Genomic DNA, 57,671 nt, shown 5'->3' on the forward strand with positions numbered 1-57,671 from the left:
GCCGCCGCGGCTGGCGATGGCCGCCCGCCAGCTGCTGATGGGAACGGGCTTTGCGCCGGAGGTGTGGCGCATATGCTTCGGACGGTATGCCTGCGTGGTCTGCGGCATTGAGACCTTCGGTCATCCGCTCCGCCCGCCGGAGGAAGGAGAGGCTCCCCGGAAGCGCTGGATTGCTTACGGCTCCTCCATTACCAACGGTGAGAACAGCAGCCTGCCATACATCGGCCAAGCGGCAAGAAGGCTGGCTGCCGATGTGCTTAATCTGGGCATGAGCGGCTCCTGCCAGTGCGAACGGGAGATGAGTGATTTTCTTGCGGAGCAGCAGGACTGGTCTTTCATGACGCTGGAGCTGGGCGTGAATATGCGCGATCATATGCCGGAGGACGAATTCCGTGAGCGGACCGGCTATCTGCTGGACCGGCTGGTAAGCAGGCATCCGGAGAAGCCGGTGGCGGTAATTACGATTTATCCCAACTTTGCGAATTTCCCGGCCAGCGGGATTGCGGACAAGGATATCCGGTTTAACGGGATTCTGCGCAGCCACGTACAGCGCCTGTCACACCCCAAGCTGAGCCTGATTGAAGGAAGCCGGGTGCTGGATGACCTTAGCGGGCTGTCCTGTGATCTGATTCATCCCGGGGATGACGGACATATCCGGATGGGGGAGAATTTGGCCCGGGAGCTGTGCGGAATCCTGTAACTCCAGGCTGCATAAGGGTTCAGCGGCGATTAACAGGTAAACTGAATATTGCTCTTACCGTCCGGAGCGGCTATGGTGAGGACATGAAACGGCCATTTCAGATCAACAGCAACATTTTTCAGAAGCAAAAACAGGCAAGCGAAAGGAGGCACCGAGATGAAAGCGAATGGAGCCAGCGAAGCGGTGCTGCGGATGGACACTCCCCGGCAGACGGGCAGCAAACGCAAACACTTCTGGCAGACCCGCCGGTTCAAGAACAATTTACCGCTGTGGGTCATGTTCGTTCCGGTTATCGCGTTCTATATCATTTTCAAATACACGCCCATGCTGGGACTGGTTATTGCCTTCAAGAATTATACCTTCTATGAGGGGGTATGGGGCAGCCAGTGGGTCGGCATGGACAATTTCACCAATCTGTTCACCCAGGCACAATCGGTGCAGATTATCCGCAATACGCTTGTGCTTAGTATATTGTCAGTGCTGGTCAGCTTTCCGTTCCCGATTGCCCTGGCGATTATGCTGAATGAGGTCCGCAACAAGGTTTTCAAAAAATCCGTTCAGACGTTAGTGTATCTGCCGTATTTCTTCTCCTGGGTCATTGTCGGAGGGCTGGTGGTGACGATCTTCGCCCAGACCGGGGTTGCCAATGTGCTGGTGGAGAAGCTGTTTGGCAAGCCGTTTCCGTTCCTCTTCGAGGAGTGGTCCTGGGTATCCATCTTCCTCGGCTCGGGCATCTGGAAGGATGCGGGCTTCAATGCGATTATCTATCTGGCTGCACTGACGTCCATTGACCCCAGCCTCTATGAAGCGGCGAGTATGGACGGAGCAGGCAAATGGAAGCAGATCCGCAACATCACGCTGCCCGGGATCAGCCCGACCATCGTCATCATGCTGATTCTCGCCATGGGACGGGTGATGGAGGTAGGGTTCGACCATGTGTACGTGCTGCAGAACTCGATTGTATCGGGGATCTCCGAGGTTATAAGTACGTACATCTATGCGATTGGACTACAGGGAGGGCAGTTCAGCCTGACCGCTGCACTGGGAATGTTCGATTCCCTCGTTGCGCTGACTCTGGTGCTGATCTCTAACGCCATTGCCCGGCGTTTCAATAAAGGCTTGTGGTAACAGGAGGACACTATGCAAAGTACAAAAGGTGAAAAGGTATTCTACGGCTTCAATTATCTGCTGCTGACGCTCTCAGGCATTCTGTGCCTGCTGCCTCTGCTCCATCTGGCCTCCCTGTCCCTCAGCGGCAAGGATGCCGTACTCTCCGGTTTTGTCACGTTATGGCCGGTGGAGTTCACCATCAGCTCGTATACCATGCTGTTCGAGGGAACGCCGGTGGTGCGTGCCTTTGGCAACAGTCTCCTGATTACCCTGGTCGGTGTGGCGGCCAGCATGCTGTTCACGATCTTTGCCGCCTATCCCTTGTCCCGCCGTGATTTCTACGGAAGACGCACGCTGACGCTGGCGATTGTGTTCACGATGCTGTTTACGGGCGGCCTGATCCCGACCTATCTCGTGGTCAGCAGTCTCGGGCTGGTCGATTCCTACGCGGCACTTTGGCTGCCGGCTCTGGTCAGCACTTATAATATGATGATCATGCGTTCCTTTTTCGAGAACATTCCGGAGGAACTGGTGGAAGCGGCCAGAATTGACGGCTCCGGCGAATGGCGGCTGCTGGCGGGGATTATTCTTCCGCTGTCCCTGCCTGTGCTGGCGACGATCGGACTCTTTTACGGCGTGTATTACTGGAACTCGTTCTTCAACGTAATGATCTACATGAACAGTCCGGAGAAAATCAATCTGACGGTTCTGATCCAGCAGATGGTGAAGAGCCAGGCCGTCCTGCAGGAGCTGAATACCATGAACTCGCAGGAGGTTGTCAATATTACACCGGAGGGCATCAAGGCCGCCGGGATTATGGTTATGGTCATTCCGATGCTGATTGTGTATCCGCTGCTGCAGCGGTATTTTGTCAAAGGTGTAACCATCGGGGCCATCAAAGGCTGATCATTGCTGCTCATATCCGTAAGTACAAGAACATCATTATAGGAGGGTCACATTCATATGTCCAAACCCATTTGGCTTAGAAAAACAACTGCTGCCGGTGCAGCATCCCTGATGCTCGCTATCGCTGTCACAGGCTGCGGCGGCAATAATGCTGCTTCCCAGGGCGGAGAGTCGAACAAGGAAGGAGCCTCCGGGAAACGCGGGTCCATCACCGTCTCTTTATATGACCGCGGCACGGTACCGGCAGAAGAGGGGACGATGAGCGACAACCGCTGGACGAAATGGGTTAATGAGAACGGGCCGGTGAACGTCAAATACGTTACGGTTCCGCGTTTTGAATCCCTGCAGAAGTTCAATGTGCTGTTCGCGTCGAAGTCGGCCCCTGACCTGATCTTTGAATTTGATACCGCTTACCAGGGACAGCTCTACAACCAGAAGCAGCTCCTGCCGCTGGATGACCTGATTGCGGGCAGCAGTACGGAATATAAGGCGATGCTGGAGAAGTATCCGGCGCTGCGCAAGGCAGGCACAATGGCGGACGGCAAGCTGTACACGGTGGGGCGTCCGATCCAGTTCGGCCCACAGCATTACCTGTTTATCCGCAATGACTGGCTGAAGAAGCTGGGCTTAGAGGTTCCCACTACCCCTGAGGAGCTGCTGAAGGTGGCAAAAGCGTTCACTGAGCAGGACCCGGACGGCAACGGCAAAGCGGATACGCAGGGGACCGGGCTCAGCTTCGTAGCCGGAATTATTCTGAACAACATGTTCGGCACCGGGTTTACGCTGTTCGGCGAAGACCAATATCCTTGGGTACTGGAGAATGACAAGGTTGTGCATGACTGGGACCGGATCAAGGCGGCTATCTCCTTCCAGAAGGAGCTGTATGCGGCGGGTGTGGTGGATAAGGACTTCGTTACGGATAAAAACGGGGAGAAGCAGAAGCAGGACTGGATCTCCGGCAAGCTGGGGATTTACGGCGGCAACGGTGCCGATGTCAGCACCTATGAGACGCTCAAGAAGAACTTCCCGGAAGCTGAGGTGATTCCGATTGCCTTGCCGACGACGGAATTCGGCCAGTTCAGCCCGACGCTGACCTCTCCGATCCAGATGACCGGCATGGTGAATGCAGCGGCCAAAGACCCTGAATCCGTGATGAAGATGATTGATTTCATGGTTACAGAGAAATACACCACCACGATTCAGAACGGTATTGAGGGCGTGCATTACAACAAGACAGCCGATGGCCGCGCTGAGGTGATCGATCCGGAGAAGAACAAGAAGGAGCTGGAGTACAACCGCGATATGGGGATGCTCACTCCGCTGATCGGCAAGAATTACGGGCTGAAGAACAAGGTGAACCCTACACCGGCTGAGCAGGATTTCATCGCAATCTATGAAATGGCCGAGAAGCTGTACATGAACCCGGACCGCCCGATTGTCGGCATTACGCAAAAGGCCTTCCTGCCGCTGCTGCCGCAGGATCTGACCCAGATCAACACCAATGCGAATAAAACGATCCTCGACCGGGCCATGCAGGCTATCGTCAGCTCCGATCCGGCTTCGGTGGACCAGTTCATTGAGGAAGCCAAGGGGGTCTGGAACAAGGCAGGCGGACCCAAGGTCGATGAGTTCTATGCAACCTGGTATCAGGACAATAAAGCAGATGCCATTATGCTGAAGGATATTTATGAGATGGGCGAGCAATTGAGCGCGGCCGAATAAAGGTGAAACTTAACACAGGGGGTGGCGGAGTTGAACAATCAGGTTAGACAGATTCTGGAGCAGAGCTTTGCGGCTGCCTCGGAGGATATTGTGGTCGAGGAAGGACTGGTGCGCTACAATTGGCCCGGTCATACCCGGCAGGTATCTAAGCTGCCGTACTGCCACGAAGCCCGGTTCTCGGCAGGGTATTATGCTTACGGCACATTGCTGGGCCGGATAGATGAAGCGGCAGGGCTGGAGATGCTTGAAGCGATTGCGGGGCTGCAGTTTACAGACCAGGAGCATCCGGATTATGGAGGGTTCCTCTGGTACCGGGAGGAGAGCGTGATTCAGGATTCGAATGCGGCGTTTTTTATCCTCATGCCGCTTGTCGTTGTACGCCTCTGTGATCCCGGTGTTTTGCCGGCCAGTCACCTGGAGGTGATCCGGCGGATGTTCAGCCATGCGGCGGCCTGGTTCACCCGGGAATGCCGGACACCGGAGCTGTTCTACCCGAACAAGACGATGAGCGACGGCGCCATGCTGCTGGCCATCGCCCACTTCCTGGGTGAGCCAGAGTATCTGGAGACCGCAACCGCTTACTTCCGCAGATGGGAAGAATATACGGTCCGCCGGGGCTGGGGCTGGGGGGAGAACATCAGCCTGGTCTATCAAGGGGTGATGATGAACGCGCTGAGGATTGCCGGTTCTGTACTTCAGCAGCATGACCGGGAGCTGGCCGGGCGGCTGGCAGAACGGATGGAGACACTGAAGAACATTCTTGTCTTCCATGACGGGGAGGAACTGGTTCCGTCTATCCGCAGCTATAACTTCCGGGGAGAGACGAAGCGGGCAAGCCTGCTGTGGCCGATTGCGGGGGTGACAGGGCTGGGCCGTCTGGCAGAGCAGAACTTCTCGCTTAATGATGCGGCGACACTGCTCCTGTTTGAAGCTGATTTTCTTCAAGGGGATGGCTCTCCGTCTGCGCTGCCGGTCCCCCGGATTCTTGAGGAGCGGATCTTCGATGCCTCCCGTTCCTATACCTGGATCGGACGGCATACCCGCCTGGGCAGCATCAACCGTTTCCCGGTCATGCCCGGAAGCTACCAGCATCCCGCCTGGGGGCTGGGCTGGCAGAGCTTCCCGGTCAGCTTCAGCGTAAGGGATAAGCAGGTGTCCTATCTCCGCTGGTACGTGAATGATTCCGCAGCCGTGCGGACACATCCGGCGGAGGAGTACCGCACGGCCTATCTGATGCCCGCGCTGTTTGCGGAAGCGCTATACCCGGAGGTGGAGACACGTTCGGCCCAGCAGGGGAATGCCCTGCTGGTGGTCCGCAGCATGACCCGGCTGCATAACCGGGCAGCGGAGCTTGCGGATGAATGGGTCATCCACCGCTATGACGGAGAGATAGCGCGTGTAATGAATACAGCCGGGGACCGGGAATGGCTGGTGCTGCATTATCCGGGCTGTGCGGTGGCGGTCACAGCGCTGAGGGGTATTGGTGCCGGGGCGGAGGCGCGCGCCGCACTGCCCGTCACGGTGGTGCGGGAGGAAGGGAGGATCAGGCTCCGCCAGGTCCTCTACTCCGGGGACAGCACCGTTCTGGCGCAGCCCCGCCTGGAAGCGGGCTGGGCGGTGATATGTCTGGACGAAGCTGCCGAAGCGGGCGATGTCCGCAGACTGCTGGATACGGTGCGGATCAATGACTACGAGACGGATGACCGTGAGGTGCCGCGGGAGCCTTGGGCCCGGGCGCGGGAGATTGTGCTGGCGGCGGGCAATCTGCCGGCGGTACAGCTCACTGTTGATCCTTACGCACCGTGACAACGCAGTTCAAGCCGATTAATGTAATGACTGACGTATGCTTACTCTTAATTGCACTTTGTACAACTAAATCGTCTGATGAACCACCGAATATCTGTTTAGTTGTATTTCATACAATTAAACTGCCATTTGCACCTTGGCTTCACCCATTCGGGCAGATTTAGTTGTACAGACTACAGCTATAAGAGGCAAGCCTTCCTTTTGACTGTTTTTAATTGCACATTATACAACTATCATTGATATCACTGAATGTTCACTTCAAACTAAACTTCATAAATTGCTGCATGGTTGAATGAATTCACTTCTGTAGCTCTAATGTTGTACTAGAACCGCTATACTTGCTTCCATACGGAAAGGTGGCTATTATGAGAAAAACAAGCCGGAAACCGTTTTTTGTATGCGTTATCATTATGTCTCTGCTGATGGGCCTGCTCCCGGCAGACCTTGGTTCTGTGGCCCGGGCGGATAGTAATTATAAGCTGGAGGAGACCTTTGAATCGTATAGTCCCGGTGCGAAGCCGGCCGGATGGACGATCAAGACGCCGCCGCAGGGTGTGAGTGTTGCTGTGCAGTCCTGGGAAGGTTATGCCGGCAGGCTGCTGGAGCTTCATCAGGCGGCCAAAACGGCAAGCAGCTACAGTATAAGCAGATCGGTTACGGATGTTACGTACAGAAGCATGTTAAGCTATTCGTTCCGGGCAGAGCAGACGGGAGCGGTGATCTACCTGCCTACCCCGCAGAGCGGTGCTGTTCCGCTGGTGAAGTTCGCCATTAACAATGGCGCGATCAGCTATATGAAAAAAGGCGCCGGCTCCTGGACCTCCGTGCTGCCGATATCGGCAGGCGTATGGTACGAGGTACGCCTGGCCCTAGACAGCGGCAGCCATACCTTCGATCTGTCCGTTGACGGCAGCCGGCTGCTGACGAAGGAGCCGATGGCAGAGGGCGCAGCGTTAACCTCCTTCTATATGGGGTTCTACAAAGACAGCATAGGCAAGATAGGCTTTGACAATTTTATTGTAAGCGGATACAAGCAGGCGGAAAGTGCAGCCTTCTCTCAAGAGAATTACGAGCTGCGGAGAGGTGCCAAGCTGCCCTTGCCGCTCCAGTTCACACCTGCGGATGCTACGGATCAGACGGCTGTCTGGTCTACCGGCAATGCAGAGGTGGCAACGGTGGATGGCAATGGTCTTGTGACAGGCATCCGCCAGGGAGTCACTACGGTGACGGCACAGCCCAATGAGGGGCTTCCGGTGGTAACGGCTACGGTAGCCGTGTATGAAGATCCGATCACGGAAATCGTGCTGGCTCCGCTGGAGCAGGCGCTTCCCGAAGGCTCCCGTGTGCTGTTACATGCCTCGGTAACTCCACTGGACAATACGGATACTGGTATCCAGTGGGGAACGGAGGACGGGAGCATTGCCGTGATTGACCGCTACGGAGAGCTGGCGGGTGTAAGCGCCGGAACAACTACCGTGTTCGTCACGGATGAGACCGGCAGCGTGCGCGCCGAGACAGCCGTTACTGTGACTGGCCGGACAACCGGACAGGAGCTGTATGTTGCTCCGGGTGGAGACGACAGCAATGAAGGGACAGAAGCATCGCCCTTCCGGACAATTGCCCGGGCCCAGGCTGAGGTCCGCCAGCTGAACGCGGATATGGACTCTGACATCATCGTCAATCTGCGGCAAGGGACCTATACCCTGACAGAGCCGCTGGAATTCACACCGGAGGATTCAGGGACGAACGGGTATTTTGTCACTTACCGCAGCTATCCCGGAGAGCCGGCGGCCCTCAGCGGCGGACGGCCTATTACGGGCTGGACAATGTTTGACAGCGCCAAGGGCATCTACCGGGCGAATGCCGGAACCGGCCTTATGACACGCCAGCTGTTCGTGGATGGCATCCGTGCGGTCCGGGCACGGAGTGCAGCGGGACTGGTGAATCCGGTGAAGACTGCAACCGGCTATACCTCCGATAATACAGAGCTGGCCGGATGGGGCAATACTGCCGATATGGAAATGGTATTCAATGAGCTGTGGACGAATTCCCGGATCAAGGTGGAGTCTATAACTTCATCCGGCGGCAAAGCGCAGATCGGCCTCCAGGAGCCGGGCCGGAGCGCAGTCTTCAACCGGGGATTAACTTCGGCAACGGTACCCGTGTACTACGAGAATGCGTTTGAGCTGCTGGATGAGCCTGGAGAATGGTACTATAACCGGGTAGAAGGCATGCTGTACTACAAACCCCGCGCCTGGGAGGAGCTGTCAACGGCTGACGTTGTAGTTCCGGTGCTGGAGCAGCTTGCTACCGTTTACGGGATATCGGCTGATGAACCGGTGCGCAATCTGAATTTTGAAGGCCTGAAGTTTATGTATACCACCTGGAACCGCCCCAGTACGGCAGCGGGACATTCCGATTCGCAGAATAACCATCTGCGTTATCCGTCCATCCCTGATGAGCTGACCGATGCGGCGGTGATGCTGGAGCTGGCCAATACCGTGAATTTCCGCAACAATGAATTTACCAAGCTCGGCATTACGGCGGTACGGATGCAGAACGGCGTTCAGAACAGCTTAATTGAAGGCAACCGCTTCTATGATATCTCAGGCAGCGCGCTGAACGTGGGCCAGCCGGATTCCTCGGACCGCATGATCTACCACCCGGCTGACCACAGGCTGCTGATGAAAAATAATGATGTGCTGAACAATGTGATTCATGATATCGGCATTGACTACAAATCGGCATGCGCCGTATCTGCGGGGTATCCGGTAGATATGGACATCAGCCATAATGAAATGTACAATCTGCCCTACAGCGGAACACATATCGGCTATGGCTGGGATAAGCTGTTCGATGCCGCTACCCGGAACGTGAAGATTCAGAATAATCTGATCTATGATCTCATGGGAATGGGCTTGCGTGATGGAGGAGCCATCTACAGTCTTGGACCTACCGGGGCCACAGCGGCTGAGAAAAATCTGGTCACCGGCAATTACATCCGCAACCAGATGGACGGGAACTCTGCCTTATACACGGATGAAGGCTCTGCCTACTGGAGATTTGAGCATAATGTGATCGACCTGAAGGATACGCCGCTGTGGCATTCACCGCTCCGCTGGGCGATGGCCTATGTGCCGACGATCCATGACGTGGATTTCGTGAACAACTATACAACAACGGACGGCTATACCAACAACGGGCGTAATGTTCTGTTTGCGGACAATACAGTCCAGCCGGATGCAGAGTGGCCTCAGGCGGCAATGCCAATCATTGACCAGGCCGGGCTGGAGCCGGAATATGCCTGGGCAGCAGAAGGGCAGGTCAGCCGCTGGAAGCTGGATCCGCTGAAGCTGGCTATTGGAGGGGGCGAACTTGCACCCATTCAAGCGCTGGACGGCAAAGACAGGCCGCTGGGCACGGAAACCAGCAGCTTCTATTACAGCATTCTTGATCCCTCCGTGGCCTCAGTTAATACCACGGGTGAGGTGACGGGACTCAGCCAGGGGCAGACGAAGCTTATCGTAAGCATCCTTAACGGCTCCATCCTGCGGACAATCACCACGGATGTATTCGTGGGAGACACCTTAGCCGTTGTCCGCCTGGAGGGGCATGACGGTAATGTGGCATATGTTCATGAAGGTGCGGACATGCAGCTGCAGCCTTACGGCGAGACGCTGTTCGGCAACCGCGAGGAGCTGGAGGAGGTCAGTTATACGAGCAGTGATCCTTCCATCGTCAGTGTCAGCGGGAACGGCCTGTTAACGGCGTATCAGACCGGACCGGTAACCCTGACGCTGTCAGCCGGTTATCTTGGCACCGTGACGCAGGGGCAGTATGAGGTTAAGGTATGGAATGAAGCCAGCAAATACGATCATACCCTGCAGACAGAGGTACAGGACCCGGATGGCTGGTATGTCTCTGCCACTGCCAACGGGCTGAAGGAGACCGGAGCAGACCAATTGACCCTTCGCGCTCCCGGGGGGCATGTCATTTACCAGAACCGCAAATACCAGAATGAGCTGCTGGATTTCACTATGAAGATCAATGACAGCGCGGTCTCGTCCAATTGGTATGCCCTGATGCTGAATAATCAGAGCAAGGAACTGAGCTATAGTACCGGTAGTATGTACCTGGTGGTTATAGGGACATCGGGTATTGAGCTGCACCGCTTCAACGAAGGGGTGCGGACTGTGATCTATGGCAAGATTGACGGCCTGACCAGTCTGGGCGGGCCGGCCATTCCGAATACAGCCATAACCTTCGGGGAGCAGAGCCGCGTTCAGCTTGGCGCTTTTCAAGAGTCCGGGGGGGTGCGCCTGATCCTGAAGGTTGACGGGGTGCAGATCTTTAACTATCTGGACACCGCCGCAGGAGCGATTGGAGAAGCGGGATACTTCGGGCTGATCTCCCGCAATGCAAGCACAGAACTGGGGTACTGAACAGACTACACTTATGAACCCGGCCTCGTAGTCAATATCACTTAAGCGATAGCCAACATCTGGACTTACAGGGGATGACACCGATGCATAAGAAATGGCTGTACCGACTGATTCTTTCCTATCTGCCGATCCTGTTTGCTGTGGTATTTTGCCTGATTATCCTCTTTTTCCTGACCTTGAATGAAGCGATGGAGAGACAGACGGCCAAGGCAAACGGTGTATACGCAGAGAATGTGCTGCAGATCGTGGATACCACCCTCCGCAACCTGGAGACTACAACGATCAAAAGCCTGCTGCTGGATGATCAGGTGAGCAGTTATTTTGACCGCCCGGGGCAGCTTGACCCTTATCATGATTACGGGGTAACGGAGGTGCTGCTGGATTTCATGTCGCCGCTACCGATGATCGATTCGGTCTATTTGTACCGTGCGGCCGACGGCAAAGTGCTGATGCAGCATTTCTCGTCCAGTCTGCCGGATTTCGGGGACCGCAGCTTTATTGAGACAGCGATGAAGAATACGGGCGGCCCTGTCTGGAGCGGAATCCGTGACCTGCAGCTTTTCTCCGGCGAGGATCAGCCGAAATCAGTCATTTCGCTGGTGGAGCAGGTCCCTTATTTCTCCGGTGAGCAGGGACTGATTGTCATTAACGTGCGGAAGCAGTCTCTGCAGGCGCTGATTCAGGATATGAACATGGCGAATACGGAGATCTGCCTGAAGGACGCCGGAGGGCGCGCCTTTGCAGGGGCGGATACCTGCCCAGAGACGCAGGCTCAGGAGCAGGCGGTAAGCCGCATGTCTTCCTATACCGGCTGGACAATTAAGGTTGGAATGGCGCGCGCAGAGGCCTTCTCGCTGCTGTCAGCCTTCTCTAATGTCTGGGCGATTCTGGGCTTTGCGGCGGTCTTCGGCGGGATTGCGGCCATGACGTATATCAGCCACCGGAATTACCGTCCGATTGAACAGGTGATGAGCCGGATTTACACGTTCGGAGCGGACCGCTCCTCCGGCTGGAAGCCGCAGAGCAAGGGGGATGATGAATTTTCCTTCATCGGCCATGCACTGGAGAGTCTGATTGAGCAGACGAACAGCTATGAGAAGCAGCAGGCCGAAGGAATCCTGCACAGGCGGAATCAGTTGTTCAAAGAGCTGCTGGAGAACAGCGGCCAGGTGTCGGCAGAAATATGGAGCCGGGAATCGGAGCGGATTGGAATGAAAGGTGAATTTGCCGGCGCGGTTGTGGGAATTGCCGAGATTGATTTCTATGAGGCCTTTGCTGCAGACTACTCTGCCCGTGATCAGGCGTTGTTCAAATTCACCCTCCGCAGTGTGATTCAGGAGATCGCCGAGAAAGAAGGGGAACCGCTCTGGACAGAGTGGATTGGACCGGGGCGTCTCGGGCTGCTCTTCCGCCGTTCCGCCGCCGGAGCAACGGCTGATGGTGCCGAGAAGCCGCTGATGATTGCCGAGAGTGCCCGCTCCTGGGTGAAGCAGCATCTCAAATTCACGGCAACCTTTGGCATCAGCGGGCCGGCGGCCGGTCTCAGCGGCTTATCGGATGCTTACCGTAAGGCTGCAGGTGCGCTGGAGCGTAAACTCACCAGTGGCCCCGACCGCGTCTATGCTGCACCGGCGGAAGGCAGTTCCCCGCCCCAGGCGGAAGGAATGGATGTGCTGGTGCAGGCCATCGGTGCCGTTCCCCAGCTGTACCGGCTGGGGAACGATGAGTGGAGGCCGCTGATGGAACGGATCTTCGGGCTGCTGGCAGGCGGCAATTACTCCAAGGAGGACATTGTCCGCCTGCTGCAGCTGCTGGAGGCTGGCCTCTCCAGGGAGATGCAGGAGCTACCGCCGGAGATGAAGGGGATATGGAATAACGGGCGGCTGCGCGGAATTCCGCAATCCCCGGAATCCTTCGAATGGATAGAGGAGCTGCGCGGGGAGCTGCTGGCTTCTCTGGAGGAGATGGAGGAGGCGCTCCGCGGCCTGCGGATGAACCGGGAGCAGTATACGCTGGCCAACAAGGTGCGTGAGTATATTGCCCTGCATTACGCCGATCCCGATTTCTCCCTGACCCATGCCGCCGACAGCTTCGCGATGAATACCAAAGCGCTGAGCCGGATCTTCAAGGAAGAAATCGGCGAGAATTTCGTCGATTATCTGGCCCGGCTGCGGATGGACGAGGCCAAACGCCTGCTGACAGAGACCTCCGAGCCAGTCCAGAATATCGCCGAGCGGGTGGGGTATTTGTATCCGATGTCCTTCATCCGCGTCTTCAAGAAGCTGGAGGGCGTAACCCCGGGAGAATACCGCAAGGAGCGGAGCGGCCCTCCGCATGGCGAGCGGCAGGGTTAGGCCCGGCCTTGGCCCGGGCGGCTCTTGCCGGGAGATCAAGGGCGGACCAGATACATTTACCACAGGCCCAAGGGCGGGCATATAGCTTGAAAAGGCGGCAGGGGGAGTTTCCCCTTGCCGCCTTTCTTTGTACTTGTTCCCATGGAAGGGAAGTGGAGTGAAGGTTCTATTGCACTTTGTAACGAAATGCAATAGAATATCATTTTTCCGCGATTCCAAAGGAGTTTTATTGCACAAAGTACAATCAGCCAAACCCGCAACATTATCCCGGTTGCCGATATTGAGAAAACTGCAGTTTTCCGCTTGTCAGCCGCTACATTCCGGCCTTATGCATCCGGTACTCGGAGGGCGTGCACAGGAACACTTTTTTGAATTGTCTGGAATAATAATTATGATCCCGGAACCCGCTGTCCATGGCCACCTGTGAGATGGTGAATCCGGCATTGCGCAGCAGCGTACAGGAATACTCCAGCCGTTTGCGGATGACATAATCCATGGGCGTCGTATGATAATTCCGGGTGAATACGCGGAGGAACTGGCGCTTCGACATATAAGCCAGATCTGCCAGAGACTGAAGTGAAATAGGCTGCAGGAAATGCTCCTCAATATAGGTAACCGCCTCACCGATCTGCAGCGCCCTGTTCTCCGTTCCGCCGCCATTCTGCCGGTAATATCGTGATAGTGTGCCGACAAGCGCGGTGAAATACGTACGGATCATCAGCCGGTAGCCGTCAGACTGCCGGTCATACTCCTCCAGAATCCGGTCCAGCAGAACAGTAGCCTCTTCCAGCTGCGCGGGCTGCAAGGAGAGCATGCCTTTGAAATACATCTCTTTGCGGAAGAACGGCTCCAGATAGAACAGCGCCTGAAACCCCGGCAGGAGCTTCAGCTCAGGCAGCTGCAGCAGCTGATCGGGATGGAACATCACATTAATGTACTCAATATTCTGCACATTTTTGTACCCATGCGAAATATCGCTGTGGATAAAAAACACCTGACCCGCCGATACGGGGTACTCCCTCCCTTCAATGATATGAATCGCGCTTCCCTCCAGAATGACCACCAGCTCCGAGAAATCATGGCAGTGAACATAATAATCCTGAGTCAGCGGGCATTTCTGAATGCGGAAAGTAAAGCCAGGCTCGAGTCCTAAATCCCGTGCATAGAGTTTATTTGTCATGTCGTTATTATGCTAAAGAAGGGCATGATCGTCAAGGAACCGTTCCGCCGTTTGCGTTAATCTTAAGAGGAAGATGACACACGGTTGGAGGGAATTTATGCAGCGATGTTTATATAGAGCCGAATGCAGAGAGGGCTGCGGCGCGGCTGCTTTTTTGGGCTCACAGGTGGAATTGCTTAATGAACGTATGGACTGGCTGGGCATTTCTTGGCTAAGCATCTTTCAAGACGGCCAGGGGCTGTTTCTATATTACGAATGCAGCGGCATGGGGGTTGAGCCGGAGCAGCTGTTTCCGGGCGCATTGGAGATCCTCAAGGTCTGGCCGGGCGGGGAGTATCCGCGGCTGTGGGTGCCGATGATGGACATTTTTCATTATCAGCAGCCGGTGTCCGGGCAGCATTGGAAGCGCAACCAGGTTCCGGGGGCGCCCTACGGCAGGCTGGCAGTACTCAAGCCGGAGCAGGTCTCAAGCTATGTCTATTACCATTATCAATATCAGGAGGAGCGCCCGGGAGACGGTGACAAATACGGGATCATCGGTCTTCATGAGAACCTGCTGTTCTTTTATTCCGAGCTGCCCGCAACCGTGGAGCCCGCTCCCTATAGGGGGAAACTCACAACCAATCTGCGTCCGGAGCAGTGGGGAGAGGTTATGGAGCCGCATTTTATCAAGTGGAAGAATGTAGAGCCGGATCAGGAAATCTGGAAAAAGCTTACGCCTGCCCTAACGATCAACCTCCCGCAAAGGGGAAAAGGAGAATGAATATGCTACGCACATCCATATGCCTGAACGGCGAATGGGATTTCATGCCGCTCTACGATCAGCCGCGCTGCCGCAGTCTTCCTGAGAGGCTGCAATATGAGGCGCGCAAGATACAGGTGCCTTCGAGCTGGCGCCACAGCTATAAGACGCCTTCGGGCAGCAAATTTGGAGAAGTACCGGACCATAACTTCGTGCCATTTGATGTGTACGGCTACCCGGGAGAATGGGATGCGGCCGAAGCTGGGGTGCTGCACCGTTCTTTTCAGGTGCCGGAGGCTATGCTGGGGCAGCGGATTGTGCTGCGCTTCGATGGAATCATGCAGAAGGCAGCGGTATATCTGGACCGCGAGCGGATTGCCGTCTGGGAGGACGGGTATCTGCCTTTGCGGCTGGATATCACCCGGCTGGTGCAGCCCGGCCGGGAGCAGCAGCTGCATGTGGTATGCGGAAGCTTCGACATGGCGGTGCTCCCCTCCGGGGAGGAAAGAATCACCGGACTTGCCGGTTCGTGGTTCGGCAGGATCGCAAGGGGAATATGGCAGGATGTCTTCCTCGAAGGCTACCCGCCTGTATCGCTGGAGGATCTCACGATCCGCACCTCTGTCCGGCAGGGCATGCTGGAAGTAGAGGCCCTTATTGGGACGGAATCCGGCGGACCTGCGGTGGAATCGCTGCAGGTGTTCCTGAAAGTCAGGGAACGGAAGGCCGGTACCCTGCCTGTGAAGGGTGCAGAGCCGCTGCCGGTGCTTGAAGCGGAAGCAGGAGTAGATGTTCTGCCTGCGCAGGCAGGAGAAGGACGGCAATTATGCTGGAACACCGGCAGCCGGGAGTGGGGCGGAGCATCTTTTGCGCTGCCCTGGCAGGATGCCGTGCTGTGGAGTCCGGATCACCCGGTTCTATATGAGCTGGAGCTGGAGCTTCAGGCAGACGGGGAGGTCCTTGACCGGCGGACCGATGTATTCGGCTTCCGGGAGTTCTGGTGCGAAGGCCCGCAGTTCATGCTGAACGGGATTCCCGTTAACCTGCGGGGCGATTCCTGGCATTTCCAGGGGGCGGCGCAGCAGACAGAAGACTATATCCGCAATTGGTACCGTCTGTGCAGACAGGCGGGCATCAACAGCATCCGGCTGCATGCCGAGCCGTATCCGGCTGATTATCTGCGGATTGCCGATGAGGAAGGGATGCTGATTGTCGATGAGACAGCAATCTACGGGTCGAGCAAAACCATGGATGCTGCTCACCCTGACTTCATCTCCAATTGCCGGGCGCATGTGCAGCGGCTGGTACAGCGGGATAAGAATCACCCATCCGTCATTCTGTGGAGCGTGCAGAACGAGATGCGCTGGGTGGACGGCCGGGATACCTACAAACAGCATATCCCTGGTCTGATGGAGCTGATGAGAGCCCTTGATTCTACCCGCCCGATTATGGTGGAAGGGGATAACCGGTTGGTCACCAAGCCAGGGACAGAGGTGGAGAGCCGCCATTACAACATTGACGGCACGATCGCGCAGTGGGACCGCAGCGTTCCGCTCACCTTCGGCGAGCATGGCGGATGGTGGTACATCTGCCCGCAGAACAGCAGCATGTATGTCGGACTGGATGCATACCGTGACTCAGATGCAAGTGCTGCCGGCTTGGCCCAGAAGGAAAGGCTGTTCGTGGAGTATGCACGCCGCCAAGGTGTCTCCGGTATCTCTACCTTCAACTTCGCCCATTATTTCATGCGGGCGATGCCGGAACGGAATATTCAGCTGCCGCCTGCCGACCTGACCACACCAGGCCCTAAGCCTGCGGTAATTCCGGCTTACTCCCTTTCCCTGAACAACGGGCTGCTGCCGGAGGAATATCCGGCATTCAAGGCCAATCCCGCTTTTGCCATTATGGCTGAAGCCTTCAAGCCGGTGACAATGATTGCCGCCGAATATAACCGCTGCTTCTTCGATGATGCGCCGGTCCGCCGCAGCTTCGATGTCTACAACGATACGCTGGCAGAACAGGAAGTGACTGTTGAATGCACAGTCCGGCAAGGCGGACATGTGGTTCATAGCGAGACGTTCCGTTTCCGCCACGAGCCTGCCGCCCGCCGGAGCATCCGGCTGGAATGGATGCCGGAACCGGTCAATGGCGAAGGGGCTGGAGTGGGAGGGGATGAAGGCGTAGGAGCAAGAGCAGTAGATGGGGCAGAAGCAAGAGCAGGAGATGGTGCAGAAGTAAGAGCAGGAGATGGTGCAGAAGTAAGAGCAGGAGATGGTGCAGAAGTAAGAGTAGGGGTGGGAGCACCAGCAGCACCAGCAGCATCAGCAGGAGTAGCAGAAGCGGAAGCGGTGCTGTCTGCCCGGCTGTTCCATGGCACGGAGCTGAAGCATGAGCTTCAGTTAAGCTACCGGCTGCTGTCCGGAAGCTGCAAGACAGAGCCGGTAGAAGTAGCGCTTCCCGCTTCTTATATAGGCTCTGACCGGGACTATGAGGCGATCCGCACCCTGGTGCCCGGTCTGGTCCGGGCAGAAGCGGAGGCGGTAGAGCGGCTTGCGGGCGGGACGCTGCTGATTGTCGGCAGCCGCATGCAGGACAAGGACGGGGCGCTGGACCGGAAGCTGAGAAGCTACGTGCAGCGGGGCGGCAGATTACTGCTGCTGGAACAGCTTCACCTCTCCCCCGGCAGGCTCCCGCTGGTACGCAGGGAATTCATCCGTGCCCATGCAGGCGACTATGGACATCCGGTGCTTCGGGGCCTGGGAGCAGAGGACCTCATGTACTGGCATGAGGGGCTGCGCGAGGACGGGCCGCTGCCGATTATCCGGGCAGCGTTCGAGAAGCCGGTGACCGGTGATTTCACCCTGCTGCTGGAATGCAGCGCGGGTGACTTTGGAGACGGCGGCGATCTGTGGTCGCCGCTGCTGGAGTACCGGAGCGGAGCGGGCATGTTCCTGGCGAATCAGCTGGAGATCATGGATCATCTCCACCGGATTCCCCAGGCCTGCCTGCTGCTGCGGAGCCTGCTCCAGTATGCGGGCCGCGCAGTCCACGCGGCCGCTGTACCGGTGCCCGCTGCGGTGTGGGTCCGCAGCGGCGGGGCGGCGGAAGCCTTGCTGGGCAAGCTCCGCCTGAAGGGCCAGAGGCTGGACAGCGCCGCAGGCTTGTCCAGCCTGAACCCCGGCCTCCTGGTCGTGGAGGCCGGACTGCTGCACGGCCCGGGCGCGGCGGAAGCCGTCCGGCAGGCAGCGCAAGCAGGCAGCACAGTGCTGGTGCTGCCTGCAGAGCCAGGCGGGCAGGAGGCGCTTGCCCGCCTGCTGGACCGCTCCGTGCGTATAGCGCCGCACGGGACCTATCATCTGGCGGCGGACTACACGCACGCCGCCGTCTGCGGGATCAGCCCTGTCGACCTGTTCGGGTTCGACAAGGTGCATCTCTCGCCCCGGGACGTGGTCAACCGGGAGCTGGCCGGTCACAGGCTGGAGGTGCAGGGCGCGGAGGTGCTGTGCACCAGCGTGGAAGGCACAGCCTGGAAGGATTACTTCGCCGGGTTGCATACGGCGGAATACAGCAGGTTGGCGCTGGTCGAGCTGAACCGCAGCAAGGCCTGTGCTCCCGGAGCTTTTGTGATCCGCCAGGCAGTCGGCGAGGGTGAGATTATCTGCTCGCAGCTGCTCACCGACCCGGGCAGTGACAAAAGCCTGAGGCTGTACACCCGCCTGCTGGGCAATCTGGGGGCCGACTTCGCGGATGAGCTGCTGCAGCTGGATAAAGGAGATGCGCAGTGGGCGGTGGAAGCCGCGATGACGCTGTTCTGTCCGCCGTATACCGATTATCAGGCCATGAAGGATTACTATACCGACCCTGAATTCTCCCTGAACAATCTGGGCGAAGGCCTGTACGGCTGGATGAAGAAAAAAGAACGGCGCGAAGATGGAACGCTGCTGATCCCGGCACCGGAAGGCCGTCCGCTGTTTCTGAGCTGCTTCGTGCATCTGCCTGCGCCCGTCTCCGGCACCGGGGTACCTGCGGGTGTCCGGACAGGCAGGCTGCGGGTGAACTCAGAATGTGCTTACGAGATCTATATGAACGGTCAGCATGTGACTCAGCCGGAGCGGGAGATCATTTTGAGAAAAGGAATCAACCGGCTGGTTGCCATCGTCCGGGGAGGCCGGGAGGATATCTCCTTCGGCATGGTTTTCCTGAACCCGGATGGCACGTATATGAATGATTTGGAGTTCAGCATGACAATGGATGAGGTTGAGCCTAAATAAGCAATAAGAATAAGCAATGAGTAATCCTAAATGGAGAGGATTCAGACTAATGACAAAGCAACCGGGAACAATCAATCCGGCAGGCCATTCCGGCCGCACACAGAGTAACAAGGCTGCAAAACCGGCAGCCGGGGGCAGCGCGTTTGCCCGCGAGCAGGAGCTGGACCAGTATTTCACCTTCCGCGATGACGCGAAGGAGGTAGAGTTCAAGCGCCATGATATGCCGACCCCATGGCTGAACTATTTATCCAACGGCACCTTCCATACCATGCTGTCCCATGCGGGCGGCGGATTAGCCTTTTATAAATCCCCGCAGATCTGGCGGATTACACGCTACCGTTTCTTTCATCTGCCGACCGACCGTTCCGGTCCTTATATTTACCTGCAGGATGCTGGAACGGGCAGCTATTGGTGCCCTACCTATGAGCCTGCTTTTCAGAAGCCGCAGGAGTGGAAGAGCAGCCATGGCATGGGGTATACCCGCTTTGAAGCCGCGCAGGATGAAGTTTCGGCAAAAACCGTTTATTTTGTCGGACCTTACGAGAACTCGCTGATCTGGAATTTGACGCTGACTAACCATAGTACAGAGGTCAAGGAGCTGAACGTGTATGCCTATGCCGAGTTTGGCATGATGGAATTCATGCGCGAGCTGCAATGGCAATGCTACAACAAGCATCAGGTGTCGGTGCAGTATCATGACAAGGAAGCCCTTATCTACAAGTACGGAGTTGAGAATCAGCCCAAGCCGGATGAGACGCCGCTGGTCTATATGATGTCGGATGCTCCGCTGGCCGGTTATGACGGGGACCGGGAGGAATTCATCGGCAGCTACCGCAGTGAATCGAATCCGGCTGCGGTTGAGCAGGGCGGCTGTACCGGCTCGACAATACTTGGCGGAGATCCTTGCGGAGCGCTTCAGGTTCAAGTGAGGCTGCAGCCCGGCGAGACCCACACCGTGAACTTCTTCCTGGGGACGGCGATGAATGAGGCTGAGATCGAACAGGCCATCGGCCATTCCCGGGAGACGGATTTCGTCACCCGTTCCTTTGCGGCGCTTAAGGAGAACTGGGACAGCTATCTGGGCGCCTGGAACTGCGAATTGCCGGATAAAGATGCGCAGCGCATGATCAATATCTGGAATCCGTATCAGTCGCAGCGGAACTTTCTTTTCTCGCGCAATATTTCGTTCTATGCTACGGGGACATTCCGTGGAGTAGGCTACCGGGATACCGCCCAGGATATATTGGCCGCAGTTCCATTAGATCCGGAGGCGGCCAAAGACAAGGTCCGCCTGCTGCTTGGGCAGCAGTATCAGGACGGACATGTGAATCATTACTTTTTCCCGAATGAGGGCTGGGACCCGGTGACCAGTATTCACTCGGATGACCACCTGTGGACGGCGCTGGCCGTATGGGATATTCTCGCAGAGACCGGCGATGCCGGATTCCTGCAGGAGAGTCTGCCTTTCTATGATGGCGGGGAAGCACCGCTGTATGATCATTTGAAGCGTGCGGTAGACTTCACCGTCTCCCGGCTGGGGCCGAACGGCTTCCCGCTGATGCTCCGCTCGGACTGGAATGACCAGCTGTTCCGCGTATGCCGTGAGGGCAGAGGGGAGAGCATCTGGACGGCGATGCAGTTCGGAACCGTGCTGCTGCGCATGAAGGATCTGGCGGCGGCAGCCGGTCATCCGGAGCATGCGGCGGACTATGACAGGCTGTACGAGGAGCAGAAGCGGCTGGTGAACACGCTGGGCTGGGACGGCCAATGGTTCCGGCGGGCAGTCATGGATGACGGGCGTTATCTGGGCACCGCTGAGCATGACGAAGCCCAGATTTGGCTTAACGCCCAGACCTGGGCGACCCTGTCCGGCATGGGTGAGCCTGATAAAGCGCTCCAGGCCATGGACAGTGTCCGCGACATTCTGGATACGGAGCTTGGCATTAAGAAGCTGCACCCGTCCATTACCAATTTCCCCGATCCTGCAGATCCATTGACCAATTACAACAAGGGGACAGGCGAGAACGGGGCCGTCTTCTGCCACGCCAATACCTGGGCGATTATTGCGGAATGCATGCTGGGCAGAGGAGATCAGGCCTACAAATATTACCGCCAGCTGATTCCGAATATTGCAATGGAGCAAGCCGGATTATGGCGCTATAAAGCGGAACCGTATGTCTATGCCTCCAACCTGTTCGGACCGGAATCTGACAGATTCGGGCTGGCGAATGTATCCTGGCTGACCGGAACTGCTGCGTGGATGTATGTAGCCGCTACGCAGTATATTATGGGCATTAAGCCCGTACTCGGCGGACTGTCGGTTAACCCGTGCATCCCGTCTTCCTGGGAGGGCTTCTCCGTTTCCCGGAGATTCCGCGGCTGTCTGTATGAGATTACCGTGAAGAACGAGAACGGTGTCTGCACAGGCGTCAAGGAAATCCGTGTTGACGGTGAACTGCTGGCAGGTACGGTAGTTCCTGTCTATCCGGATCGTAGCTCGGTGAAAGTGGAGGTTCTACTATAGTTGTAGGCAGAGCTTAATGCATACTCAAAAGTGTCCCGCCAGCTGCACCAGCAGAATTATGGCGGGGCATATTTTTATTCCTCGAAAAAGCAATTATCCTCAAATTTTCCGTCACGGGATGCTGCGGCGGCCGGAAATAGCAGTTGGATTTTCTCCACTTGCTGATGAACGAAGAGCGTCTGCTGAAACAGCAGTTGGATAAACAGCACTTAAATCGCTGCGTATGAGCTACATGAAGGTAAATGAACCGAATTAAATGCCTTTTTTCCATTTGCTTGCTTGAAATCACTTCATTCATCCGAATTAAGATACGTTTTTCCACTTATATAAGCCGAACTTAAGAATGATGATATGGCCTGCCGATGGACGAACCCCTTGCTACCCGAGGGTTCCGCCCATGCAGCAAGTTAGATACTTAAGTTCACTCTATATAGCATCATATGGGCGGACTCTCATAACAGCACTCAGCAGCCGGCTTATGCAAACTCCACACACCGTTCGCTCGCACTACCAGTGCCATTCTCAGCAGCCTCCATAAATTCCTCAAAACTTCCCTTAAAACTTCCCCCAACCGGCGCGCGGGCTTTGTTCAAGGTGGAGGTCAACCCTCCGAAAAAACAGGCTTGTTTCCGGGTTTACTTTTCCGCCGGGCGTGATATAGTATAGCTATAAGTTGCATTGAGGAAATATAGTTGCATTATTGCAACAATGATTATCATTCTCATTTAACATGCTGTCCCGGCTAAGCCGGGGCAGCATGTGTCATTTTAAGGGTCTTAATAATGGCTCTCATTCTCAGTCGGGTCATAATGGTTCTCATTCTGGCTCTCATTCTCAAGTGTGCCTCTTATACAACTACAATCAGGAAGGTGATTTATAATGCAAGCAACCTCGAAAGAAATGCCTAAATCCGTCGCGCGTCAAGGAGGCGCTAAGCAGCCGCGGACGCCGGAGCCGCGCCGCTTCGATCCGCTGGCTATGATCTCAAACGCCGAAATGCAGGCAGCGCTCGGAAGCGGGCTGATGATGCTGATCGCCTGGGCCGCCAGCGGCTGGTCTGAGACGATATCCGTTATTCTCTATGTGATCTCCTATTCGATAGGCGGCTGGATCAAGGCGAAGGAAGGCGTGGAGACGCTGGTCAAGGAGCGCGATCTGGATGTCAATCTGCTGATGATTGCTGCGGCTCTAGGCGCAGCTTCCATCGGTTACTGGAATGAAGGCGCGATGCTGATCTTCATCTTCGCGCTGAGTGGCGCGCTCGAGAGTTACACGATGGAGCGCAGTAAGAAGGATATCTCCTCGCTGCTGGCGCTCAAACCTGCCACGGCTGTGCGCATTGAGCAGGGGGCAATGAATGAGGTGGCGATTGATCTGCTGGCCATCGGAGATCTGCTGCTGGTCCGTCCCGGGGAGCTTATCCCTGCAGATGGCAAGGTATGCCGCGGGGAATCCTCTGTTAATCAGGCGTCCATTACCGGAGAATCGCTTCCCGTTGACAAAGCAGCCGGAAGTGAAGTGTTCGCCGGTACAGTGAATGGCGAAGGCCCGCTATATATTGAAGTTACCAAATCGGCAGAAAATACTTTGTTCGCCAAGATCATCCGGATGGTTGAAGAAGCCGAGAATGAAGTGCCGGATTCACAGCGTTTTATCAAACGGCTTGAATCCGTCTATGCCCGCGTTGTAGTAGCCGCAACGGCCCTGTTGATCACTTTGCCGCCGTTTCTGCTGGACTGGAGCTGGAGCGATACCTTCTATAAAGCAATGGTCTTCCTGGTAGTGGCTTCTCCGTGTGCACTCGTGTCCTCCATTATGCCGGCCATGCTGTCGGCCATCTCGAAGAGTGCGCGCAAAGGGATTCTCTTCAAAGGCGGTGTCCACCTGGAAAATATGGCACGTACCTCCGTAGTTGCTTTTGACAAAACGGGTACATTGACGGAAGGGGTTCCGCAGGTCACGGATTTCATCGCCGGAGAAGGGTATGGACGCGAAGCGCTGCTGTCCGTCAGTGCTTCGATTGAGAAGCTGTCCGGCCACCCGCTTGCGGAGGCTATTGTTGCGCTTGCCGAAGCCGAGCAGGTAGAGCTGCACAATATTGAAGAGAGCAAATCGGTTACCGGCTGGGGCATTGAGGGAACCATTAACGGCCAGCTGTGGCGGATCGGCAAGTCCAATCTGCTGGATGAAGTGGACGGCGCTGAACCGCAGGAGGGTTCGGAAGACTGGAGAGCGCTGCGCAGCCGACTGGAGCAGGAAGGGAAGACAGTATCGCTGATTCTCGCCGGAGACACCATCGCCGGAATGATTGCGCTGCAGGATACGGTGCGTCCCCAGGCGGAGACGGCGGTGCGCAAGCTGCAGGAGCTGGGCATTAAGGTAGCGATGCTTACCGGTGACCGTGAGGCCACCGCACAGGTGATTGCCGGGAAGACCGGAGTGGACCTGGTATTCGCCGGTCTTTTGCCGGAAGATAAGGTATCGCATATCAAATCGCTTCGTGAACAATACGGCCATGTGATTATGGTGGGTGACGGTGTTAATGATGCGCCTGCGCTGGCTACAGCAACGGTTGGTATGGGGATGGGCATGAAAGGCAGCGGAGCTGCGCTGGAGATTGCCGATGTGGTGCTGATGAACGATAATATCGAGGAGATTGCTTCTACAATTGCCCTGGCCCGCCGCACGCAGCGGATTGTGAAGCAGAATATGATTTTTGCCGTGACGGTGATAGCTACACTGATGATCAGCAACTTTGTGCAGGGGATCGCGCTGCCGTTTGGTGTGGTGGGCCATGAGGGCAGCACCATTCTTGTAATCCTTAACGGACTGCGTCTGTTGCGCTAAAAAAGCCGGAACGACCGTTTAACCGGCCCAGCCAAATATTTAATTGCTTAAAATTGAATTGTTCACAAAATAGGAACGTTTTCACCGTGTCTGGCATATTGACATATTCTCTTGAGATGATCATAATAAATACTACATTATAATAATTTTAATTAAGAAATGGCGTCTTTGCCGTCCATCTCAAGGAGGATATAATCATGTACAAATCAATTATTGTAGGTACTGGACCGGCCGGATTGACGGCTGCCATATACTTGGCCCGGGCGAACCTGAGCCCGCTCGTTATTGAAGGTCCGCAGCCAGGCGGACAGCTTACGACTACAACAGAGATCGAGAACTTCCCAGGATTCCCGGAAGGCATTTTGGGTCCGGATCTGATGGACAATATGCGCAAGCAGGCTGAACGTTTCGGAGCACAGTTCGTTACCGGCTGGGTGAACAGTGTAGAGCTGGGTGAACGTCCGTTCAAGCTGAATGTTGAAGGCATGGGCACACTGGTTACAGATACATTGATTATTTCCACCGGTGCTACAGCGAAATATCTCGGAATTCCCGGGGAGCAGGATAATATCGGACGCGGTGTCAGCACTTGCGCAACCTGTGACGGATTCTTCTTCCGCGGCAAAGAAATCGTGGTTGTCGGCGGCGGCGATTCGGCGCTGGAGGAAGCGGGCTTCCTGACAAGATTCGCGTCAAAGGTAACCCTGGTGCACCGCCGCGAAGAGCTGCGTGCCTCCAAGATTATGCAGGACCGTGTACGTGACAATGCCAAAGTTACCTGGGGACTCAACCGTACGCCTGTTGAAGTTATTGCCGGAGACAAAGGTGTGACTGGCCTGAAGGTGATTAACAATGAGACCGGTGAAGAAGAGTTCATTGAAGCCAGCGGTGTATTCGTAGCTGTAGGCCATCATCCTAATACTTCTTTCCTGGGCGGACAAATCACTACGGATGCTAACGGCTACATTGTGTCGAATCCCGGAACCTCCGAGACGAATATTCCCGGCGTGTTTGCTTGCGGTGACGTGCAGGATACCCGTTACAGACAAGCGATTACGGCTGCAGGCAGCGGCTGTATGGCGGCGATGGATGCCGAGAAATATATCGAGAGCCTGGAACACAGCGCGGTTATTCTGTAAGATTCCATTTGGAATAGAAGGCACTCCGGTGCTACAATAGATCACAGATTCTTATACTTACAAATTAGGAGGAGATCATACTATGGAGAATGTAATTGTGTACACTTCAACCAATTGTCCGCATTGCCGTCAGGTGAAGAGCTTCCTGAACGATAAAGGTGTAGCCTACGAAGAGCGCAACATCGAGCAGAACGATGATTATGCACAGCAGGTATGGGATATGGGAATGAGAGCTGTTCCTATTACGGTTATCGGTGAGTTCAAAATCGTCGGCATGAACAAAACCAAGTTCGACAAGGCTTTGGCTACGATTTAAGGAATAGCTGGCCGGACTTAAGGAGAATACAGTAGCCGCTTCCCTCCGGAGGCGGTTTTTCGTTGTCCTGAATGAGAGGAGAAGGGTGACTTGTTAATCAGCTTAAAGAATTACTGGGACAGCGATGCGGTGAAGAGCCTGCTCGCAGAATGTATGTGGACGGATGATCAGAGAGTTAACGAAGAGCTGAAGAGATACCTTGCTGCGGAGGGCTGTGAGCTGTTTGGCTGCTTCATTAACGGGGAACTGGCCGGAATCACAGGAATCAGCTGCGCTGCTGCACATGAGGTGGAGATCAGACATCTGGCTGTCCAGAAGAATTGGCGCGGACGCACGATTGGCAGCAATATGATCGCAGAAATTGCCGGTTGGGAGCAGGTAGAGGTGCTGAGGGCAGAAACGGATCAGGATGCGGTAGGCTTTTATAGCAAGGCAGGGTTTGAGATTCACAGTCTGGGAGCAAAATATCCGGGGGTTGAGCGGTTTGAGTGTGTACTGCGCACCAGGGGAACAACGGATATATCAAAAAGCAGTCTTTGAATCCAGGCTGCTTTTTGTATTTCCCGCTAAAACAGATACATGAAGGGGATACAAGATATCGCTGTCTTGCAAGCGTGAACCCCGTTTGGAGGCCGCTAGGCTAAGTATGGGTAAACGACATGACAATTTGAAAAACAGCATATACGGCAATGCCGCTGCTAATGAGCATGAATCCGGATTTCTTCCTCGATTGGAACAGGCGCAGGACGCCAAGGCTGATGAGTGGGGCGATAATAAGCAGCAGCAGCAGCACGGTGATGAACAACTTCGCCGAAATATCTGACGTATCAACATAGGTCATGGACGCTCTCTCCATTCAGAAAAAGGGGTATGGTGATAAATGTCACACGTATAACCTTATTATATAGGATTGCTATTCCTTTTAGTGCAGGAAATGCTGCTGCAAATGCGGCAATTTTACGAAAATATAAGAGCTTGTATATTCTACGCTAAAATTATCCTTCTATTTCTCTCTAAAACGGGTGCCCTCCTAAAAAAGGAAGGCACCCGTTTCTACTTGTCTATAGGGTTACCCGGATGTTGCCGAGAAAGTGCATGACTGCAGAAAAGCCTGCGCCAATCAACGTTCCGCGGCTGCCCAGCCTGGAGAAAGTGATCTCAAGCTGCTGCTTGTGGTAAGGAAGCGTACGCTCGGCTACTACCCGGCGCAGCGGCTCGCCCAGCCACGGTTCGGCTTCAGACAGAGCACCCCCAATGACAATCAGCTCCGGATTGAAGCTGTTGATCAGATTAGTGACCCCGATGCCCAGATATTCCCCGATGGAGCTAAAGTGCCGCAGGGTATCCGGCTGCCCCTCCAGCGCATACGCCACCAGTTCGGTCGTGGTGCGGGCAGGCAGGGAAAGGCCGGGATTATCGTATGTTTTCTCCGAAGCATAGAGCTCCCAGCAGCCCCGGCTGCCGCAGCTGCAGGGCTTGCCTTCCGCCTCAATCGTCATATGCCCGGTCTCCCCGGCGTATCCGCGTGCGCCCTTATACAATTCTCCGCCGATGATGATTCCGGACCCGATCCCCGAACCAGCGCTGATATACAGCAGATGGCGCACATCTCGCGCCGCCCCGAAGTTCAGCTCCCCTTGTGCCCCGGCATTGGCTTCATTGTCAATGGTGACCGGAACCGCGAAGGCGCTTTCCAGAATCGACCGCAGATCGACCATTTCCCAGCCAAGGTTGGGCGCAAACAGGACGACTCCGTGTTCATCCACCATTCCCGGCACGCCGACTCCGATGCCGACAATGCCATAGGGCGAAGGAGGCGCCTCGGCAATGAGCTCCGAGATCATCTGCTGCATCTGCCCAAGTACATAAGGGAAGTCGTGGGCCTCCAGCGCACAATCCCGTTCATGAAGAATACCGCCTCCCAGATTGCAGAGCACGGCCTTAAGCTGTTTAACGCGCAGCTCGATCCCGATAACGGTTCCGGCCATTTCGTTAAAATGCAGCATAAGCGGCTTGCGTCCCCCGCTGGATTCTCCGGGACCGGCTTCGGTAACCAGCTCCTGCCCGCAGAGCTCGGCGACTAGATTGGAGACCGTAGCCTTATTAAGGCCTGTCATCTCGGACACCTTGGCCCGGGAGACGGGGGACTGCATACGGATCGTATGTAAAATAATCGATTTGTTGATTTTTTTGACCAGCGCCTGATCACCGGTAACTTTCAAGAAGCACACTTCCTTTTTTGAAATATAAGACTATCCGGCCTGCTGAGTACGTCACATAACAATGAGGAAGGCACTCGATCAGGGCGGAGCTTATAGGTTTCGGTTTTCCCGCATACGTAATGCATTAAGCCTTGAAGCAGCGCTTACGCGGAGAAGGTATGCCATTTAGTCTAGAATGAAGAGCGGCAAAAAGCAACTAGATTAACGTCCGGGTGAGGCGGGGAAATTACAGTTATACGCATAGGCTGCACTGCCGGAGGGTACTTTATGTTCAGCATCATCAGGTGAAAATCAAGCGAGAAGAGAGAGGCTGCTCTGCCCGGCACAGAATAAAAAACAGGCAAAATAAAAGTTCTCAAAAACTTTGTTTAACCAATATACAAAGTCCTGAAGATGTGATAAGATGTTGCTGTAAACGCTTGCGGGCGAAGCAAAATATCGAGGAGGATTTTACAAATGGCTTATTTTGAAACAGTGAGCAAGATCTCTTACGAGGGAAGCCGTTCCACTAACCCTTACGCATTCAAATTCTACAACCCTACAGAAATCGTTGCCGGCAAAACTATGGAAGAGCACCTGAAATTTGCAATGGCATATTGGCATACATTAACAGCTGGCGGTTCCGATCCGTTCGGTGCTGAAACTGCAGTCCGCGCTTGGGATAAGCTGAGCACACTGGACAAGGCTAAAGCCCGTGCAGAAGCAGCATTCGAATTCATGGAGAAGATGGATCTGCAGTACTACTGCTTCCATGATGTGGACATCGCTCCTGAAGGCGCGTCCCTGCGTGAATTCTACAGCAACATCGATACAATCGTAGATATCCTTGAACAAGGCATGAAGGCTTCCGGCAAAAAATTGCTGTGGAACACAGCTAACATGTTCACCAACCCGCGCTACATGCACGGTGCAGGCTCCACTTGCAACGCTGATGTGTTCGCACACGCTGCTGCACAAGTGAAGAAAGGTCTGGAAGTTGGTAAACGTCTGGGCGCTGACAACTATGTATTCTGGGGCGGCCGTGAAGGTTACGAAACGCTGCTGAACACCAATATGAGTCTTGAGCAGGACAACATTGCCCGCCTGTTCAGCATGGCTGTTGATTATGCTAAGGAAATCGGCTTCGACGGCCAGTTCCTGATCGAGCCTAAACCGAAAGAGCCTACCAAACACCAATATGACTTCGATGCAGCAACCTGTATCGCATTCCTGCAGAAGTACAACCTGGATAAGCACTTCAAGCTGAACCTTGAAGCTAACCATGCCACACTGGCCGGCCATACGTTCGAGCATGAGCTGCACGTAGCCCGTATCAACGGCATGCTGGGATCGCTTGATGCGAACCAGGGCGATCCATTGCTCGGCTGGGATACCGATGAATTCCCTGCAAGCATCTACGATTCTACTCTGACTCTGTACGAAGTACTGAAGAACGATGGTCTGGGCAAAGGCGGAATCAACTTTGACTCCAAAGTGCGCCGTCCTTCCTTCGAGCCTGAGGATCTGTTCCTGGCACATATCTCCGGTATGGACGTATATGCCAAGGGTCTGAAGGTAGCTGCTAAGCTGCTGGAAGACGGCGTATTCGAGAACTTCATTGCTGAGCGTTACAGCAGCTTCAATGAAGGTATCGGCGCGGACATCGTATCCGGCAAAGCGACACTTGCTTCGCTTGCTGACTATGCACTGAACAACGAAAACCCGCGTCCGAACAAGTCCGGACGCCAGGAACTGCTAAGAGCTACACTTAACCAGTACATCCTGACAGTAGAGTAAGACTGCACCGGATTTGCGGCAGCTGCCGCAGATTCATCAGAGGATAAACGCAACGGGGGTTGCTGAAGAGAGCATTCTTCGGCAGCCCCCTTTTATTGGTGGAGAATAGATGTGCACGGCGTAGAATGGCTGATGCACAGGCTTCGGTAATAGGGTTAATGCTTCATATAATTAAGCAGATGCTTACGAAGCGAGTTTTGCTCGAAGTGAATTCAGGAAGCAGAAGCTCGCAAAACTTAAGATTATGCTTACGAGGCGAGTTTTGCTCGAAGTGAATTCAGGAAGCAGAAGCTCGCAAAACTTAAGATTATGCTTACGAAGCGAGTTTTGCTTGAAGTGAATTCAGGAAGCAGAAGCTCGCAAAACTTAAGATTATGCTTACGAGGCGAGTTATATTGCGGAGATGTTCCAATAGAAGTAATGCTTCATATAACTTTTAGGAGGATAACTATGAAATATGTAATCGGTGTCGATCTCGGAACCAGCGCAGTGAAGACTGTATTGGTAGATCCCCAGGGCAAAGTTGCGTTCGAGCACTCTGAGGCTTATCCGCTCAGCAGACCCCAGCCGAACTGGAGTGAGCAGAATCCGGAGGATTGGGTCAAAGGAACAATCGTCAGCCTGAAGCGGCTGATGGAGGTATCCGGTGTAGATTCTTCGCAAGTGGACGGAATCAGCTTCTCCGGTCAAATGCACGGACTGGTGCTCGTTGACGGCGAAGGTAAGGCTCTGCGTCCGGCGATCCTGTGGAACGATACACGCACAACAGCCCAGTGCCGCAAGATTGAGAAGACGCTTGGCGGCAAGCTGATCAAAATTGCCAGAAACCGCGCGCTGGAAGGCTTCACGCTTCCGAAGATTCTTTGGGTTCAAGAGAACGAGCCGGAGGTATTGTCGCAGGCTGAGCTGTTCCTGCTGCCGAAGGATTATGTACGTTACCGCCTGACCGGTGACTACGCTATGGATTATTCAGACGCAGCCGGAACCCTGCTGCTCGACGTAGGCTCCAAGCAGTGGAGTCCGGAGATTGCCGAAGCCTTCGGTCTGCCGCTCTCTATCTGCCCTAGACTTGTGGAATCCTTCGAGCAGACCGGAACCCTGCTTCCGGAGATTGCCGAAGCTTCCGGATTGCTGCCTTCCACCAAGGTGTTCGCCGGTGGTGCAGACAATGCCTGCGGCGCACTCGGTGCCGGAATTCTGGGTGAAGGCCGGACGATGTGCAGCATCGGTACTTCCGGAGTCGTGTTGTCTTATGAGAGCAACAAGGATCTTAACCTTGAAGGCAAAGTCCATTTCTTCAACCATAGTGAGAAGGATGCCTTCTACATCATGGGCGTTACACTGGCAGCGGGCCACAGTCTGACCTGGTTTAAGGAAACCTTTGCGGCTGAGAAGAGCTTCGACGAATTGCTTCACGGCGTTAATGATATCCCGGCCGGCAGCAGCGGCCTCTTGTTCACACCGTATATCAGCGGAGAACGTACACCGCATCCGGATGCGAACATCCGCGGCAGCTTCATCGGCATGGATTCCGGCCATACATTGTCCCACTTTACACGCGCTGTGCTGGAAGGCATCACCTTCTCGCTGCGTGAATCGATTGAGATTGTACGTGAATCCGGCAAAGAGATCACCGAGGTGGTAGCGATCGGCGGCGGCGCCAAGAATGAGGCCTGGCTGCAGATGCAGGCCGATATCTTCGGCGCTTCGATCATCAAGCTGGAGAGCGAGCAAGGTCCGGCTATGGGCGCAGCGATGCTGGCTGCTTACGGTGCCGGCTGGTTTGAATCGCTGGGAGCGTGCGCGGAAGCCTTCATCCGTCCGGCTGAAACCTACACTCCTAATGCAGAGCAGGCTGCAATCTACGACGGTATCTTCGCCTTGTACCAGGATGTTTACGGCCAGACCCGCGAACTGAATGAGAAGCTGGCTTTGTATCGCAAATAATTTAGTGTAAAATATAAACTATCCCATATTTTAATGAACTTGTATAAGTTGAACTTAATTCCATACCAAAAGGGCTATAGTAACGGAGGGGAATTTTGGAACTGGAAGGAGCGACAGCGTCCGCCTGAAAGCTTTCCGCAGGAAAGCTCGCTCCGGAAGCATCATCAGTCTGCGGATTTCCACCGCGAACAGCGGTTTGAATTCAAGAAATCTGGGGACAACAGCGGCCGGAAGTCCAAATATTCACTGTAGTTACGTCCTCGCCTAATGGGAGATCATTTGTTCATTTTATACCAGTCGTATATCCAGCACTTAATGTCTGCCATTCCTCACAGGGTGGCAGCTGTTTTCTTTTTAAATGAGGGGGTGAACCCATATTGATCAAAGTACTGATTGTAGATGATGAGCCCAAGCTAAGAGAAGGGATGCGGACGCTGATCCCCTGGGAAGAAGAGGGATACACCGTAGTGGCAACAGCGGCGAACGGATATGAAGCACTGGACAAGTTCCATGCGCTCGCGCCCGGCCTTGTGATTGCAGATATCCGCATGCCCGGGATGGACGGTCTGGAACTGATCTCCGAGCTCCGCAAAGAGAGCCCTAACTGCCATGTGCTGATTCTTAGCGGCTATGCCGACTTTGAATATGCCAAACGGGCGATTGCCTACCATATCGACGGTTATTTGCTTAAGCCGGTCGATGAGGAGGAATTGATCACCTATCTGCAGGAGCTGCGTGAGAAGATAAGCCTGGAAGAACGGATGATCGAATGGCAGTCCGGGGAGCCGGCGAAGACCACCGAAGTGCTGCTGCGCGAGCTGCTGCAGCCGAAGGAAGGCGGAGAGGCTTCCGCAGAGGCTGCGGCTCAGCTGGGGCTGGAAGGATGCAGCTGCGAAGTGATATTGCTGGAATTGAAAGGGCTTAACAAAGGGGAGGACAGCCGTGAGGAACAGGTGAAGAGCCTGATGGAGAGGCATTGGCTGGAAGAGGAAGAGCGCGGCTTATTCTTCACGCTTCCCCCGTATATGGGGATTCTTTTGAAGGAACCGCTTGCAAATGACAGTGCCCGGGAGTCGCTATGGCAGGAGCTGCATTATATTACAGCGAAGGAAGGACTGGAGTTTCAGGCCGCAGCAGGCGGTGCAGCCGGCAGCCCGGAAGAGGCGTTCCTGTCGTTTGCCACAGCACGTGCCCGGCTGGACGATGCTTTTTTCGGGCAGAAGGACACGCTGCTCAGCGGGAAGCCGGATAACTGGAATGAACCCGTGAAGAGGACAGGAGAATTCGAGGAGGAGCCGGACCCGGAGCGGGATGTAGAGGTACAGCTGCTGCTTGCTGTTGAGGCCGGAAGCGGTGAGGTGGCCCGCGGGCTTATAGGGCAAATTGTCCGCCAGCTGGTTCATGCCCGGCGCGAAGAAACTTATATCAAGGATAATCTGATGCGGATTGTCAGCAGTACCATCGCCCGCCTGGAGGCAGCGAATCCGGACATCCGTGCACTGATTGCCGGTCAAGCCTCGCCTATGGGTGAAATGTACAGCAGTGCTAACCTGCATGATGTGGAGCAGCTGGTATCCGCTTATATGGAGCAAATTTCCGGGCTGATCGGCAGCGGCGGGCGCGGAGATGAAATCAAGCGGATCACGGACCTGATCCAGCGCCGCTATAATGAGAATTTGAAGCTGGGCTCGCTTTCCGAAATTTTCAACTATAATAGCGCGTATTTGGGCAAAATGTTCAAGAATCAGGTGGGAGAACACTTCAACACGTATCTGGATAAAGTCAGAATTGAGAAAGCCAAGCAGTTCCTGACCCAAGGCATGAAGGTCTATGAGGTTGCAGAGCGGGTCGGTTATATGAACTCCGATTATTTTAATGCCAAATTCCGCAAATATGTCGGAGTGTCCCCGTCGGCCTACCGCAAAGAGAATTAATATCCCGGCTGCCGGGCAGGCCCGCGAGCAGCATGGGCGGTTAGAACTGTGAACTTGCCGAACGTTCAGCGTGAGGCTTATGATATACAGGCTGTTCCCTATCTGCAGAGGATAAGGGGAGCAGCCTGTTTTCCATGGAACGGAAGGGGGAATTGTTATTAAGAAGCTGGTGCGAATGATCAATAATATGAAGCTGAAATATAAGCTGATTTTTTTCTACATTATTGTCGTCATGATACCCGTGCTGATTGTTGGTATTATTCTTACAAGCTATTTTCGAGAGGGAGCCTTGAACAGAGCGATTGATCAGGCCACCAACAATGTGGAGAAGATCAAAAGCCAATTGTCCAGTAAGCTGCGTGTTCCGACGGATATTTCTAATCTGCTCTATTTTGACGAGGAGCTTGAGCAGCTGGTCACTACGCATTACCCGGATGCATTGGCGCTTACAAAGGCTTATTTGAATTACACAGATATCCGTGTATATGTTCTGCGGTACCGGGAAATTTCTAATATCCGTTTTTTCATTGATAATCCGAGCCTGGTTGATGATATGTCGATTGCACCATTGACTCCGGAGCTGGAGTCGAGAGCCTGGTACAAGAAAGCCATGCAGTCCGGAGAGATTTACTGGATGTATATTCCCGACAAGGAGAAATATTTCAACAGCCCCAAAGGGACGATCAACAAGCTCAGCCTGATCCGTCAGGTGTATTACCGGGAATCCGGCAAATCCGGAATACTGATGGTGCAGGTTTCTCAGGATGAACTGAATCAGATGCTCTATCAGGAGCCGTTCGATACGTTAATCATCGATGAGCAGGGTTATATTGTGTCGGCCAATGATCCGCAGCTTGTAGGCAGCACAGTGGATGATTTTGACATTGGTGTTGATGTGCAATTGCAGTCCAAGGGGGTGCTCAAAACCAGGGTGAAGGACAAGGATTCTTACGTCATTATTGATGAAATGTCTCCTGAGCTGAGCAGCAGCAAGCTGAAGATTATCTCTATATTTGAAACGAAAAGCATTCTGAGCGATGCCAATAATGTCAGCAAGCTGGGCCTCCTGATCGTTATTGGTGTGCTGCTGGTTGCCCTTGTGTTTGTATACACCATCTCCCTGCTGACCACCAACCGTCTGCTGCGCCTGAGCCGCCAGCTGAATCAGGTAGCCCTTGGCAATCTGAATATCGTCTCACGGATTGACGGGACGGATGAGATCGGCCAGCTGTCGCGGCAATTCAATTATATGGTGGCAAGTATTAACCGGCTGATCACCCAGGTTATTGAGAGCAATGAGAAGAACAGTGCACTGGAGATCGCCCAGCGGGAGATCAAATTGAAGATGATGGCGAGCCAGATCCATCCGCATTTCCTGTTCAACGCACTGGAATCGATCCGCATGAATGCGCATCTTAAGGGCGAGAAGGAGATTGCGAACATCGTCAGACTGCTCGGTAAGCTTATGCGCAAGAACCTCGAAGTAGGCCGCGAACGGGCGCCGATCAAGGAAGAAGTAGAGATGATCCGCTCTTATCTGGAGATCCAGAAATTCCGGTATGAGGACAGGCTGGAGTATGAGATTAAATTTGACCCTAGAGCAGCTGAAATCATGATCCCGCCGCTCATTATCCAGCCGCTTGTAGAGAATTCCGTAGTCCACGGGCTGGAGAATAAGCAAGGTACCGTTCATGTCAATGTCAGTATAACGCTGGATGAGAACCAGGAGGTTCAGGTGCTTGTGACAGATGACGGCATCGGCATGAAGGAGGAAAGACTGTCCGAGATCGTGGATGTGATTAGCAAAGTGGAGGAAGAGGAACGGGGACGGATCGGCCTGCGCAATGTTCATCAGAGACTGACTCTATATTACGGAGAGGAGCATGGTCTGAGGATTACAAGCCGATCAGGTGAAGGTACCGAGATAGCGTTTTCTATTCCCGTTGAAAGCGAGTTCAAGTCTTAAGCAGCGCGGCCTGGGAGAATCTCTAATTTAGACAGGATTTTACGTGAAATCTGTTGGGTATTCTCTCCCGGGGTGCTGCGGTAAGATAAGACTATAAAAACGAAGGGGGAATAATGATCGTGAAAGCGCTCACTGAAAACGGTGTTACAGCAAATGAAAGCGTAACCCCCCGCCCACCTGCGAAACGGAATAGTGGATTTTGGAAAAGCGTACTGCAGCAAAAGTACTTATATCTGATGTCTCTTCCATTCGTGATCTGGGTATTTATTTTCAGCTATGTACCCATATGGGGATGGTTGATGGCATTCCAAAATTATAAGCCGGCTAAGACATTCGGCGAACAGAAGTGGGTCGGACTGGATAACTTCAAGGAGTTGTTCCATGACGAACGTTTCTATCTCGTATTAAGAAATACCCTGTCCATGAGCGTCCTCGGGCTGATCTTTGGCTTCGTGGTTCCCATTACGTTTGCTATCATGCTCAATGAGCTGCGGGGGAGTATTTTCAAGAGAACGGTTCAAACGGTATCTTATCTGCCTCACTTTGTCTCCTGGGTCGTTGTAGGCGGGATTGTCTACAAGACACTCGCGATCGACGGAGGAATCGTGAACGATTTGCTGATGTGGTTACATATCACTGATGAGCCGATCCAATTCATGGCCCAAGGCAAATATTTCTGGGGAATTTTGACTGCATCCGATATATGGAAAGAAACAGGCTGGGGTGCAATCATCTATTTGGCAGCGATTACAGGGATCGATAAAGAGCTGTACGAAGCGGCAAAAGTGGATGGTGCGGGAAGAATTAAGCAGGCATTCAATATTACTTTGCCGGGTATCCGTTCAACCGTTATGGTGCTGCTCATTATGAACATCGGCCATCTGATCGGTATCGGCTTCGAGAAACAGTTCCAGCTGCAGAACAACCTGGTCACCGATTATTCGGAAGTGCTGGATTTGTATGCGCTTAAGTATGGTATTCAGATCATGCGGTTCTCTTATGGTACTGCAATAAGCATGTTCACCTCCGTAGTCAGTGTAATTCTGCTGTTCACGGCTAACGGTCTGATGAAGAAATTCACTAAAGAAAGCATTATGTAAGGAGGGGACCATAAATGGGTGGCAAAGCATTTCAAATGACAAAAGGTGAGCGTGCATTCGACATCTTTCTGTACACTGCACTTACATTAATCATGATTGTGACGTTGTATCCCTTCCTGAACGTACTGGCGATTTCTTTCAATGAATCTACAGATACCGTTCGGGGCGGCATCTATATCTTCCCGAGAGCCTGGACGCTTGAGAATTACCAGCGGATCTTCAGCTATACCGGTCTGATTCAGGGCTTCAAGATCTCCATTCTGCGTACCCTTTCAGGTACACTTCTGGGTCTGATCAGTGCTTCCATGCTGGCCTTTACGCTCAGTCGTCCGGAATTCAGAGCGAGAAAATTCATCTCGACTTTCCTGGCCCTGACGATGTATTTCTCCGGCGGTATGGTGCCTATGTACATTCTGATGAAAGATTTGAATCTGATCGGAACGTTCTGGATTTACATCCTTCCGGGTATGGTTTCCGCATTTAACGTCTTCATTATCCGTTCCTTTATGGACGGGCTGCCATTTGCTCTTCAGGAATCCGCCAAGCTGGACGGGGCGAATGACTTTATGATTTTCTATAAGATCATCCTGCCGCTCTGTAAACCGGTACTGGCAACCATCGCGCTGTTCCTGGCCGTTGGCCAATGGAATGAATGGTTCACAACGTATCTGTATAACGGTAACAAGCCGCACTTGACTACATTGCAGTATGAGCTGATGAAGGTATTGTCGTCTACCAATCAGGGCAGCGGCATGGTGAATGCGAACGATATGGCGCGGCAGATGGCGCAGATTTCACCAGAATCGATCAAGATGGCGATTACGATTGTCGTAACTGTACCTATTCTGGTTGTATATCCGTTCCTGCAAAAGTACTTCGTAGGCGGTATGACGCTGGGTGCAGTTAAAGCGTAAGCCTGGCAATAGATTGAAATGGAACAGCTGCCTGGTTCAGTGCAGGATCAGGCGGCTATCCAATCTCAGGGTTATTGTTAAATAGTGGAATTTATATTTATAGTAGTTTTGCAAGCGTTCACAATGGTATATTCAGGTCAATCCTGATATGCATAGATGAAACATACTAATTTACAAGGGGGATATACAATGAATCGCAAGAGTACCAAAACAATCTTTACACTCATGCTTATGAGCTCTATGCTGATCGCCGGTTGTGGAGGCAATAACAATAATGCGGCCAACAACACGACATCTAACAACACAGGAAACACACCTGCAGCAAGTAATGCAGCAGCAGATGATACCGCATTAGATACTTCTCCGTTCACGATCTCTTTCTTCGGCGGTGACGCCAGCCCGAACTGGAACAAAATGCAGGATGAAGTCGGTAAAGCCATTACTGAAAAAACAGGTGTTACTATTGACGCTGAATTTGATGTAGGCAGCGGCGGCGGCGACCAAAAAATCCCGATGATGGCTGCCAGCGGCGACGTACCTGATATTATCTTCGCCAAAGGAAACCTCAGTACCCTGGTGGATGCCGGCCTGATCATTGATATGACTGAACTGATTGATAAATATGGTCCGAATCTCAAGAAGGTCTACGGCGAAAACATGGGCCGCCTGAAATACAGCCTGGAAGACCAAGCGATCTATCAGATTCCTACGAATATGGGTGTCGGCCAACAATCCTTTGATGCTACAGGCGGATTTGAAATTCAGCACCGCGTATTGAAGGAACTGGGCTATCCTGAAGTGAAGACACTGGCAGATTATGAGAAAGTGCTTAAGGATTATGTGGCTCTGCATCCGGAAACCGATGGTCAGCCGACAATTCCGCTGACGCTGAACGCTGATGACTGGAAAATCATGATCACCGTTACGAACCCGGCCTTCACTACAACAGGTGCACCGGATGACGGTGAATACTATGTAGATCCTGAAACATATGAAGCACAGCTGCACTACAAACGTCCGGCAGAAAAAGAATATTTCCGCTGGTTGAACGGAATGTACGCTCAAGGTCTGCTTGATAAGGATACCTTCGTACAAAAAGACGATCAATACAAAGCTAAAGTCGCCAGCGGCCGTGTACTCGGTCTGATCTCCCAGGAATGGGAATACTCCGATGGTGAGAATGCTCTGAAGGCAGCCGGTAAAGACGAGTATACTTACGGGCACTTCCCTGTAACCCTGTCTGATGAGTATAAAGATCATTCCTTCATGCAGACAGGTATCGACGGCTATGGTATTGCGATTACAACTGCAGCTAAAGATCCTGTCCGGATCATCAAATGGCTGGACTGGATGTCCTCCGATGAAGGTCAGATTCTGAGAACCTGGGGTATTGAAGGCAAGCACTACACTGTAAATGCAGATGGTAAACGCGAAGTTCTCCCTGAAATCCGCGACGGATTAGCTAACGATACCGCTAACACCCAAAAAGAAACTGGGATTGGCCAGTACCTAATCTTCGGTGCACGTTATGGTGACGGTGTGAAGGATTCCACTGGCAACTACTACACTACAAGCTTCCCGGAACAGATCGTAGCTTCTTACTCCGATGCTGAGAAGGAATCACTTGCAGGATACAAGGCTACTACATGGAAAGATCTGTTCCCTAAAGAAGATGAATTCCCGATCAAAGAAACAGGCGCCCTGTACAACCTGCCGGTTCCAACTGACGGTCAATATCAGGTAATTGCTAAGAAGACTCAAGATATCGTCCGCAAACGTATTCCTGAAGCCATCCTGTCGAAACCGGCAGACTTTGATAAAGTGTATGACGCCTTCCTGGCAGAGCTGGATAAAGCCGGCGCTCAGGATATGGAAAAAGAATTCACAGAGCTCGTGAAAAAGAGAGTAACCCTGTGGACAGGTAAAACGTTCTAATCAATAATGGGATGTAGGTCATTCCATACAGCGAAGGCCCGACTTAGGTCAGGGCCTTTTGCCGTACTCAGATATTATTACGGAGGGCGAGAAGCGAATGGATAACAACAGGCATCACCCGTGGAAATTAAAGTACGGCCAGCCGGCGGCAGTCTGGGAAGAAGCGCTGCCGCTTGGTAACGGGCATATGGGCGCTATGGTGTTTGGCGGTACCGCCAAAGAGCAGATTCAGCTGAATGAAGATACCCTGTGGTCCGGATTTCCGCGGGACACGAACAACTATGAAGCCCTGCGGTATCTGAAGAAGGTACGGGAGCTGGTATCCTCCGGCAAATATGGTGAAGCTGAGGATGTGGTCAACGCGCATATGCTTGGGGTAAATGCACAGGCGTATATGCCGCTGGGTGACCTGTTGCTGGAGCAGGCTGGCGTAGAGAACTGCACGGCTTATGAACGGGAGCTTGATCTGGACAGCGGGATTGCCAGAGTTACTTATCAGAATGAGCAGGGGGCTTTTACCCGTGAAGTATTTATCAGTGCTCCTGACAAGGTGGGTGTCGTTCACCTCACAAGTGCGGTGCCGGGCGGACTTCATCTAGAGCTTGCTCTCAGCAGCCAGCTGAAGCATACGGTCAGTTCTGAAACTGAGCAACAACTGGTGCTCCATGGCCGCTGTCCGTCGCATATTGCTGACAACTATCATCAGGATCATCCCGTGGCCGTTCGCTATGAGGAGGGTCTCGGGATTGCCTTCGAGCTGCACCTGCAGGTACAGGTAACCGGGGGAGGAAGCATCCATCATTCGGATGGCAAGCTTGTCATATCCGGCGCTGATCGTGTACTTCTGCTGCTTGCGGCCGGCACGGACTATGAAGAGGTGCGGTCCAGAGCAAGCCATAAGAAAGCCGGGGCGGCTCAGGATTCCGCAGTTATTGTCAGCCCTGCGGATTTGTGTGCAAGCAGGCTGACCGCAGCTGCCGGCAAGTCCTATGAGGAGCTGCGGAGACGGCATACAGAAGATCATCAGGCGGTATTCCGCCGCATGGATCTGGATCTGGGCGGTCATGAAGCGGACAATCTGCCGACCGATGAACGTCTGGCTGCCTATAAGAACGGCCAGGAGGACCCGGCGCTGGAGGCGCTGCTGTTCCAATACGGGCGCTATCTGCTGATGGGCAGCTCGCGTGCCGGAACACAGGCCGCCAATCTGCAGGGCATCTGGAATAATCATGTACAGCCGCCATGGAACAGCAATTATACGACCAATATTAATACGCAGATGAATTACTGGCTGGCAGAGGTCTGTAATCTCGGTGAATTTCATGAGCCGTTAATTGAGCTGATCAAGGAGCTCAGTGAGACCGGGGCCAGAACGGCTGCAATTCATTACGGGGCACGCGGCTGGGTAGCTCATCACAATGTCGATCTGTGGAAGGCGTCTAACCCCTCAGGCGGAGATGCCAGCTGGGCGTTCTGGCCGATGGGCGGCGTCTGGTTGTCCCGGCATTTGTGGGAGCATTACGAATTCACGCCGGATGCCGTTTATCTCGAAGAGACGGCTTATCCGTTAATGAAGGGAGCGGCGCTCTTCTGCCTGGACTGGCTGGTGGAAGGGGCGGACGGCAAGCTGGTAACCAGCCCGTCTACTTCACCGGAGAACCGGTTTGTAACAGAAGATGGCAGAGCCAGCAGCATATCCATGGGCTCGGCCATGGATATGAGCCTGATCAATGAGTTGATGCAGCACTGCCTGCAGGCTGCACGGATTCTCGGCGTGGACCCGGAGTTCCAGGCTGAATTGGAGAAGACGCTCTCCCGTCTGTCACCGCTCAAGATTGCTGAGGACGGGCGGCTGCAGGAGTGGATCTATGACTTCACTGAATCCGAGCCTGGACACCGTCATGTCTCGCACTTGTACAGCCTTTATCCGGGCAACCGGATCAACAAACGGGACACACCGGAGCTGCTGGAGGCAAGCCGTTTATCGCTTCAGAAGCGGATCGCTTCCGGCGGCGGGCATACCGGCTGGAGCTGCGCCTGGCTGATTAATCTGTATGCCCGGCTGGAGGACGGTGATTCGGCTTATGGCTTTGTCCGTACGCTGTTAACCCGTTCGGTCTATCCGAATCTGTTCGACGCGCATCCGCCGTTTCAGATTGACGGTAATTTCGGCGCTGCCGCGGGTATTGCGGAAATGCTGCTGCAGAGTCATCTGGGTGAGCTTACGCTGCTTCCGGCGCTGCCCGGAGCCTGGAAGAACGGCCGGATTAGCGGCCTGAAGGCACGCGGCGGCTATGTGGTTGACATGGACTGGCAGGATGGACTGCTGGTATCCGCCCGGATCACAGCGAAGTATGATGGACTGCTGCGTCTAAGCTATGCGCAGGAGCTGAAGCTGCAGCTTCCTGACGGCAGTACGCAGGTGGTAGAACCTGCGATTGAGGTTAAAGCCGGCGTGACTTATCTTGTGACGCTGTAGGCTGTAGGTTGTAAGCAGTGAACGTGAACGCTTAAGTGTAGCATAGATAAGCGCAGCCGAAGCCGCTGCTTCCCGGAGATGGACCGGGAGGCAGCGGCTTTTTTAATGATCTATTTTCGCGCGCCCGCATACCTCCTGAGCATTCTGCCTGCCCAAGCACTCCGCCTGCCCCAGCACTTCACCGCCTGCCCCAGCACTCCGCCTGCCCCAGCACTTCACCGCCTGCCCCAGCACTCCGCCTGCCCCAGCACTTCACCGCCTGCCCCAGCACTCCGCCTGCCCCAGCACTTCACCGCCTGCCCCAGCACTCCGCCTGCCCCAGCACTTCACCGCCTGCCCCAGCACTCCGCCTGCCCCAGCACTTCACCGCCTGCCCCAGCACTCCGCCTGTCCCAGCACTCCACCGCCTGCCCATCACCCATCCGCCCACCAGTGCTTGTCCTGATAATATTTATGGGGTGGATACTTATGCGCCGGGTGTGCCGGGCCGATAATAATGAATATAACAGGTATCTCAGGTTCAGGTTCAAAGGTTTCTAGGGTTGGAGTTGTATACAGGGGATTTCCGGCATTTACTATAGAGTAAACGGCTAATCATCCATTATATAGATTGCAGGAGGCACTTGAAGGCTATGGGGAAGAGACGTATATCGCTGATGAAGACCGTGATTTGCGGCATGCTGGTTTTTGCTGCTATCCCGCCCGCAACATACTGGGGGTATGAGCATGCCTATGCTGCTGCTGATTCTGTGGTGCTGCGTTCTGTCAATGAGATGGCGCAGAAGCTGACCGGGGCGATGAGCAACCGCAGAGAGACAATTACCTTCACTTATCAGGGCAAGACAAATAAGCTGAAGAGCCAGGTGCAGACTTCAATCGATCAGGCGATGGGGAGCGATCCGTATCTCTATTATATTATTGACAGCTATGCGTTTTCTTACCGGGGGAGCACACGCTCTGCCAACGTGACGATTCAGGTGGAGTACCGGGAGACGCTGCAGCAGACAGCATATGTTAACAAGCAGGTGAAGACCATTCTGCAGGAATTAATTACACCGGGGATGAGCAGCCATCAGAAGGTCAAAGTCATCCACGACTGGGTGGTGCTGCATTTGCAATATGATAATTCATACCGTAAATATACGGCGTATGAGGGACTTCAGACGGGCAGTGCGGTATGTCAGGGGTATTCCCTGCTGACCTATAAGCTGCTGCTGGGAGCGGGTATACCGAATAGGATTGTGGAGGGTACTGCGAGGCCCGAGGGGGCGTTGCCCAGTCGCATGCCTGGAATCTCGTGCAGCTGGACGGACTCTGGTATCATCTCGACACGACCTGGGATGATCCGGAGCCTAGTCCGGAGGGTGGAATCAGTACCGTATATTACATGAGAACGGATGCCCAGATGCGCCGTGACCACAGCTGGACCAAGACTTATCCGGCCGCTTCAACCGGTTATGCCGAGACACTGTCACAGCTGGTCAGCCGGGGCGGACAGGGGACAGACGGATACAAGAAGCTGCAGGAGGTTCTGGATTACAGGCTGTATGAGGAGGATCAAGTGATCGCTTCGGCGGCAGACTTGAAGAAGCTTGCGCAGCAGGCGGCGGATTCAGGCCAACTCTCACTGCTGTTCCGTTACCGGGGCAGTGAGAAGCTGCTGAGGCAGGACCTGCAGGTCCTCTATGAGATAGGGCTGAATAATTTGGCATTCAACAGTTCACCTTTTGACAATACAGGGGATCTTAAGGTGTATGTGACCTGGAAATAAGAGTATTGAAAGGGATACAGTATAGCTTTATCGCCATTGATCCGTCTCCGAGAAAAGAATGGTTTGCAGCTGATCGTTCGACGGGTCGAAGCGGACCATGACGAATATGCCAAATTCCCGGCCGGCTTTGCTCCGGATCCACAGCTTGAATTTCTCCTCCGCAAGCGTTGGCTTTATTTGAGTTCGGCCTACATGCTTATAATCGATAACCTCGGCATTGTATTTCTGCTGCGCAGCTTTCACGGCTACGACACCCCATTTGGCATACTCAGGAGCGGCTGAACTCACCGGGCTGTTAAGGGTGAAGATAAGCGCCAGCAGAGCGGTGATCCAAATTTTTTTCATGGCAGTCTCCTTAGATTGTAGATTGTGAATATGTATTAGCTTGCCCCCAAAATAAAAAATTACATCAGGACAGCAAACAAACAGGGATGTCTGCCGCGCCGATAGGCTGCGGGACATCCCTGTTTGTTGTAATTCCGGATAATCAGCCGGAAGCGCTCAAGAATACTTTCCGAACCCGTCCTCGCACGTTATATCCAGCTCAAGAAGATCATAAAGAGATTGCTTGGAATCCTCAAGGTTTTTTTGCGCAGCTTCAATATCTGCTATTTTATCTTTGATAATACGTGTTTGTTCTTCTTTGGAGATTCCATTTTTAGAGATCATGGATTTTATATCATTAATTGAAAAACCGACAGCCAGACAATTCTTAACAACACCCAAATGGTGAATGATCTCTGCATCATAATTCCGGTAATTGTTCTCTTCCCTGAGGATATATTCATCCGTGATAATGCCCATTTTCTCATAGTACCGGATGGTTGATATAGGCAGATCAACAATTTTTGCGACTTCACTAATTTTCATGTTAAAATCACCCCGTTTTTCCCTCTTGCTATAAAGTATACTTCATAGTTTAGAATTCTTGTAGTGATGATAAGTGACATTTCAGCACAAGAAAACCTATAGATAAAGGAGAGAAATTTACATGAGTACAATCACCGGGAAATACCATACAACCAACGATTTCAATGAGATCGTTCTGGAGCGCCGTTCCGTGAAGGCCTATGATCCTGAAGTAAAAATCAGCCGGGAGGAAATGACCGAGATTCTGGCGGAAGCCTCCCGTGCACCGTCTGCCATTAACATGCAGCCATGGCGTTTCCTTGTTATTGACAGCGCGGAAGGCAAAGAAAAGCTTGCACCGCTGGCCTCCTTCAACCAGACACAGGCTCTGACTTCCTCGGCAGTTATTGCGGTATTTTACGATGCGAATAATATTGAATATATAGAGGAAATTTTCGGCAAATCGGTGGAACTTGGTTACATGCCGAGCGACGTCAAGGATATGCAGCTGCAACAAGTGAAGCCTTATTATGCGGGGATATCTGCATCCGAGCTGCGTGATGTGAATCTGATTGACTCGGCGCTTATTTCGATGCAGCTGATGCTTGTTGCCCGGGCCCATGGATATGACACCAACCCGATGGCCGGTTATGAGAAGGATAAGATCGCGGAAGCTTTTGGTCTGGACAAAGACCGGTTCCAGCCGGTCATGCTGATCTCGATAGGGAAAGCAGCCAAAGAAGGCTACCCATCCTACCGCCTGCCGGTTGAGACAATCACAACCTGGGCATAATCAACAGCTCCAAGGGGACGTTCTTTAGTACAAAAGCATACTTAAACTTAATCTACTGACGCAAAAAAAAGACCGGTTCAGGCCACGATAATGTGGCCGAAACCGGTCTTTGTACTGAATCCGCCGAAAGTGGGCGGTATGGTGAAACTAAAGGGATAAATCCCTCTAATTCCGCAGAAAGTTGGCGGTATGGGGAAACTAAAGGGATAAATCCCTCTAATTCCGCAGAAAGTTGGCGGTATGGAGAAATCAAAGAGATAAATCCCACTAATTCCGCTGAAAGTGGGCGGTATGGAGAAATCAAAGGGATAAATCCCACTAATTCCGCTGAAAGTCGGCGGTATGGGGAAACTAAAGGGATAAATCCCACTAATTCCGCTGAAAGTCGGCGGTATGGAGAAATTAAAGGGATAAATCCCACTAATTCCGCCGTACGTTGGCCAAAGGAGGGAATGAGGAGCATTAGTGCCCTTGAATTCCCCGGATGCGAGCTAAAAGAGCAAATGAGGAGCATTAGTGCCCTTGAATTCCCCGAATGCGAGCTAAAGGAGCAAATGAGGAGCATTAGTGCCCTTGAATTTCCCAAATGCGAGACAGGTCGTACAAGCCCTCAGCTTGCTTCACCCGTAAGGGTAATTTTGTTCAAATATAAGAAATTATATGTTTCACATGATCCACTTAACCTTCTATTTCTCGCTGAAACGGCTACGCCATCCTTTTAAAGGACGCGTAGCCGTTTCCACTTGTTATATATAGGCTAGGCGCTTGAATATATGACCTGTTAAGAGTTACTCTGCGTGAGTGCTCAGATCACATTTGTCCAGCGGGACAATGCTGCTCTTGCGAAACCAGCCGTAGCCTAGCCAGATCAGAAGGAACAGCGGTACGCTGACATAAGAGACCAGAATGCCGTACCAGTCGATTTTGGAACCGGTGAAGGCGCCCATGTTCTGGCCGAATACGGCCACCAAGCAGAGGGCGAAGGCAAACAGCGGACCAAACGGGAACCATTTCGCCCGGTAAGGCAGTTCATCCAGCGAATGCCCCTGCTTGACGAAGGCGCGGCGGAAGCGGTAATGACAGACAGCAATCCCTAGCCAGTTGATGAAGCCGCACATCCCGGAGGCATTCAGCAGCCAGTTGTAAACTGCGCCGTCTCCGAAGAAGGAGGCGAGGAAGGCCAGCATGCCGACAGCTGTGGTCACGAGCAGCGCGCCTACAGGCACGCCTCTGCGGTTCAGCTTGCCGAGGGCACGCGGAGCCATGCCGTCCTTCGCCATGGCGTACAGGACACGTGTAGAGGCATACATCCCGGAATTCCCGGCAGACAGCACGGAGCTGAGGATGACGGCGTTCATTACGGAAGCGGCAATTGCCAGTCCGGCTTTGTTAAAGACGATCGTGAACGGGCTGACACCGATATCATCAATCCCGCCGCGGAGCAGATCGGGATTCGTATAAGGAATCAGCAGACCAATTACGAGAATGGCAAAGATATAGAAGATCAGGATGCGCCAGAATACCTGGCGGATGGCTACCGGTACATTCTTGCGGGGATTCTCACTCTCGCCCGCAGCGACCCCGACCAGCTCCGTCCCCTGGAAGGAGAATCCGGCGGCCATGAAGACGCCGACGAAGGCGAAGAAGCCGCCGTGGAACGAGCTGCCTCCCAGCTGGAAGTTGCTGAGCCCCACTGCCTTACCGCCCATAATACCGAAGATCATAAGGACACCGACAACGAGGAAGACAATGACGGTGATAATCTTAATGATGGCAAACCAATATTCTGACTCGCCGTAACCGCGCGAGGAGAGGAAGTTCAGGCCGAACATGATCAGCAGGAACAACAGGCTCCAGAGCATGGAAGGGCTGTCCGGGAACCAGTATTTAATAATGACGGTAGCAGCTGACAGCTCCGCCGCTATCGTTACCGCCCAGTTGTACCAGAAGTTCCAGCCGATGGCGAAGCCGAAGGCGGGGCTGACAAAACGTGTTCCGTACGTGCTGAAAGAACCGGAATCCGGCAAATAGGTAGCCAGCTCGCCGAGGCTGGTCATCAGGAAATAGACCATGATGCCGACTGCGGTATAGGCAAGCAGTGCTCCGCCCGGACCGGAGGAGGCGATCGCACCGCCGCTGGCCAGGAACAGCCCGGTTCCGATGGAACCGCCCAGGGCGATCATGGTCAGATGTCTTGCTTTGAATGTTTTGCGCAGGCCCGGAGTACTGGCGTTACCCGCCTGTAATGCCGGCTGCTTCTCTTGCTTCGCTTGCATGAATAGGACACTCCCTTTAAGTTGTTGGTTCGGTTCACAGCGGGGAGTTGCTGCAGCCTGCTTGGCCCTGTGTCTTCTGCTTAGCGTTATGCACACAAAAAAACCGCAGACGGACGCTGCGGTTTCCTGATTATAGGCTCCGCATCATACTCCCTGTTAAGATAGCGCAACACGGTGCAATTCCCGCAGTTTCCTGGCAGGCATATACACGGTGACAGTTCCGCGCCTTTCGGCTGACGGCCCCAATCTGGGCTGCTAAACTAAGAGCAGCAGCCCGGATTTCGGCGGATATTCCTTTCGGCGCGTATCATAGATGGCTCTTAGGCATCTCCACGCGCGTACTCTTTATATCCGCGACCTCTACCTCATCCTAGGTATGATGAGGCTATCTTGTAACGATATGAACAACAGGAATCAGTATAATGCAACTTAGCCTCGCAGGCAATGACAAAATACGGCAGGTTGACGTCAGGTCCGCCGGCGCTCCGACATCTGCTGCCAGACGGTGCCCGCGGCCTCTTCGCCGGACAGAATCCGCTCCAGCGCCATCTTGGCCTGCAGCCCGACCTCGAATTCAGGATCCTCGGCCGCAATGCTCAGGGCTTCCTGGGCTTCGGCCGTGCCGACCTCATACAGGAAGCGTGCCGCCCGCCAGCGCACCAGCTTGCTGGCGTCACGCAGCGACGCCGTCATCACCGGCGTCGCTGCCGGGTCGCCGATGTCGGACAGTGTGTCGCCGGCGGTGCGCCGGACGGCGGGGGCGCTGTCCTGCATCGCCTCATAGAGCAGCTCCATCGCCCCTGGCGTGCGGATGTCGCCAAGGTACACGACCGCCAATCTGCGGATATGCAGCTTGGGGTCGTGCAGCGCCGTGCGCAGCTCCGGCAGGAGCTGCTCGCTCGGCGCCAGATCCTCCAGCGCGGCGTAGCGCACGCGCCAGTCCTCATCATGCAGGTCCCGCAGCAGCTCGGCCTGCTCTTTCTTGTGCCGCTGCTCGACGAACTCGCCGGCAGCCCCGTGCGCGATCGCCTGCTGCACGAGGGAGTCGAGGCGTTCCTGCGGATACGCCGCCTCCAGCTCCTGCTCGACCTCGCGCGCAATGTCCGGCGGCTCGCCGTAACGTACGCCGTAATCGGTGAGCTTACGCTCCTTGATCAGCACGGCGCTGGCCACATCGGTCACCGCCTGCGTGAAGCGGCTCGACAAGGCGATGCGCTCCTCCTTCGCGCCGGTTTTGACGCGGATCTGAATCGGGATCGCGCGGAACATCTGCACGAACACCTGGGCTTCCCCGAAATGGGCGCCGGCGTTCTCATCCTCCAGGCTGAAATCGGCGGCGAGGCCGTCCGCGCCGAAGCGGTTCTGGACCTCGCGGAGAATAGCGGCCCAATCGGCACTGCCCTTGCGTTCCAGGGCCGCGAAATCGGCAGCGTGATAGATACTGGTGACGCCCGGAATTTCCAGCATATCCTGCGCCCAGGAAGGGGCAGAGCGCCGGCTTTCCGGCGTGTAGGTCCGGCGGATGCCGGGTTCCAGACTTTCGTCCAGGTGAAGCTTCATCGTATTTGGACTCGGAGTCGGTTCAATAAAGGTAATCTTCATACGTCAGCTCCTCTTTGATAAGTGGCATAAGCACCGTGCGCTTTACCCGCATTTTACATCATTTCAGCGGTGGAACACAAAAGGGCAGAGGTCTGAACCCGCTAAAATTTAAAATATTAGGACAGATAAGAGATACATAAGTTAATAACTTCCAGCCCACTCGTTACTGCGGTGTACATTTGGACTTCCGGCCGCTGTTGTCTCCGGATTTCCTGATTCATAACCGCTGTCAGCGTTAGATTTGTTAATCTTCTATTTCACACTGACGTTTCCGTTTGGGCCAAATGGGTAACATTTGTAAGGAGTGGCATTACACATCGGCACACTCTTGTACGCACCTGCATACCTCTGTGATTTTGCAAATGGCTCTGCGGAACCCTATAGTTAGAGTATCTGATTTGCCGCACCAGAGAGATCCGGCAGAGCGGTTATAAGGAGTGGTTTCAACCATGGCTAAAATACGCTATAACAACATCGATAATGTAAGTACCGATAAAACGCTTAAGGAATTCCGCCAATGGCGCGAGGAACGCCGCCGGAAGAAGAAGGATTATACCTATAAGGTGCCGAATCATCCGCCGCAGCTCAGTTATCTGGCCGGAAACCGGCTGGAAACAACGATTACGTGGATCGGGCACTCCACTTTTTTTCTGCAATATGAAGGGCTTAATATCATTACGGACCCGATCTGGGCGCGCAGACTGGGGTTTGAGAAGCGGATCGGGCAGCCGGGGATCCCCCTCGGCGATATTCCGCCGATAGACCTTATCCTGATTTCCCATTCCCATTATGATCATCTGCACATCGCTTCCATCCGCAAATTGTACCGGGCAGGGACGACGACCCTTGTGGTCCCGGAAGGACTGAAGCGCAAAATGCTACGTAAAGGGTTCACGGACTGCCTGGAGATGCAGTGGTGGCAGGAGCTTACGCTCGGTGCCGTCAAGCTGACCTTTGTCCCGACCCAGCACTGGACCCGGCGGACACCGTTTGATACGAATTCCTCGCACTGGGGCGGTTATGTGCTTCAGCCGGCGGACCCGCAGAAGCATCCGGAGGGCGAAGAGGGCAAGGGGCAGCGCAAGCTTCCGCCGAATCTGTATTTTGCCGGAGACAGCGGCTTCTTCCCGGGCTTCAAGGAGATCGGCAGCCGCTTTAAGCTGCATGTCGCACTGATGCCAATCGGGGCCTATGAACCGGAGTGGTTCATGAACTCCCAGCATGTGAATCCCGAGGAGGCTGTACAGGCGTTCCTGGATGTAGGGGCAGAGCTCATGATTCCGATGCATTTCGGGACGTTCCGGCTGGCTGATGATACCGCGCGCGAAGCACTGGACCGGATGGAGCTGGCGCGTGTGGCACAAGGGATCAGTGAGGAACGTATCCGTACATTAGGTTATGGAGAGACACTGGTGGTGCATCCCGAAGAGCGCCCGCCCGGACAATAACTGCCGGCGGCTGACCGGGAGAAGTCCCGCATAACCCTTCTACTTAAAAATATAAGAAATTATATGTTTCACACGATAACTTATCCTTCTATTTCTCGCTGAAACGGTGCCTTCCTTAAAAGGACGGCAAAGTTGTTTCCACTTGATAAGATATTTGCCCGGAAAAGGGCAAAGATGCCCCTTAAAGGGCTACAATTACGGGCCATTTGCCTTGATTTTATGCTATAATGAGCCGGAACCCTAAGTGAAAAGGATGGTAATGCTTAATGATTAGCACAAGCGGCGTAACACTCCGCTACGGAAAACGCGCACTATTTGAGGACGTAAACATAAAATTCACACCCGGCAACTGCTATGGTCTGATCGGCGCGAACGGCGCCGGCAAATCGACCTTTCTAAAGATCCTGTCCGGAGAGATCGAAGCCAACATCGGCGATGTGCATATTACACCCGGTGAACGTCTGGCTATACTGAAACAGAACCATTTCGAGTATGACGAATTCCTGGTACTGGAAACGGTAATTATGGGCCATACCCGCCTTTATGAGATCATGAAGGAGAAGGATTCCCTGTATGCCAAGAGCGACTTCACGGAAGCTGACGGCCTTCGCGCCGGTGAGCTGGAAGGCGAATTCGCTGAACTGAACGGCTGGGATGCAGAGCCGGATGCTGCTGCAATGCTGATCGGACTTGGTATTATGCGCGAAATGCATGACAAGAAAATGGCCGAACTCAGCGGCAACGAAAAGGTCCGGGTACTCCTGGCGCAAGCCCTGTTCGGACGTCCGAACAACCTGCTGCTCGATGAGCCTACCAACCATTTGGATCTTGAATCCATCGGCTGGCTGGAGAACTTCCTCATGGACTACGAAGGCACCGTTATCGTGGTATCCCATGACCGTCACTTCCTGAACAAGGTCTGCACGCATATTGCGGATATCGATTTCGGCAAAATCCAGATGTATGTCGGCAACTACGACTTCTGGTACGAGTCCAGCCAATTGGCCCAGGCCCTGCAGCGCGACTCGAACAAGAAGAAGGAAGACAAGATGAAGGAGCTGCAAGCCTTTATCCAGCGCTTCTCGGCTAATGCTTCCAAATCGAAACAGGCTACTTCCCGTAAGAAGCAGCTGGAGAAGATTACACTGGACGATATCCGTCCCTCCAACCGTAAATATCCGTTCCTGAACTTCAAGCCTGAACGTGAAGCCGGCAAACAGCTGCTTACGGTCAGCGGACTGAGCAAGTCGGTTGACGGTGAGCAGCTGCTGGATGAAGTCAGCTTTGTCGTGAACAAGGGCGATAAGATTGCCTTTGTGGGTCCATACTCCCAGCCGAAATCACTCCTGTTCGATGTCCTTATGGGCGAGAAGGAAGCGGATGCCGGTGAATATACTTGGGGCGTTACAACAACCCAGGCTTATTTCCCTAAGGACAACTCGAGTTATTTCGACGGTGTGAATATGAACCTGGTAGAATGGCTGCGCCAGTATTCCAAGGATCAGGATGAAACTTTCCTGCGCGGATTCCTGGGCCGGATGCTGTTTGCCGGTGAAGAAGCACTGAAGAAGGCGAGTGTACTGTCCGGGGGCGAGAAGGTCCGCTGCATGCTGGCCAAGATGATGCTGAACGGGGCGAATGTGCTCGTGTTCGATGAGCCAACCAACCACTTGGATCTGGAATCGATCACAGCGCTCAATAACGGCCTGATTGACTTTGACGGCACCATCCTGTTCACTTCCCATGACCATCAGTTCATCCAGACAATCGCCAACCGCATTATTGAAATTACACCGGCTGGTGTCATCGACCGCTCGATGAGCTATGATGAATATCTGGAGAATCCGGAAATTAAGGAAATGCGTGCACGCATGTATCCTGTAGAGGCTTAAGAACTAGATATAGGTAGGATGAACGGTAATGAGTTCATACGAAAACGGCTGCGTCGTCCCGGAAGGGATAACGCAGCCGTTTATGTTCACATATAAGAGTGTAAGAAGCCTAGGATCCGCCTGTACGACGGCGCTGATTGTTTGGCTTCTTATTGTTCTGGCTTTTCAGCGGCTTCGCGGAACCGGCTTGAAAAGTTGAACCCGGTTTACCCGAAGCATGCTGTTTCTTCTGTTCAAGCTTCTGGCGGATCGCCTCGGCCAAATTAATTTTTGGTTTATCATTGTTCTCGCTCATTATGTTAACCCCCTTAGGCAGCAAGTCCTTTTCCTTATTCTAATTGTTTTTAAATGCTGCCACAAGGGCAAGAATAACTCAAAGAAAGTTTTCCTGTATTTATGTGACAAGGATGGAGATTGACAGGGGGTAGCTGGGATGTCCGATATTTATGAAGATATACGCAAAGGAGAAAAAGGCGCGCTGGTCAGTATTGTCGCTTATCTGGTTTTGTCAGCTTTCAAGCTGGTCTGCGGCTACTTGTTCGCTTCCAGCGCTCTCCTGGCAGACGGCTTTAACAATCTGACCGATATTGTGGCTTCACTGGCCGTGCTGATTGGTCTGCGCATCTCGCGGAAGCCGCCGGATTCAGACCATACCTACGGGCATTTCCGGGCCGAGACGGTCGCTGCGCTGATGGCTTCTTTTATCATGGCAATGGTCGGCATTCAGGTTATTGTGGAAGCGGTGCGATCCTTGTTTGAAGGAGCGAAGGCAACGCCGCAGCTCTGGTCGGCGGGAGTTGCCCTGGTGTGTGCCGTAGCCATGATGGGGGTATATATATATAACAAGCGTTTGGCGAAGCAGATTAACAACAATGCGCTGATGGCTGCAGCCAAGGATAATTTCTCGGATGCCATGGTTAGTATCGGAGCTGCAATAGGTATCGTTGGAGCACAGTTCGGCCTTCCCTGGATCGATTCCGCAGCCGCTGTTGCTGTAGGACTGCTGATCTCCAAGACGGCCTGGGACATATTCCGCGACTCCACTTACCGGCTGACTGACGGCTTTGACGAAGATAAACTGCTTGATCTGCGCAGCACCATTGCCCGGACACCGGGAGTGGAGGGCATCAAGGATTTGAAAGCCCGGGTTCATGGCAATCATGTGCTGGTTGATGTAGTGGTACAAGTGAATGCACAGATGACGGTAATGGAGGGTCATGCCATCAGTGACTCCATCGAAGAGCGGATGAGTAAGCTGCATAACATCATGAATGTGCAGGTTCACGTCGAACCCAAGGATTAACATTCCTTAATTTCTCCTAGTTAGCTGTAATTTCCACCAAATCCAAGGAGAAATCGTGACTATAGACCTGGGTGTTACCATAAGATGGAAAGGTTTTTTGTGAAATTTGGAGCATGTTCCAAATCCCGGGCAAGCCTATAATGAGGGCAGAAAGCAACAAACGTAGCGCGCGCCGTTGTTGAATTCTCAATACGCTAAGCGGGGGAACGCTATGATCGTATCACATAAGAAACTGACAGCATCGTTATTGGTCTCGGCAACACTTGCACTATCCTTGGGAGTGTTAAGTCCTCAGCAGTCCTTCGCCGCATCGGCTTCTGCCAATTCGTCTTTGGCTGCGTCGGCGGTACAGACAGGTATAATTCAATCCTCGGTGCGGCTGCGCACGACTCCATCTACCAGCGGTAAGGTATTGAAGTACCTCAGTAAGGGAGATCAGGTAACAATTCTGGAAGCGACGAACAGCTATTGGTACAAAGTCAGAACTGCAGACGGCGAGATCGGTTATACCAGTGCGGGAGACCAATACATCAGTGTGATTACGGCTCCTGTGGCTACACCTGCAGTACAAACAGCAGTCATCCAGTCCACAGTCCGTCTTCGGGAGACACCTTCCACAAGCGGTAAAGTGCTGGGTTACCTATACAAGAATGACCAGGTAACAATCCTGGAAGAGACCAATAGCTATTGGTACAAAGTAAGAGCAGCTAACGGTACAACCGGATATACAAGCTCTGCGGATCAATATATTGAAGCAACGGCGGCACCTGCTCCTGCGCCTGTTCCGACACCAATACCGACACCGGTGCCAACACCGATACCGACACCTGCACCTACGCCAGTTCCTACGGCTCCGCCGCAGGCTGCTGTGATTGAAAGTGTAATAGCCGCAGGCATGGGCTACCTCGGTACACCGTATGAGTACGGGTCCAGCCGGAATGATACCAGCACGTTCGACTGCTCGGATTTCATCCGCCAGATTTTCATGGATGCAGCGAATTTGAAGCTGCCTGCCGACTCCCGGCAGCAGGGAGACTGGGTGAAGCAGAATAGTAATGTAATAACGGACATTGCTGGGTTGAAACGCGGTGATTTGATGTTCTTCATGGATTATAAGGGAAGCTCGGCTTCCGCCTATGCGGGGATCGACAAGTCTGCAGCAAGAATTACGCATGTAGCGATGTATTTGGGAGACGGGCAGTTGTTACAGACGTATTCCGTATCTTCCGGCGGCGTTAGAGTAGACAAATTAAGCGCTTCTTGGATGAACCGTTTCCTTTATGGAGGCTCGGTCATCCGCTAATATAACAATAGATGTAGAGAGCATGAAGCGGCAGTAGTACAAGTTTGTGACGGGTGAACTAACTAGGGCAGATGTTTTGTGGGGTTATCCTTTCAGTAGATTCTTCTACTGAAAGGATAACCCCTTTTCCGTTTATACACAGCAAAAAGGCCGTCAGGACTAACGTCCATGGGCCTCTTGAGTATACCAACTGCGAAGTCATAGCAAAGGTAGCACATCAGCTGTTATGACTTCGCTTATCGTTAAGTATTTATGGAGTAATTACATAAGCGGAAGCAGGAACCTTGAGCCAAGCTTTGCCCAGCCAAGTATATACTTCTCTCCACTCATTGCCCCAAGTGTCGGTCATGATTACACCTGTTGTATCGACAGTCTGCGCACCCAGCCAGCCGATAGGAGCCATGCTGCCCACGGAAAGGTGGAAAGCAGTGATCTTGGTCAGGATAATCTGAGGAGTCGCTAGTTTGATGTCTGCTGGAGTGATTACAGTGTCGAATGGCTCCAGGTATGTACTTCCGGTTACAGACACTGCTGCATCAGAAGTAGGTGTAGTGGTAGTAGTAGTAGTAGTACCTGTTACTTCAGCAGCAGAAGCGGTTGCTGCTATGGAAGCCATAAGACCCATTGCTACTGTTAAGCTGGCTAATTTTTTCATCGATGATTCCTCCTGATTTTGGTTTAGTAGTGTACTTTAACATGTTCGTGCTGTGCTAATAAGCATGTAAACATAAAGTGTATGTAATGAACCAGACATCGGAATGAAATATTTTAATTTTGTTTTATGCCGGGGCGGCCTTGTATTTATGATTCAGAGGGCAAGTGACAACCTGAGAGGAAAGGCCTATACTTTCTGAAGGGTGAATAGGATATATCAAGCGGGAATAAGTTGCATAAATAGAAATAAGCCCGGGGCTTCTCGTGGAAGCCTCAGGCTCTACAGCAATGCTTGGGTTGCAGTTAGCGGAATGAATGACTACATTGATCTTCCTCTGCGTCCCATAAAGAGCGAAACAATGAAGAGAACGAGGAAGATGTAGAACAATACTTTGGCAATACCTACAGCGGCTGCCACGATATTGAAGAAACCGAAGATACCGGCAATCAGAGCAACTACCAGCAGAATTACTGACCATCTTAACATGAGATGTCATCCTTTCTGTGTGGTGATGTAGTCATTGTTTAAACGGTGCCTATCATTTTGAAACAAACAGAAGGGGATGGTCTTTAAGGCGCTTGACAATTTGTTTCGGCCTAATTCCGTAAGGGTAACTATGCAGTAACAGGCAGAGCAAACGACAGTATAAGACATTCGGAAGGGGTTATGGAAATGATCATTGAACTTAGCGTAGCACTAGTTGCTGTTGCATTCGCAGTCCTCGTATTCTTCTTAATTAAAACCTTGAAATCAGCGAAGGAATCCCTCGACAAGGTCAGTCAGACTCTGCAGGAAGTGCAAAAGACCATTGATGAGCTTACGTATGAAGTGAAAACAACGGTCAGACATGCCAACGATATCACTGCCGATGTTCAGGGCAAAATTCAGAAGATTGATCCTATTGTCGATTCTGTGAAGAACCTCGGTGATGTAATGAATGAACTGACACTGACCGTGAAGCAGGTATCGGTAACCGTCATTGAGAAATTCCGCAAATCACGTGAACTGAAGGATAAGGCCAAATCCGTATCTATTGCAGAAGTTCCGCTTACTCCGTCCGAAGAAAGAACGATTCAATCCTACGAAGCGGTAAACGAAAGCAAGTCCAAGGGTAAAATAGCAACAGCGCTTAAGGGCGTGGATGCTGCAGCCGCCATCTGGCAGAAGTTCCGCCATTAATCAGGTTAAGTAGCGCAGGGTTCAGGCCAAGGGCAATTACAGCTTATGAGAGGCGGGAGTTTATATGAAAATCGTTATTCTTTTGCTTAGTCTGCTTTCTCCCTTTATCACCATTCCGCCGCAAGCTGAGACTGTCCCTGCCGCTTCTTCGGCAACCGTGCAACCGCCGGTAAGGCTCGCATTCGAGCATAGTGTCAATACAGTTCCCTACATAAGCAGTTTCGAGTCTCTGGCGGGGGTTACCCTGTATATGCCGGAAGAAGCGCTG

Annotated in this window: 42 protein-coding genes and 1 riboswitch (2 of these 43 cut by a window edge); of the genes, 31 read left to right on the forward strand and 11 right to left on the reverse strand. The window is 53.4% G+C overall.

What is annotated here, in order from left to right; translation table 11 throughout:
- The 7 genes from NSU14_RS00600 to NSU14_RS00630 all read left to right on the forward strand — a co-directional run.
- Positions 1–700, forward strand: the 3' portion of a protein-coding gene (locus tag NSU14_RS00600) for an SGNH/GDSL hydrolase family protein (protein ID WP_083705677.1). It extends 326 nt beyond the left edge of the window; the window shows 700 of its 1,026 coding nt (coding positions 327–1,026); the start codon falls outside the window, past its left edge; it ends in the stop codon at positions 698–700.
- A gap of 192 nt (positions 701–892) precedes the next feature.
- Entirely contained in the window at positions 893–1,828 is a 936-nt protein-coding gene (locus tag NSU14_RS00605; protein ID WP_340948871.1) for an ABC transporter permease, read from the forward strand.
- Between the two features lie 12 nt (positions 1,829–1,840).
- Positions 1,841–2,716 (forward strand): carbohydrate ABC transporter permease, encoded by an 876-nt coding sequence (locus NSU14_RS00610; protein WP_340942097.1) that lies wholly within the window; start codon positions 1,841–1,843, stop codon positions 2,714–2,716.
- Between the two features lie 57 nt (positions 2,717–2,773).
- On the forward strand, positions 2,774–4,438 hold the full coding sequence (locus tag NSU14_RS00615; protein ID WP_076247033.1) for an extracellular solute-binding protein: 1,665 nt from the start codon (positions 2,774–2,776) through the stop codon (positions 4,436–4,438).
- A 30-nt stretch (positions 4,439–4,468) separates the two neighbouring features.
- Entirely contained in the window at positions 4,469–6,244 is a 1,776-nt protein-coding gene (locus NSU14_RS00620) for a hypothetical protein (protein ID WP_340942100.1), read from the forward strand.
- A gap of 365 nt (positions 6,245–6,609) precedes the next feature.
- On the forward strand, positions 6,610–10,686 hold the full coding sequence (locus NSU14_RS00625; protein WP_340942102.1) for an Ig-like domain-containing protein: 4,077 nt from the start codon (positions 6,610–6,612) through the stop codon (positions 10,684–10,686).
- 83 nt (positions 10,687–10,769) lie between these two features.
- Positions 10,770–13,040 (forward strand): helix-turn-helix domain-containing protein, encoded by a 2,271-nt coding sequence (locus NSU14_RS00630; RefSeq protein ID WP_340942104.1) that lies wholly within the window; start codon positions 10,770–10,772, stop codon positions 13,038–13,040.
- Positions 13,041–13,353: 313 nt separating this feature from the next.
- Here the strand turns inward: NSU14_RS00630 and NSU14_RS00635 are convergent, their stop codons facing one another.
- A complete protein-coding gene (locus NSU14_RS00635; protein WP_042140038.1) occupies positions 13,354–14,220 on the reverse strand; it encodes a helix-turn-helix domain-containing protein in 867 nt (288 codons plus the stop codon).
- 97 nt (positions 14,221–14,317) lie between these two features.
- On the opposite strand from NSU14_RS00635, the gene NSU14_RS00640 reads away from it, so the two are divergent.
- The 7 genes from NSU14_RS00640 to NSU14_RS00670 all read left to right on the forward strand — a co-directional run bounded on the left by NSU14_RS00640 (position 14,318) and on the right by NSU14_RS00670 (position 26,599).
- On the forward strand, positions 14,318–14,983 hold the full coding sequence (locus tag NSU14_RS00640; protein ID WP_340942107.1) for a hypothetical protein: 666 nt from the start codon (positions 14,318–14,320) through the stop codon (positions 14,981–14,983).
- Entirely contained in the window at positions 14,980–19,233 is a 4,254-nt protein-coding gene (locus NSU14_RS00645; protein ID WP_340942109.1) for a glycoside hydrolase family 2 TIM barrel-domain containing protein, read from the forward strand. The genes NSU14_RS00640 and NSU14_RS00645 overlap by 4 nt, the downstream gene beginning before the upstream one ends.
- A 49-nt stretch (positions 19,234–19,282) precedes the next feature.
- A complete protein-coding gene (locus NSU14_RS00650; RefSeq protein WP_340942112.1) occupies positions 19,283–21,757 on the forward strand; it encodes a GH36-type glycosyl hydrolase domain-containing protein in 2,475 nt (824 codons plus the stop codon).
- Positions 21,758–22,636: 879 nt separating this feature from the next.
- Positions 22,637–24,604 carry a heavy metal translocating P-type ATPase gene (locus NSU14_RS00655; protein ID WP_445669777.1) on the forward strand — a complete coding sequence of 656 codons (1,968 nt, stop codon included), beginning with the start codon at positions 22,637–22,639 and terminating at the stop codon, positions 24,602–24,604.
- A 197-nt stretch (positions 24,605–24,801) separates the two neighbouring features.
- Entirely contained in the window at positions 24,802–25,743 is a 942-nt protein-coding gene (gene trxB, locus NSU14_RS00660; RefSeq protein ID WP_039308607.1) for a thioredoxin-disulfide reductase, read from the forward strand.
- An 82-nt stretch (positions 25,744–25,825) separates the two neighbouring features.
- A complete protein-coding gene (locus tag NSU14_RS00665) occupies positions 25,826–26,059 on the forward strand; it encodes a glutaredoxin family protein (RefSeq protein WP_039308604.1) in 234 nt (77 codons plus the stop codon).
- 90 nt (positions 26,060–26,149) lie between these two features.
- Positions 26,150–26,599, forward strand: coding sequence for a GNAT family N-acetyltransferase (locus NSU14_RS00670; RefSeq protein WP_340942118.1), 450 nt, complete (start codon positions 26,150–26,152; stop codon positions 26,597–26,599).
- A 100-nt stretch (positions 26,600–26,699) separates the two neighbouring features.
- On the opposite strand, the gene NSU14_RS00675 is transcribed toward NSU14_RS00670, so the two are convergent.
- On the reverse strand, positions 26,700–26,900 hold the full coding sequence (locus tag NSU14_RS00675; RefSeq protein WP_340942121.1) for a hypothetical protein: 201 nt from the start codon (positions 26,898–26,900) through the stop codon (positions 26,700–26,702).
- 220 nt (positions 26,901–27,120) lie between these two features.
- Complete coding sequence (locus NSU14_RS00680; protein ID WP_340942123.1) at positions 27,121–28,281, reverse strand: ROK family transcriptional regulator; 1,161 nt, start codon at positions 28,279–28,281, stop codon at positions 27,121–27,123.
- Positions 28,282–28,737: 456 nt separating this feature from the next.
- Between NSU14_RS00680 and xylA the strand changes: the two genes are divergently transcribed.
- From xylA to NSU14_RS00720, 8 genes are all read left to right on the forward strand, one after another.
- Positions 28,738–30,057, forward strand: coding sequence for a xylose isomerase (gene xylA, locus NSU14_RS00685; protein ID WP_042140031.1), 1,320 nt, complete (start codon positions 28,738–28,740; stop codon positions 30,055–30,057).
- Between the two features lie 450 nt (positions 30,058–30,507).
- Positions 30,508–32,004 (forward strand): xylulokinase, encoded by a 1,497-nt coding sequence (gene xylB / locus NSU14_RS00690; protein WP_340942126.1) that lies wholly within the window; start codon positions 30,508–30,510, stop codon positions 32,002–32,004.
- A 377-nt stretch (positions 32,005–32,381) separates the two neighbouring features.
- The gene (locus NSU14_RS00695; protein WP_042140028.1) at positions 32,382–33,938 is read left to right on the forward strand and encodes a response regulator transcription factor; all 1,557 of its coding nucleotides are present in this window, start codon (positions 32,382–32,384) and stop codon (positions 33,936–33,938) included.
- Between the two features lie 175 nt (positions 33,939–34,113).
- Entirely contained in the window at positions 34,114–35,904 is a 1,791-nt protein-coding gene (locus NSU14_RS00700; protein ID WP_042140027.1) for a sensor histidine kinase, read from the forward strand.
- A 113-nt stretch (positions 35,905–36,017) separates the two neighbouring features.
- A complete protein-coding gene (locus NSU14_RS00705; protein WP_081970288.1) occupies positions 36,018–37,004 on the forward strand; it encodes an ABC transporter permease in 987 nt (328 codons plus the stop codon).
- Between the two features lie 14 nt (positions 37,005–37,018).
- The gene (locus NSU14_RS00710; RefSeq protein ID WP_042140026.1) at positions 37,019–37,918 is read left to right on the forward strand and encodes a carbohydrate ABC transporter permease; all 900 of its coding nucleotides are present in this window, start codon (positions 37,019–37,021) and stop codon (positions 37,916–37,918) included.
- 189 nt (positions 37,919–38,107) lie between these two features.
- Positions 38,108–39,853 (forward strand): ABC transporter substrate-binding protein, encoded by a 1,746-nt coding sequence (locus tag NSU14_RS00715; RefSeq protein WP_340942132.1) that lies wholly within the window; start codon positions 38,108–38,110, stop codon positions 39,851–39,853.
- A 97-nt stretch (positions 39,854–39,950) separates the two neighbouring features.
- Positions 39,951–42,332, forward strand: a complete 2,382-nt coding sequence (locus NSU14_RS00720) for a glycoside hydrolase family 95 protein (protein WP_340942133.1) — start codon at positions 39,951–39,953, stop codon at positions 42,330–42,332.
- A gap of 289 nt (positions 42,333–42,621) precedes the next feature.
- Here NSU14_RS00720 and NSU14_RS00725 read toward each other — a convergent pair whose 3' ends face one another.
- On the reverse strand, positions 42,622–42,747 hold the full coding sequence (locus NSU14_RS00725) for a hypothetical protein (RefSeq protein WP_340942136.1): 126 nt from the start codon (positions 42,745–42,747) through the stop codon (positions 42,622–42,624).
- A 217-nt stretch (positions 42,748–42,964) separates the two neighbouring features.
- Between NSU14_RS00725 and NSU14_RS00730 the strand changes: the two genes are divergently transcribed.
- Both NSU14_RS00730 and NSU14_RS00735 read left to right on the forward strand, forming a co-directional pair.
- Positions 42,965–43,723: a transglutaminase domain-containing protein gene (locus NSU14_RS00730; protein WP_340942137.1), complete on the forward strand. Its 759-nt coding sequence runs from the start codon at positions 42,965–42,967 to the stop codon at positions 43,721–43,723.
- Complete coding sequence (locus tag NSU14_RS00735; protein ID WP_340942140.1) at positions 43,720–44,103, forward strand: hypothetical protein; 384 nt, start codon at positions 43,720–43,722, stop codon at positions 44,101–44,103. Before NSU14_RS00730 ends, NSU14_RS00735 begins: the two co-directional genes overlap by 4 nt.
- A 27-nt stretch (positions 44,104–44,130) precedes the next feature.
- Here NSU14_RS00735 and NSU14_RS00740 read toward each other — a convergent pair whose 3' ends face one another.
- Together NSU14_RS00740 and NSU14_RS00745 are read right to left on the reverse strand one after the other, a co-directional pair.
- On the reverse strand, positions 44,131–44,448 hold the full coding sequence (locus NSU14_RS00740) for a DUF3889 domain-containing protein (protein WP_076246998.1): 318 nt from the start codon (positions 44,446–44,448) through the stop codon (positions 44,131–44,133).
- 156 nt (positions 44,449–44,604) lie between these two features.
- Positions 44,605–44,973, reverse strand: a complete 369-nt coding sequence (locus NSU14_RS00745; protein ID WP_042140022.1) for a helix-turn-helix domain-containing protein — start codon at positions 44,971–44,973, stop codon at positions 44,605–44,607.
- 121 nt (positions 44,974–45,094) lie between these two features.
- Here NSU14_RS00745 and NSU14_RS00750 point away from each other — a divergent pair, with 121 nt between their 5' ends.
- On the forward strand, positions 45,095–45,745 hold the full coding sequence (locus NSU14_RS00750) for a nitroreductase family protein (protein WP_076246994.1): 651 nt from the start codon (positions 45,095–45,097) through the stop codon (positions 45,743–45,745).
- Between the two features lie 788 nt (positions 45,746–46,533).
- On the opposite strand, the gene NSU14_RS00755 is transcribed toward NSU14_RS00750, so the two are convergent.
- Positions 46,534–48,021 carry an amino acid permease gene (locus NSU14_RS00755; RefSeq protein ID WP_336101170.1) on the reverse strand — a complete coding sequence of 496 codons (1,488 nt, stop codon included), beginning with the start codon at positions 48,019–48,021 and terminating at the stop codon, positions 46,534–46,536.
- A gap of 154 nt (positions 48,022–48,175) precedes the next feature.
- Positions 48,176–48,392, reverse strand: a riboswitch (Lysine riboswitch).
- A 97-nt stretch (positions 48,393–48,489) separates the two neighbouring features.
- The gene (locus NSU14_RS00760) at positions 48,490–49,623 is read right to left on the reverse strand and encodes a virulence factor (RefSeq protein ID WP_042140019.1); all 1,134 of its coding nucleotides are present in this window, start codon (positions 49,621–49,623) and stop codon (positions 48,490–48,492) included.
- A 449-nt stretch (positions 49,624–50,072) separates the two neighbouring features.
- Here NSU14_RS00760 and NSU14_RS00765 point away from each other — a divergent pair, with 449 nt between their 5' ends.
- On the forward strand, positions 50,073–51,071 hold the full coding sequence (locus NSU14_RS00765; RefSeq protein WP_340942148.1) for an MBL fold metallo-hydrolase: 999 nt from the start codon (positions 50,073–50,075) through the stop codon (positions 51,069–51,071).
- Positions 51,072–51,337: 266 nt separating this feature from the next.
- Complete coding sequence (locus NSU14_RS00770) at positions 51,338–52,963, forward strand: ABC-F family ATP-binding cassette domain-containing protein (RefSeq protein WP_039309280.1); 1,626 nt, start codon at positions 51,338–51,340, stop codon at positions 52,961–52,963.
- A gap of 109 nt (positions 52,964–53,072) precedes the next feature.
- On the opposite strand, the gene NSU14_RS00775 is transcribed toward NSU14_RS00770, so the two are convergent.
- Positions 53,073–53,258 carry a hypothetical protein gene (locus tag NSU14_RS00775; protein ID WP_039309279.1) on the reverse strand — a complete coding sequence of 62 codons (186 nt, stop codon included), beginning with the start codon at positions 53,256–53,258 and terminating at the stop codon, positions 53,073–53,075.
- A gap of 138 nt (positions 53,259–53,396) precedes the next feature.
- Here NSU14_RS00775 and NSU14_RS00780 point away from each other — a divergent pair, with 138 nt between their 5' ends.
- On the forward strand, positions 53,397–54,266 hold the full coding sequence (locus NSU14_RS00780) for a cation diffusion facilitator family transporter (protein ID WP_042140017.1): 870 nt from the start codon (positions 53,397–53,399) through the stop codon (positions 54,264–54,266).
- Between the two features lie 211 nt (positions 54,267–54,477).
- Positions 54,478–55,569 carry a C40 family peptidase gene (locus NSU14_RS00785; protein ID WP_042140016.1) on the forward strand — a complete coding sequence of 364 codons (1,092 nt, stop codon included), beginning with the start codon at positions 54,478–54,480 and terminating at the stop codon, positions 55,567–55,569.
- A 250-nt stretch (positions 55,570–55,819) separates the two neighbouring features.
- On the opposite strand, the gene NSU14_RS00790 is transcribed toward NSU14_RS00785, so the two are convergent.
- Both NSU14_RS00790 and NSU14_RS00795 read right to left on the reverse strand, forming a co-directional pair.
- On the reverse strand, positions 55,820–56,224 hold the full coding sequence (locus tag NSU14_RS00790) for a hypothetical protein (RefSeq protein WP_042140015.1): 405 nt from the start codon (positions 56,222–56,224) through the stop codon (positions 55,820–55,822).
- A 318-nt stretch (positions 56,225–56,542) separates the two neighbouring features.
- Positions 56,543–56,710, reverse strand: coding sequence for a DUF1328 domain-containing protein (locus tag NSU14_RS00795; protein WP_042140014.1), 168 nt, complete (start codon positions 56,708–56,710; stop codon positions 56,543–56,545).
- A 186-nt stretch (positions 56,711–56,896) separates the two neighbouring features.
- Here NSU14_RS00795 and NSU14_RS00800 point away from each other — a divergent pair, with 186 nt between their 5' ends.
- Together NSU14_RS00800 and NSU14_RS00805 are read left to right on the forward strand one after the other, a co-directional pair.
- Positions 56,897–57,403, forward strand: a complete 507-nt coding sequence (locus NSU14_RS00800; RefSeq protein ID WP_039309267.1) for a DUF948 domain-containing protein — start codon at positions 56,897–56,899, stop codon at positions 57,401–57,403.
- 64 nt (positions 57,404–57,467) lie between these two features.
- On the forward strand, positions 57,468–57,671 hold the 5' end (the start) of the coding sequence (locus tag NSU14_RS00805) for a hypothetical protein (protein WP_052422113.1). Its footprint extends 333 nt past the window's final position; only the first 204 of its 537 coding nucleotides appear in the window; the start codon lies at positions 57,468–57,470; its stop codon lies off the right edge, out of view.

It is taken from the genome of Paenibacillus sp. FSL R10-2771, assembly GCF_038000205.1.
Lineage (GTDB): Bacteria > Bacillota > Bacilli > Paenibacillales > Paenibacillaceae > Paenibacillus_AQ > Paenibacillus_AQ phytohabitans.

What these genes read in the sequence shown, in the direction of transcription:
- NSU14_RS00605 (WP_340948871.1), top strand. Translation starts at nt 893, where the DNA reads ATGGACACTCCCCGGCAGACGGGCAGCAAACGCAAACACTTCTGGCAG.
- NSU14_RS00610 (WP_340942097.1), top strand. Translation starts at nt 1,841, where the DNA reads ATGCAAAGTACAAAAGGTGAAAAGGTATTCTACGGCTTCAATTATCTG.
- NSU14_RS00615 (WP_076247033.1), top strand. Translation starts at nt 2,774, where the DNA reads ATGTCCAAACCCATTTGGCTTAGAAAAACAACTGCTGCCGGTGCAGCA.
- NSU14_RS00625 (WP_340942102.1), top strand. Translation starts at nt 6,610, where the DNA reads ATGAGAAAAACAAGCCGGAAACCGTTTTTTGTATGCGTTATCATTATG.
- NSU14_RS00630 (WP_340942104.1), top strand. Translation starts at nt 10,770, where the DNA reads ATGCATAAGAAATGGCTGTACCGACTGATTCTTTCCTATCTGCCGATC.
- NSU14_RS00635 (WP_042140038.1), bottom strand. Translation starts at nt 14,220, where the DNA reads ATGACAAATAAACTCTATGCACGGGATTTAGGACTCGAGCCTGGCTTT.
- NSU14_RS00640 (WP_340942107.1), top strand. Translation starts at nt 14,318, where the DNA reads ATGCAGCGATGTTTATATAGAGCCGAATGCAGAGAGGGCTGCGGCGCG.
- NSU14_RS00645 (WP_340942109.1), top strand. Translation starts at nt 14,980, where the DNA reads ATGAATATGCTACGCACATCCATATGCCTGAACGGCGAATGGGATTTC.
- NSU14_RS00650 (WP_340942112.1), top strand. Translation starts at nt 19,283, where the DNA reads ATGACAAAGCAACCGGGAACAATCAATCCGGCAGGCCATTCCGGCCGC.
- NSU14_RS00655 (WP_445669777.1), top strand. Translation starts at nt 22,637, where the DNA reads ATGCAAGCAACCTCGAAAGAAATGCCTAAATCCGTCGCGCGTCAAGGA.
- trxB (WP_039308607.1), top strand. Translation starts at nt 24,802, where the DNA reads ATGTACAAATCAATTATTGTAGGTACTGGACCGGCCGGATTGACGGCT.
- NSU14_RS00665 (WP_039308604.1), top strand. Translation starts at nt 25,826, where the DNA reads ATGGAGAATGTAATTGTGTACACTTCAACCAATTGTCCGCATTGCCGT.
- NSU14_RS00675 (WP_340942121.1), bottom strand. Translation starts at nt 26,900, where the DNA reads ATGACCTATGTTGATACGTCAGATATTTCGGCGAAGTTGTTCATCACC.
- xylA (WP_042140031.1), top strand. Translation starts at nt 28,738, where the DNA reads ATGGCTTATTTTGAAACAGTGAGCAAGATCTCTTACGAGGGAAGCCGT.
- xylB (WP_340942126.1), top strand. Translation starts at nt 30,508, where the DNA reads ATGAAATATGTAATCGGTGTCGATCTCGGAACCAGCGCAGTGAAGACT.
- NSU14_RS00700 (WP_042140027.1), top strand. Translation starts at nt 34,114, where the DNA reads ATGATCAATAATATGAAGCTGAAATATAAGCTGATTTTTTTCTACATT.
- NSU14_RS00705 (WP_081970288.1), top strand. Translation starts at nt 36,018, where the DNA reads ATGATCGTGAAAGCGCTCACTGAAAACGGTGTTACAGCAAATGAAAGC.
- NSU14_RS00710 (WP_042140026.1), top strand. Translation starts at nt 37,019, where the DNA reads ATGGGTGGCAAAGCATTTCAAATGACAAAAGGTGAGCGTGCATTCGAC.
- NSU14_RS00715 (WP_340942132.1), top strand. Translation starts at nt 38,108, where the DNA reads ATGAATCGCAAGAGTACCAAAACAATCTTTACACTCATGCTTATGAGC.
- NSU14_RS00720 (WP_340942133.1), top strand. Translation starts at nt 39,951, where the DNA reads ATGGATAACAACAGGCATCACCCGTGGAAATTAAAGTACGGCCAGCCG.
- NSU14_RS00725 (WP_340942136.1), bottom strand. Translation starts at nt 42,747, where the DNA reads ATGGGCAGGCGGTGGAGTGCTGGGACAGGCGGAGTGCTGGGGCAGGCG.
- NSU14_RS00730 (WP_340942137.1), top strand. Translation starts at nt 42,965, where the DNA reads ATGGGGAAGAGACGTATATCGCTGATGAAGACCGTGATTTGCGGCATG.
- NSU14_RS00735 (WP_340942140.1), top strand. Translation starts at nt 43,720, where the DNA reads ATGAGAACGGATGCCCAGATGCGCCGTGACCACAGCTGGACCAAGACT.
- NSU14_RS00740 (WP_076246998.1), bottom strand. Translation starts at nt 44,448, where the DNA reads ATGAAAAAAATTTGGATCACCGCTCTGCTGGCGCTTATCTTCACCCTT.
- NSU14_RS00745 (WP_042140022.1), bottom strand. Translation starts at nt 44,973, where the DNA reads ATGAAAATTAGTGAAGTCGCAAAAATTGTTGATCTGCCTATATCAACC.
- NSU14_RS00750 (WP_076246994.1), top strand. Translation starts at nt 45,095, where the DNA reads ATGAGTACAATCACCGGGAAATACCATACAACCAACGATTTCAATGAG.
- NSU14_RS00755 (WP_336101170.1), bottom strand. Translation starts at nt 48,021, where the DNA reads ATGCAAGCGAAGCAAGAGAAGCAGCCGGCATTACAGGCGGGTAACGCC.
- NSU14_RS00760 (WP_042140019.1), bottom strand. Translation starts at nt 49,623, where the DNA reads ATGAAGATTACCTTTATTGAACCGACTCCGAGTCCAAATACGATGAAG.
- NSU14_RS00765 (WP_340942148.1), top strand. Translation starts at nt 50,073, where the DNA reads ATGGCTAAAATACGCTATAACAACATCGATAATGTAAGTACCGATAAA.
- NSU14_RS00770 (WP_039309280.1), top strand. Translation starts at nt 51,338, where the DNA reads ATGATTAGCACAAGCGGCGTAACACTCCGCTACGGAAAACGCGCACTA.
- NSU14_RS00775 (WP_039309279.1), bottom strand. Translation starts at nt 53,258, where the DNA reads ATGAGCGAGAACAATGATAAACCAAAAATTAATTTGGCCGAGGCGATC.
- NSU14_RS00780 (WP_042140017.1), top strand. Translation starts at nt 53,397, where the DNA reads ATGTCCGATATTTATGAAGATATACGCAAAGGAGAAAAAGGCGCGCTG.
- NSU14_RS00785 (WP_042140016.1), top strand. Translation starts at nt 54,478, where the DNA reads ATGATCGTATCACATAAGAAACTGACAGCATCGTTATTGGTCTCGGCA.
- NSU14_RS00790 (WP_042140015.1), bottom strand. Translation starts at nt 56,224, where the DNA reads ATGAAAAAATTAGCCAGCTTAACAGTAGCAATGGGTCTTATGGCTTCC.
- NSU14_RS00795 (WP_042140014.1), bottom strand. Translation starts at nt 56,710, where the DNA reads ATGTTAAGATGGTCAGTAATTCTGCTGGTAGTTGCTCTGATTGCCGGT.
- NSU14_RS00800 (WP_039309267.1), top strand. Translation starts at nt 56,897, where the DNA reads ATGATCATTGAACTTAGCGTAGCACTAGTTGCTGTTGCATTCGCAGTC.